Origin of the sequence: Pedobacter miscanthi (assembly GCF_003315595.1) — a bacterium.
Classification (GTDB): domain Bacteria; phylum Bacteroidota; class Bacteroidia; order Sphingobacteriales; family Sphingobacteriaceae; genus Pedobacter; species Pedobacter miscanthi.
Map to the genome: position 1 here is coordinate 115344 of NZ_QNQU01000010.1, position 57331 is coordinate 172674.

60 protein-coding genes and 1 pseudogene (2 of these 61 only partly in view) are annotated in these 57331 nt (G+C 42.7%); 30 read left to right on the plus strand and 31 right to left on the minus strand.

Annotation, left to right across the window (positions count from 1 at the left end; all coding sequences use genetic code 11):
• Positions 1–118: the beginning of a nuclear transport factor 2 family protein gene (locus DRW42_RS13190; RefSeq protein WP_113949293.1), read on the minus strand. Its footprint begins 305 nt before the window's first position; only the first 118 of its 423 coding nucleotides appear in the window; it begins with the start codon at positions 116–118; its stop codon lies beyond the left edge, outside the window.
• 23 nt (positions 119–141) lie between these two features.
• Complete coding sequence (locus DRW42_RS13195) at positions 142–903, minus strand: glucose 1-dehydrogenase (RefSeq protein ID WP_113949402.1); 762 nt, start codon at positions 901–903, stop codon at positions 142–144.
• Between the two features lie 467 nt (positions 904–1370).
• Here DRW42_RS13195 and DRW42_RS13200 point away from each other — a divergent pair, with 467 nt between their 5' ends.
• Positions 1371–3638 carry a tetratricopeptide repeat-containing sensor histidine kinase gene (locus tag DRW42_RS13200; RefSeq protein ID WP_158544340.1) on the plus strand — a complete coding sequence of 756 codons (2268 nt, stop codon included), beginning with the start codon at positions 1371–1373 and terminating at the stop codon, positions 3636–3638.
• A gap of 159 nt (positions 3639–3797) precedes the next feature.
• On the opposite strand, the gene DRW42_RS13205 is transcribed toward DRW42_RS13200, so the two are convergent.
• The 6 genes from DRW42_RS13205 to DRW42_RS13230 all read right to left on the minus strand — a co-directional run bounded on the left by DRW42_RS13205 (position 3798) and on the right by DRW42_RS13230 (position 9401).
• On the minus strand, positions 3798–4856 hold the full coding sequence (locus tag DRW42_RS13205; RefSeq protein ID WP_244215270.1) for an alpha/beta hydrolase: 1059 nt from the start codon (positions 4854–4856) through the stop codon (positions 3798–3800).
• Between the two features lie 69 nt (positions 4857–4925).
• Positions 4926–5489 (minus strand): hypothetical protein, encoded by a 564-nt coding sequence (locus DRW42_RS13210; RefSeq protein WP_113949295.1) that lies wholly within the window; start codon positions 5487–5489, stop codon positions 4926–4928.
• A 732-nt stretch (positions 5490–6221) separates the two neighbouring features.
• Complete coding sequence (locus tag DRW42_RS13215; protein ID WP_113949296.1) at positions 6222–6953, minus strand: copper homeostasis protein CutC; 732 nt, start codon at positions 6951–6953, stop codon at positions 6222–6224.
• 49 nt (positions 6954–7002) lie between these two features.
• A complete protein-coding gene (locus DRW42_RS13220; RefSeq protein ID WP_113949297.1) occupies positions 7003–7848 on the minus strand; it encodes a helix-turn-helix domain-containing protein in 846 nt (281 codons plus the stop codon).
• A gap of 59 nt (positions 7849–7907) precedes the next feature.
• Complete coding sequence (locus tag DRW42_RS13225) at positions 7908–8639, minus strand: SDR family oxidoreductase (RefSeq protein ID WP_113949298.1); 732 nt, start codon at positions 8637–8639, stop codon at positions 7908–7910.
• A 135-nt stretch (positions 8640–8774) separates the two neighbouring features.
• The gene (locus DRW42_RS13230; protein ID WP_113949299.1) at positions 8775–9401 is read right to left on the minus strand and encodes a Crp/Fnr family transcriptional regulator; all 627 of its coding nucleotides are present in this window, start codon (positions 9399–9401) and stop codon (positions 8775–8777) included.
• Positions 9402–9626: 225 nt separating this feature from the next.
• Between DRW42_RS13230 and nrfD the strand changes: the two genes are divergently transcribed.
• Together nrfD and DRW42_RS13240 are read left to right on the plus strand one after the other, a co-directional pair.
• The gene (gene nrfD / locus DRW42_RS13235) at positions 9627–11111 is read left to right on the plus strand and encodes an NrfD/PsrC family molybdoenzyme membrane anchor subunit (RefSeq protein WP_113949300.1); all 1485 of its coding nucleotides are present in this window, start codon (positions 9627–9629) and stop codon (positions 11109–11111) included.
• A 224-nt stretch (positions 11112–11335) separates the two neighbouring features.
• Entirely contained in the window at positions 11336–11986 is a 651-nt protein-coding gene (locus tag DRW42_RS13240) for a succinate dehydrogenase cytochrome b subunit (protein WP_244215271.1), read from the plus strand.
• A gap of 55 nt (positions 11987–12041) precedes the next feature.
• Here DRW42_RS13240 and DRW42_RS13245 read toward each other — a convergent pair whose 3' ends face one another.
• Entirely contained in the window at positions 12042–12242 is a 201-nt protein-coding gene (locus tag DRW42_RS13245; protein WP_113949302.1) for a hypothetical protein, read from the minus strand.
• Between the two features lie 105 nt (positions 12243–12347).
• Here DRW42_RS13245 and DRW42_RS13250 point away from each other — a divergent pair, with 105 nt between their 5' ends.
• Positions 12348–12959 (plus strand): TetR/AcrR family transcriptional regulator, encoded by a 612-nt coding sequence (locus DRW42_RS13250; protein WP_113949303.1) that lies wholly within the window; start codon positions 12348–12350, stop codon positions 12957–12959.
• A 16-nt stretch (positions 12960–12975) separates the two neighbouring features.
• Here DRW42_RS13250 and DRW42_RS13255 read toward each other — a convergent pair whose 3' ends face one another.
• Positions 12976–14616 (minus strand): sigma-54 interaction domain-containing protein, encoded by a 1641-nt coding sequence (locus DRW42_RS13255; protein ID WP_113949304.1) that lies wholly within the window; start codon positions 14614–14616, stop codon positions 12976–12978.
• Between the two features lie 703 nt (positions 14617–15319).
• Here DRW42_RS13255 and DRW42_RS13260 point away from each other — a divergent pair.
• Positions 15320–16375, plus strand: a complete 1056-nt coding sequence (locus tag DRW42_RS13260) for a sigma-54 interaction domain-containing protein (protein WP_208643557.1) — start codon at positions 15320–15322, stop codon at positions 16373–16375.
• A gap of 245 nt (positions 16376–16620) precedes the next feature.
• On the opposite strand, the gene DRW42_RS13265 is transcribed toward DRW42_RS13260, so the two are convergent.
• On the minus strand, positions 16621–16839 hold the full coding sequence (locus DRW42_RS13265; protein ID WP_113949305.1) for a hypothetical protein: 219 nt from the start codon (positions 16837–16839) through the stop codon (positions 16621–16623).
• Between the two features lie 110 nt (positions 16840–16949).
• On the opposite strand from DRW42_RS13265, the gene DRW42_RS13270 reads away from it, so the two are divergent.
• From DRW42_RS13270 to DRW42_RS13280, 3 genes are all read left to right on the plus strand, one after another.
• Positions 16950–17516 (plus strand): RNA polymerase sigma factor, encoded by a 567-nt coding sequence (locus DRW42_RS13270; RefSeq protein ID WP_113949306.1) that lies wholly within the window; start codon positions 16950–16952, stop codon positions 17514–17516.
• 122 nt (positions 17517–17638) lie between these two features.
• On the plus strand, positions 17639–18373 hold the full coding sequence (locus DRW42_RS13275; protein ID WP_113949307.1) for an SDR family NAD(P)-dependent oxidoreductase: 735 nt from the start codon (positions 17639–17641) through the stop codon (positions 18371–18373).
• Between the two features lie 8 nt (positions 18374–18381).
• Complete coding sequence (locus DRW42_RS13280; RefSeq protein ID WP_113949308.1) at positions 18382–18690, plus strand: putative quinol monooxygenase; 309 nt, start codon at positions 18382–18384, stop codon at positions 18688–18690.
• Between the two features lie 226 nt (positions 18691–18916).
• Here DRW42_RS13280 and DRW42_RS29290 read toward each other — a convergent pair.
• Positions 18917–19315, minus strand: a pseudogene (locus DRW42_RS29290) (DNA polymerase ligase N-terminal domain-containing protein).
• A 701-nt stretch (positions 19316–20016) separates the two neighbouring features.
• On the opposite strand from DRW42_RS29290, the gene DRW42_RS13300 reads away from it, so the two are divergent.
• The 5 genes from DRW42_RS13300 (at position 20017) to DRW42_RS13320 (ending at position 23996) form a co-directional block, all read left to right on the plus strand.
• Complete coding sequence (locus DRW42_RS13300; protein ID WP_113949311.1) at positions 20017–20772, plus strand: SDR family oxidoreductase; 756 nt, start codon at positions 20017–20019, stop codon at positions 20770–20772.
• Positions 20773–20817: 45 nt separating this feature from the next.
• Positions 20818–21573: an SDR family oxidoreductase gene (locus tag DRW42_RS13305; protein WP_113949312.1), complete on the plus strand. Its 756-nt coding sequence runs from the start codon at positions 20818–20820 to the stop codon at positions 21571–21573.
• A gap of 238 nt (positions 21574–21811) precedes the next feature.
• Positions 21812–22402, plus strand: a complete 591-nt coding sequence (locus tag DRW42_RS13310; protein ID WP_244215272.1) for a sigma-70 family RNA polymerase sigma factor — start codon at positions 21812–21814, stop codon at positions 22400–22402.
• Positions 22403–22548: 146 nt separating this feature from the next.
• Positions 22549–23400, plus strand: a complete 852-nt coding sequence (locus DRW42_RS13315) for an SDR family oxidoreductase (RefSeq protein ID WP_113949313.1) — start codon at positions 22549–22551, stop codon at positions 23398–23400.
• Between the two features lie 116 nt (positions 23401–23516).
• On the plus strand, positions 23517–23996 hold the full coding sequence (locus tag DRW42_RS13320; RefSeq protein ID WP_113949314.1) for an RrF2 family transcriptional regulator: 480 nt from the start codon (positions 23517–23519) through the stop codon (positions 23994–23996).
• 13 nt (positions 23997–24009) lie between these two features.
• Here the strand turns inward: DRW42_RS13320 and DRW42_RS13325 are convergent, their stop codons facing one another.
• Complete coding sequence (locus DRW42_RS13325; RefSeq protein WP_244215273.1) at positions 24010–25254, minus strand: RNA polymerase sigma factor; 1245 nt, start codon at positions 25252–25254, stop codon at positions 24010–24012.
• A gap of 113 nt (positions 25255–25367) precedes the next feature.
• Between DRW42_RS13325 and DRW42_RS13330 the strand changes: the two genes are divergently transcribed.
• Positions 25368–25829 (plus strand): DoxX family protein, encoded by a 462-nt coding sequence (locus DRW42_RS13330; protein WP_147243742.1) that lies wholly within the window; start codon positions 25368–25370, stop codon positions 25827–25829.
• A 62-nt stretch (positions 25830–25891) separates the two neighbouring features.
• On the opposite strand, the gene DRW42_RS13335 is transcribed toward DRW42_RS13330, so the two are convergent.
• Both DRW42_RS13335 and DRW42_RS13340 read right to left on the minus strand, forming a co-directional pair.
• Positions 25892–26581: a DsbA family oxidoreductase gene (locus DRW42_RS13335; RefSeq protein ID WP_113949316.1), complete on the minus strand. Its 690-nt coding sequence runs from the start codon at positions 26579–26581 to the stop codon at positions 25892–25894.
• A 10-nt stretch (positions 26582–26591) separates the two neighbouring features.
• The gene (locus DRW42_RS13340; RefSeq protein WP_158544342.1) at positions 26592–26969 is read right to left on the minus strand and encodes an ArsC/Spx/MgsR family protein; all 378 of its coding nucleotides are present in this window, start codon (positions 26967–26969) and stop codon (positions 26592–26594) included.
• 172 nt (positions 26970–27141) lie between these two features.
• On the opposite strand from DRW42_RS13340, the gene DRW42_RS13345 reads away from it, so the two are divergent.
• On the plus strand, positions 27142–27621 hold the full coding sequence (locus DRW42_RS13345; RefSeq protein ID WP_113949318.1) for a Dps family protein: 480 nt from the start codon (positions 27142–27144) through the stop codon (positions 27619–27621).
• A 64-nt stretch (positions 27622–27685) separates the two neighbouring features.
• Here the strand turns inward: DRW42_RS13345 and ligD (DRW42_RS13350) are convergent, their stop codons facing one another.
• From ligD (DRW42_RS13350) to DRW42_RS28785, 10 genes are all read right to left on the minus strand, one after another.
• Positions 27686–28627, minus strand: coding sequence for a non-homologous end-joining DNA ligase (gene ligD / locus DRW42_RS13350; RefSeq protein ID WP_113949319.1), 942 nt, complete (start codon positions 28625–28627; stop codon positions 27686–27688).
• Between the two features lie 30 nt (positions 28628–28657).
• Entirely contained in the window at positions 28658–29698 is a 1041-nt protein-coding gene (gene ligD, locus DRW42_RS13355) for a non-homologous end-joining DNA ligase (protein ID WP_158544343.1), read from the minus strand.
• 1 nt (position 29699) lies between these two features.
• Positions 29700–33845: a sigma-54-dependent Fis family transcriptional regulator gene (locus DRW42_RS29080; protein ID WP_208643558.1), complete on the minus strand. Its 4146-nt coding sequence runs from the start codon at positions 33843–33845 to the stop codon at positions 29700–29702.
• Between the two features lie 322 nt (positions 33846–34167).
• Positions 34168–34308, minus strand: coding sequence for a hypothetical protein (locus tag DRW42_RS29495; protein WP_425273472.1), 141 nt, complete (start codon positions 34306–34308; stop codon positions 34168–34170).
• Positions 34309–34336: 28 nt separating this feature from the next.
• Complete coding sequence (locus DRW42_RS13375; protein ID WP_113949323.1) at positions 34337–35152, minus strand: GlxA family transcriptional regulator; 816 nt, start codon at positions 35150–35152, stop codon at positions 34337–34339.
• Between the two features lie 138 nt (positions 35153–35290).
• Positions 35291–36298 carry a bestrophin family protein gene (locus tag DRW42_RS13380; RefSeq protein WP_113949324.1) on the minus strand — a complete coding sequence of 336 codons (1008 nt, stop codon included), beginning with the start codon at positions 36296–36298 and terminating at the stop codon, positions 35291–35293.
• A 79-nt stretch (positions 36299–36377) separates the two neighbouring features.
• Positions 36378–36713, minus strand: a complete 336-nt coding sequence (locus DRW42_RS13385) for a YciI family protein (RefSeq protein WP_113949325.1) — start codon at positions 36711–36713, stop codon at positions 36378–36380.
• Between the two features lie 51 nt (positions 36714–36764).
• Positions 36765–37103 carry a YciI family protein gene (locus DRW42_RS13390; protein WP_113949326.1) on the minus strand — a complete coding sequence of 113 codons (339 nt, stop codon included), beginning with the start codon at positions 37101–37103 and terminating at the stop codon, positions 36765–36767.
• A 187-nt stretch (positions 37104–37290) separates the two neighbouring features.
• Positions 37291–37641 carry a YciI family protein gene (locus DRW42_RS13395; protein ID WP_113949327.1) on the minus strand — a complete coding sequence of 117 codons (351 nt, stop codon included), beginning with the start codon at positions 37639–37641 and terminating at the stop codon, positions 37291–37293.
• 58 nt (positions 37642–37699) lie between these two features.
• A complete protein-coding gene (locus tag DRW42_RS28785) occupies positions 37700–37870 on the minus strand; it encodes a hypothetical protein (protein ID WP_158544344.1) in 171 nt (56 codons plus the stop codon).
• Between the two features lie 517 nt (positions 37871–38387).
• On the opposite strand from DRW42_RS28785, the gene DRW42_RS13400 reads away from it, so the two are divergent.
• The 4 genes from DRW42_RS13400 to DRW42_RS13420 all read left to right on the plus strand — a co-directional run bounded on the left by DRW42_RS13400 (position 38388) and on the right by DRW42_RS13420 (position 42860).
• Complete coding sequence (locus DRW42_RS13400; protein ID WP_113949328.1) at positions 38388–38861, plus strand: GNAT family N-acetyltransferase; 474 nt, start codon at positions 38388–38390, stop codon at positions 38859–38861.
• A gap of 595 nt (positions 38862–39456) precedes the next feature.
• Positions 39457–40536 carry a sensor histidine kinase gene (locus tag DRW42_RS13410; protein ID WP_113949330.1) on the plus strand — a complete coding sequence of 360 codons (1080 nt, stop codon included), beginning with the start codon at positions 39457–39459 and terminating at the stop codon, positions 40534–40536.
• 2 nt (positions 40537–40538) lie between these two features.
• On the plus strand, positions 40539–41534 hold the full coding sequence (locus DRW42_RS13415) for an L-histidine N(alpha)-methyltransferase (RefSeq protein WP_113949331.1): 996 nt from the start codon (positions 40539–40541) through the stop codon (positions 41532–41534).
• Positions 41535–41561: 27 nt separating this feature from the next.
• Positions 41562–42860: a 4Fe-4S dicluster domain-containing protein gene (locus DRW42_RS13420; RefSeq protein WP_113949332.1), complete on the plus strand. Its 1299-nt coding sequence runs from the start codon at positions 41562–41564 to the stop codon at positions 42858–42860.
• Positions 42861–42911: 51 nt separating this feature from the next.
• Here DRW42_RS13420 and DRW42_RS13425 read toward each other — a convergent pair whose 3' ends face one another.
• The 3 genes from DRW42_RS13425 to DRW42_RS13435 form a co-directional block, all read right to left on the minus strand.
• On the minus strand, positions 42912–43250 hold the full coding sequence (locus DRW42_RS13425) for a YciI family protein (protein ID WP_113949408.1): 339 nt from the start codon (positions 43248–43250) through the stop codon (positions 42912–42914).
• A gap of 19 nt (positions 43251–43269) precedes the next feature.
• On the minus strand, positions 43270–43722 hold the full coding sequence (locus DRW42_RS13430) for a carboxymuconolactone decarboxylase family protein (RefSeq protein ID WP_113949333.1): 453 nt from the start codon (positions 43720–43722) through the stop codon (positions 43270–43272).
• A 131-nt stretch (positions 43723–43853) separates the two neighbouring features.
• Positions 43854–44900 carry a catalase family peroxidase gene (locus DRW42_RS13435; RefSeq protein WP_208643559.1) on the minus strand — a complete coding sequence of 349 codons (1047 nt, stop codon included), beginning with the start codon at positions 44898–44900 and terminating at the stop codon, positions 43854–43856.
• Positions 44901–45360: 460 nt separating this feature from the next.
• Between DRW42_RS13435 and DRW42_RS13440 the strand changes: the two genes are divergently transcribed.
• The 8 genes from DRW42_RS13440 (at position 45361) to DRW42_RS13475 (ending at position 54452) form a co-directional block, all read left to right on the plus strand.
• Complete coding sequence (locus DRW42_RS13440) at positions 45361–46026, plus strand: ferredoxin reductase domain-containing protein (protein ID WP_113949334.1); 666 nt, start codon at positions 45361–45363, stop codon at positions 46024–46026.
• A 30-nt stretch (positions 46027–46056) separates the two neighbouring features.
• Positions 46057–46620, plus strand: a complete 564-nt coding sequence (locus DRW42_RS13445; RefSeq protein ID WP_113949335.1) for a Pycsar system effector family protein — start codon at positions 46057–46059, stop codon at positions 46618–46620.
• An 11-nt stretch (positions 46621–46631) separates the two neighbouring features.
• Positions 46632–47090 carry a DoxX family protein gene (locus tag DRW42_RS13450; protein ID WP_113949336.1) on the plus strand — a complete coding sequence of 153 codons (459 nt, stop codon included), beginning with the start codon at positions 46632–46634 and terminating at the stop codon, positions 47088–47090.
• Positions 47091–47101: 11 nt separating this feature from the next.
• Positions 47102–47983, plus strand: coding sequence for a pirin family protein (locus tag DRW42_RS13455; RefSeq protein ID WP_113949337.1), 882 nt, complete (start codon positions 47102–47104; stop codon positions 47981–47983).
• 21 nt (positions 47984–48004) lie between these two features.
• The gene (locus DRW42_RS13460; RefSeq protein ID WP_113949338.1) at positions 48005–49510 is read left to right on the plus strand and encodes an aminotransferase-like domain-containing protein; all 1506 of its coding nucleotides are present in this window, start codon (positions 48005–48007) and stop codon (positions 49508–49510) included.
• Between the two features lie 103 nt (positions 49511–49613).
• Positions 49614–52331 (plus strand): sigma 54-interacting transcriptional regulator, encoded by a 2718-nt coding sequence (locus DRW42_RS29085; RefSeq protein WP_208643560.1) that lies wholly within the window; start codon positions 49614–49616, stop codon positions 52329–52331.
• A 255-nt stretch (positions 52332–52586) separates the two neighbouring features.
• Complete coding sequence (locus DRW42_RS13470; RefSeq protein WP_113949339.1) at positions 52587–53492, plus strand: alpha/beta hydrolase; 906 nt, start codon at positions 52587–52589, stop codon at positions 53490–53492.
• A 45-nt stretch (positions 53493–53537) separates the two neighbouring features.
• On the plus strand, positions 53538–54452 hold the full coding sequence (locus DRW42_RS13475; RefSeq protein ID WP_113949340.1) for a DUF5996 family protein: 915 nt from the start codon (positions 53538–53540) through the stop codon (positions 54450–54452).
• 164 nt (positions 54453–54616) lie between these two features.
• Here the strand turns inward: DRW42_RS13475 and DRW42_RS13480 are convergent, their stop codons facing one another.
• A complete protein-coding gene (locus tag DRW42_RS13480) occupies positions 54617–54889 on the minus strand; it encodes a UBP-type zinc finger domain-containing protein (RefSeq protein WP_113949341.1) in 273 nt (90 codons plus the stop codon).
• A gap of 482 nt (positions 54890–55371) precedes the next feature.
• On the opposite strand from DRW42_RS13480, the gene DRW42_RS13485 reads away from it, so the two are divergent.
• The 3 genes from DRW42_RS13485 (at position 55372) to DRW42_RS13495 (ending at position 56807) form a co-directional block, all read left to right on the plus strand.
• A complete protein-coding gene (locus DRW42_RS13485) occupies positions 55372–55797 on the plus strand; it encodes a cupin domain-containing protein (RefSeq protein WP_113949342.1) in 426 nt (141 codons plus the stop codon).
• Between the two features lie 158 nt (positions 55798–55955).
• Positions 55956–56156: an ArsC/Spx/MgsR family protein gene (locus DRW42_RS29500; protein ID WP_113949343.1), complete on the plus strand. Its 201-nt coding sequence runs from the start codon at positions 55956–55958 to the stop codon at positions 56154–56156.
• A gap of 12 nt (positions 56157–56168) precedes the next feature.
• On the plus strand, positions 56169–56807 hold the full coding sequence (locus tag DRW42_RS13495) for an NAD(P)-dependent oxidoreductase (protein WP_113949344.1): 639 nt from the start codon (positions 56169–56171) through the stop codon (positions 56805–56807).
• 39 nt (positions 56808–56846) lie between these two features.
• Here DRW42_RS13495 and DRW42_RS13500 read toward each other — a convergent pair whose 3' ends face one another.
• On the minus strand, positions 56847–57191 hold the full coding sequence (locus DRW42_RS13500; RefSeq protein WP_113949345.1) for a hypothetical protein: 345 nt from the start codon (positions 57189–57191) through the stop codon (positions 56847–56849).
• 6 nt (positions 57192–57197) lie between these two features.
• Positions 57198–57331, minus strand: partial view of an NO-inducible flavohemoprotein gene (hmpA, locus tag DRW42_RS13505; RefSeq protein ID WP_113949346.1) — the 3' end only. 1072 nt of this gene lie beyond the right edge of the window; 134 of the gene's 1206 nt are visible here — the last part of the coding sequence; the start codon falls outside the window, past its right edge; the stop codon is at positions 57198–57200.

The following is a 57331-nucleotide window of genomic DNA, read 5'->3' on the forward strand; positions in this document are numbered from 1 at the left end:
AAAATGTTGCATCCTTAAATAATTCACCCAAACGGGCAATGTCCGCATCATCATTTGCAAATGCGTAGGCGACCATTAGATTTTCAATGGCACGCTCATCAGAAATTTTATTTTTCATTTCGTTTTATTTTATAGCGAAAATTAACCAGCTTTGGTCACCCCTAATAGACCACCACCGGTAGCATCTATAGTTTGTCCGTTCACCCAGCGTCCATCTTCGGAAGCTAAAAAAGCGATGATATCACCAATATCAGACGGCTGTCCAACTCTTCCAAGAGCACTTTGTCCTGCTGCCCATTCCCTTGCACCTGGATTTGCAAACCAGCTGCTCATATCGGTATCGGTAAACCCCGGGGCAACAGCATTGACAGTAATCTGGCGATCCCCAAGATCCCAGGCTAAGGTTCTGGTTAAGGTACTGATTGCGCCTTTGGTAGCAGAATACATTGTTGCCATTGGGCTAGCCATGTAAGCCGCAGCAGAAGAAAGGTTAATAATCCTTCCTCCATCGTTAATTCTGGATAATCCCTGTTGAATAATAAAAAGCGGCGATTTAACATTTACAGTGAAAAGTCTCGCAAAATCTTCTTCGACAATTTCCCTGATAGTTCCGTATACAACCTCACCGGCATTGTTTACCAAAATATCCACTTTATCTGCATGCTCATCAAAAGCTTTCCATAATGTTTCTGCAGCATGTGGTAAAGACAGATCAGCATGAATGGCAAATGCAGAACCACCATTGGCCTCTATTGCTGCTACCGTTTCCAGTGCCAGTTCTTTATTCTGTCCGTAATGAACGCCAACACGGGCACCATCTTTAGCTAATCGCTCTGCAGTGTATCTACCAATACCCCTGCTTGCACCTGTTACCAGGGCAGTTTTTCCTTTTAAGTTTGACATAATTGCTTTATTTTTTGAATAGTTATACCTCAATCCGCTTGTTATATTCTTTGTTTACCATGGGCTACAAAGGTTTTACCTACCAGATTTCAACGTTCAAGGCTTCAAAGCTTATACCCAAAACATAATATTATGATAGTCAGCAACTTAAGTTAATTTTTAAACCTTTCAAAACTGCTCTATTTCGCCATTGCTATTTTTGTCCGCGAAATAGAACGAAATTTAACCCAGCACGAAAAAGCGTGTTGGGTTGTAGCTAGAAGGATCCAGCAAAAAAATAAAAGGTAGTATTTGATAGACAGAGCATTAGACAAAAATGCTCCCGAGGCATCATCAGGCAATTGTTTTACCTTTCAGGCAATATAGGGGATGAAAACTTTCTGCAGCAAAAAATATTTTTCATTTTTTTTACCGAATTTTATTCACAGTCCGCAAACAGCTCTAATAACATGATCTACCTAAAAAAAATGCGTTTCTCATTTCGCTCTGGTTTGTTCCAGGTATGTATTATGGCGCTTTGCCTGATTTGTTATTCAGCAAATGTAAATGCACAATACTTCCCCACTCCGCAGCCGGTAGGTGTGAATATGGAAAATGGTCTATTAACTGAGTTGAGTAGGACCAAAGATGAGCTGAATAAAATCAATGTGCTGCTGTCCTTATCAAGCCTATACTATTTCCGGCCGGAAAGGAAACCCGTTTATATTGCCAGGAGCATAAAATATGCTGATGATGCGGCCAGAATCAGTAAGAAATTGAAAAACGAGGAAAAATTCAGCGAATCTAAATATCTGATTGGCCTTGGCCTGCTTTGTGACTATAAGTTCAAGGCTGCCGAGGGGCTTTTGAAAGAACTGGATGAGAAACGCAGGTGCGACCTGCTGGTTTCCCTTGGTTTTTATCTCACAAATTCGCGCGTAGGGGTTACCAAGGATCTGCTCAGCAACAGCAGGCGGATACTTAGCCTGGCAATTCCTTTGAGCCAAAAACTTAAGAACAGGCGAAATGAACTCATCGCCCGTCAGTGCCTGGCGCTGACTGCCTTTCAGGAAGGTGAAAATGATAAGTACATTGCTGAAATTGAAAATGTGTTGGCCGATTATAAAAAATTTAATGTTCCGGGAATTTCTTATGCCTATTACCTGACTGCTGAGATGTATAATTTGCAGGGTAAGAATGATAAAGCGATGTTTTATCTACGGGCTGGTATCAAAGAAATGCAAAAAAATAATGACATCATGTCCGGCGGAGACCTTTATAAACTGCTGGCGATCGTTTTCAAGCAGGAATCTGAATTCAACAAAGAACTTGAAGCTTATCAAAAATCTCTAACCTACTATAAGGTTTATCCAGGGATATGGGATATGTATTTTGCAATTCAGGGGGTTGCCTATGGCTTAATACACCTGAAGCAAGAGGAAAAAGCGCTTAAATACCTTGACAGTATTTTGGTGGGGAACCAACCGGGAGCCTATAAGCAAAAGCGAACGATATTTGAAATGTATGCCAACATTTACCTGGCATTGAAAAGATACGATAAGGCAGAAATTTATTATCTTAAAAGATTCAATGTGGTTAAGGAAAATAATGACCTGGGCTTCTCATCATTTGACAGAATGGGCTATTTCTATATCGAAAGTAAACAGTATGCTAAAGCTAAGCCCTACCTGGATTCCGCAATGCATAGAATAGACCATTCAACAACGCCCAATTCAATATCGAGTTTAAAATACCGGTTATTTATGGTGGACTCGGCAGCGGGAAATTACCTTTCGGCAATAAAAAACCTCAGTCTGACACATAACTTTAGTGATTCGGTAGCCAGGGAAAAAAAGCGGACGGAAATAAACAAGCTGCTGGTGGAATATGAGGACGATAAAAAGCAGAGTGAAATTGCGGCTTTAAAGCAGAAATCCCAACTGGATCTGGCAAACATTAAGCAGGCAAGTCTGATCCGAAATTTCTTGATTATCGGGGCAGTTGTATTGTTGATCGTAGCGCTGGTCTTTTACCGTCAGTATAGGACAAAGCTATTCTTGAACGCCGAGATCCTTTCAAAAAACGAAAAACAAGAGGTTCTTCTCGATAGGCTTAACCGGCTACTTTCTGAGAAAGAATGGCTATTAAAGGAAGTACATCATAGGGTAAAAAACAACCTGCACACCGTAATTTCTCTACTCAACACACAGGCCGAATTCCTAAAGGACGACGCGCTTGCAGCGATTGAAAATAGCCAGCACAGGATTTATGTCATGTCCCTGATCCATCAGAAATTGTACGCATCGGACGAGATCCAATCCATCGACATGGTTGAATACGTAAGAGAACTTATTACCTATCTAAAAGACAGCTATGGTGAACTAAACAATATAGAATACATCAGCGAGGTAGATCCTTTGTCTTTAGAGGTTGGCAAGGCCATGCCCATTGGCCTGATCATCAACGAAGCGGTAACCAATTCAATAAAGTATGCATTTCCGAACAAAGAGAAAGGTATGATTTCTATTGTAATGAAAAAAAATGAGGATACCGTTACCATGAGGATATCGGATAACGGAATAGGCATTCCTGATCGGCCCGAAAATGAAAAGCTAAGTTCCCTTGGACTGAAACTTATAGCAGGCTTGAGCGCCGATATCAATGGGAGCTTAAAAGTCGAGAACAAAAATGGAACGGTGCTCACTTTAACTTTCAGCTCAGATTTCCTGAAGTCATCTGAAAATGTTATGCTTTAAATCGCATATACTAAACATTCTTACCTATGGTGTAACTCAAGCCTTTGATCCCTTGTACTGCAATAGCTATTTTTGCGTTAGAAATACCACAAGGCATCTGACAGCAAATAACACATAGATCGAGGTACCCGATAAAAGGTACCTCAATCAATGATTGCATTAAAACAGATAGCGTTTTAATTGCGATGAAGCCTGAGCGAATGCATCTTTGGTCTGCTGGATTTCAGCAAGGCCATTCAATAAACCCCAGTCATGGATTACCCCATTGTAACGTACAGTTGTAGCCTCCACACCCGCTTCCAAAAGGCGACGTCCGAAAGCCTCCCCCTCATCCCTCAAAACATCATTTTCAGCAACCTGAATTAATGTTGGCGGCATACTTTTGAGCTGTTCGAGACTTGCTTTTAAGGGAGAGGCCCGGTAATCGCCGCGTTTGGAAGCATCCGGAATGTACATATCGTACATCCATTTCATAAGCGGAGTGGTAAGAAACCTGTCACGTCCATAGTCCTTGTAAGATTGCGTTTCAAAATTAGCATCAACAATCGGCCACATCATCACAGCAGTTTTTATTTCCGGTCCCTTTCGCTCTTTTGCAAGGATGGAGGTAACTGCTGTCATGTTCCCGCCGACACTATTACCGATCAGGGCCAGTCTTTTTCCGTCCACACCAATTTCTGAACCATGCTCACTCACCCACTTTGTAGCTGAATAGATTTCTTCGATCGCAACTGGAAATTTAGCCTCAGGTGTTCTGGTATAATTGACAAACACCCCAACAGCCCCCGATCCTACAACAAGGTCTCTGACCATGCGTTTATGCGTAGGGTAATCTCCCAATACCCATCCTCCACCATGGATAAAGATAAAAACAGGGAGAACACCATTTTTACCTTGAGGGCGAACAATATTCAATGTGACGGTATGCCCATCAACTTTGATTATTTTCTCAGATTCACTTATTCCCGAATAATCGACCTTAACACTTTTCTGGGCATTTACCAGTACAGCCCTCGCGTTTTTTGGGCTTAGGGTTTCCAGACCTGGACCGCCATTGTTCAGGGCGAGAAGAAAGTTTTTAACTTCAGGGGCTATATGCTCATCGGCATACCATTCTTTACCCTGAGCCCCAGCCGTTGTAACTGCTGCTATAATCAACAGTAAACTCACAATAACCAATCTGGTTCTACTAAGTACATTAGTTCTAACATGCATCATATCTTTTTGAATAATGACTTCCCGGACTAAGCGGGAAATCTGATTTAATTGAATTAAATTTTATGAAAGCTATTTTTCGATTGGAAATGCATAAGCTACACGAAGACCCAAAAAGCCATTGCTCTTCCCAGCCTCATAGAATTTGCTGTTTCCCTCATATCTAAATCCGGCATCGATGTAACTTTTTGCACCAACTGGAATTAAGTATCCTACCTGCGGTGCCCAGGTAAAGGATGCTGACTTATCTGCAATAGGACTATCATTTAAGAGAAATGAAACTCCTGCTTCACCCTGAATATAAAAATTAACGACCGGGAAATACTTTAAACCGGCTTTTACAGGAATTAATTGAATGTCTTCTACCACACCTGAAGTCTTGCTGTCGGTAAACAGATTATAGAATCCGGCGTTAAAGGTTAAATAAAGATCTTGTTTTAAAAGGGGAATATCGGCCTGGATAGAACCGCCCAGAGACCAGGTGTAATTATCTGAAAGATTAGAAATGGGAAGTCCACCCTCCACTCCGGCACTATAACGGATACCAGGCGCTCTTTGCGCCTGAACCGGGGACAAGATGCTCATAAGAGAAATAAATAATAAGCTTGCTGCAATTGTTTTAAATTGATTTTTCATGATTCTTAATTTTTTAATCGTTTAATTCATTTTTTGATTTTTCTGGCTAAGCCGCTTTGCTAACCCGGGAACAGAGGAATTTTCGCTTTAGAAAACCTGAATATCTACTGAGTTCAGCATGGTAACTGAAATTCGATGAACTCATATCTTCGCTTAGCCACAATTCCCTGGTCTATCTGACCCAGGTTAAATACGCTTAACCACTGATGTGTAGTCCAAATCAATGCCATTAAAATAAATATCTGATAATCAGATTATTAAACTAGAAACTAAACTTCAAAAGCCCACGCCTAATCGTATTTCAACAAAAATGAATTGATATATCGGCAGAAAACACTCTGTTTAGCGGGTGGAATTCGTCCCCTGGTTTTAATTTTGATTACCGATTAGACAATTATCGTCAGTAAAGGAAGTAAACGCCAATGGCCATAGGCTTCCTTTACTCAATTTGGGGATCAGCAGTATTCCTAGAACCTTAAAAAATATCGCAAAAAACGCTTTTTTAATGAATAAGCTGTGCAACGCCATTTCGTCAAAAGCCTCAACTTTGATGATTATCGGCGAGGGTCTACTGGCTAAGTCTAATAATTCTATAGAGATTTCCGGGCATTTGACCCCGTGAGCATCCAGTGCTTATACATCAAACTGATAGCAAAGAAATATTACATGAAAAATTCAAGTATAAATTAGCCCCTTCATTTTTTTTGAAAGACTAATTTATACTGCTATAATTTAGTGTACCTGATGAAGAATATTTAGCATCGCGGAGAGCTCTGTTTCAGAAGATACGTAAAGATTGCCGTAATCGGTAATGGAAGAATTGATGTAATGGAGCGGGTTGGGAACAATGGCCCTGGCCGAGGCATGATACTGTGTTGCGTGGCAATGGTCAATAAGTTTTTTAAGGTTGTTAGATTTTATTCCGGCTCCCGGCATAATGATTATGCGATTATTTGCCTGAATGGTGAGCTCGCGGAGCACCTGTGCACCTTCAGGGGCACCAGCTGCTCCTCCCGAGGTGAGCACCCTTTCGCAGCCGCATTCAATCAGATCTTCCAATGCCTGAAAAAGATCAGGGGTTCCGTCAAAAGCCCGGTTGCAGGTTACCCCCATCGGGCCTGCCCATTCAACAATGCGTTTGAGCCATTCCTTGTCTATCTTACCCGATCTTTGCTGTGTACCGACCGAAATGCCATTGCACCCAAGATCCCTGCACATTTGAATATCATCTTTAATGATCCGGTATTCTTCCTGCGAATAAAAGTAATTTCCAGACCTTGGCCTGAGAATCGGATACAGGTCTATTGAGATCTGCTCTCTGACCTGCTTTATCGTTCCGTATGATGGGGTTGTACCACCTTCTAAAGGATTGTCACAAAGCTCCACCCGGTTTGCACCTACCCTTTGGGCAATGATGGAAGACTGAATATTGAAAGCACAGACCTCTAACTGTTTAACTGGCATTTGAATTTTGATTAAGGCATTGAAGGTTAAAAATAGGCAAAGCCAAGCACTAATTCCCCAAGGGCCTGGGATTTATTTGTTTCCTTACCTGTGAGGGAGGATAGCCAAAATCCTTTTTAAAGGCCCTGGAAAAATGTGATATATCTGCAAACCCGACATCCAGGTAAACATCGATTGGTCTATTGCCTTCCCTCAAAAGCTGTAATGCCTGGCTAAGCCTTTTTTGCACAAGCCAAACAGAGGCCTTCATACCAAAGTTCTGCTGAAAGTCCCTTCTAAAAGTGGATACACTCCTTCCTGTAAGGGATGCAAACCTGCTAATTGGGATATTGAACATATAGTTTCTGAGCATAAAAGCCTTGAGGTCAATCTTGCCAGGTTGCGGGAAATCAAAAAGCGATTCAAAAATGTGATGCCCCTGTTCAGCCAGGGCTAAGATTGCCTCTTCGAGCTTATGCCTGCGCATGGGCTCGCTAAGCTGTTTACCAGATTTCCTGTAAGCATCCAAAGAATCAAACAGACTGCTAAGGGCAAGCGATGAACTTAATAGGACTATGCCCCTATTGGAAGTCAGCCCTCCTCTGGACCTGGGAATCTCATATTTCAGGGCATAGTCTTCAAGCAGCTTTTCATCTAACACGAATACAATGCTCTCATAGCGCTGCCTCTTTTCTATTCCCACTCCGATACATTTGATCAAGTAGTTTTTACAAACCAGCACGGTATCCCCTGTACGATAAAGTTGATCAGAATCCTGTCCGATAAGCCTCATCTCTCCACTGAGGATATGAACGATCAGATGCTGATCGATCAGTTCCTCAAGGAGCATGTGGTTATGCCAGCCAACCGAATAAACAATACCTGGCGTACCGATATTGAGACGCTGAATTTCCATTTGAATCAATTAAGATATATTTAACATAATCAGCCGCTACCTGACAGGATACCTACCGGCTACATCGCCTGCTGTAAGGGTCTGATGGTAATTTCATTTACCGCTACTTCATTAGGCTGATTGATGGCATAGACTACCGCATCGGCAATCGCTTCGGCATCTATGGTTGCGATTTGTCCCATTGCCTCCATCATTTCGAATACCTTCCTGCTGGTAATATCACTACCCAGTTCAGTTGATACAGCTCCGGGATAAAGCGTGGTCACTTTGATTTTACCAGCCATCTCTTCCCTTAAACCTTCCATAATAGACTTTACTGCGCCTTTCGTAGCGGAATAAACCCCGGTGCTGGGGAAAATCTTCAAGCCTGCGGTAGAGGATGTGGAAATGATATGTCCATTCCCGTTTTTAATCATGTGGGGCAAAACTGCATGAATCCCATAGAGCACTCCTTTAATATTAACATCTATCATCCTCTCCCATTCCTCAAGATTGCCTTCATCGAAAAAAGATATCGGCATAACTCCCGCGTTATTCCACAATACGTCTATTTTCCCAAAAGTGTCGATAGCAAATTTCAGCAGTCTGTCGACATCTTCCTTTTTGGTCACGTCACTCTGCATATAGCGCGCATTATCTCCGATACTTGCCACCAAGGAATCGAGCTTTTCCTGTCTCCTGGCCCCAAGAACCACCTTTGCACCAAGTGCACCCAATTTCTTTGCAGTTTCTGCGCCCATTCCGCTACTTGCGCCAGTGATGACCACTACTTTTCCATTTATATTTTTCATAGCTAGTTTTTTGCTACAAATGTATCGATGGGGAAAAGGCAAAGTTTGACCAAAACGTTCATATTTGAGGTACTAAAATGTTCATGCCACTATGGACATGGAAAGCCAAGAGTGCTGGATGAATCCTTATTGAGTTCATTTCTTTAACCGGGAACGGAGCATACTCAAAAACTGGGGCGTAAATCCCAGGACCGAGGCCAATATGTACTGGGGAACCTGATTTACAAACTGAGGGAAAGCGGCAGTGAATTTCTGAAACCTGTCTTCAGCGTTCTCGCACATCAAGAGCTCGATTTTTTTTATTGCCCTGTTATATTTGTTTAAAATCACCTGATGCATATAAATCTGGAAAGAGGATATTGCCCCGGTTAACTGGAGGTAGTCTTTGCGGGATAAAGCAAGAAGCTCGCAGTGTTCAGCACACTCAATTTTATACTCGGCAGCTGAGCCATTCATAAATGCATTTAGGTCGGTAAGCCACCAGCCCGGGATGCCGAACTGAAGCGCATGCGAAGAACCTTTATCATCCAGCCCGTACATACAGATAATTCCAGATGCGATAAAATAAATTTCCTGTACAATGGCGCCCTGTTCCAGGACCACATCTTTTTTACGATATTTTATGCGAACAAACTTTTCGCGAATCAGGCGCTCCTGCTGAACGGATAGCGGTGAAATCATTGCTATCTCCTCAATTAACCCATCTATAGATGTGTGCGAAGATGCAGGAGGGATATCCGGTAAAAATTCTGAATTTTCCATATTAAAATTTCGCCTAATATTCGGCAAAAACCGGGAGCCCGAAATGGACCAAACAACCAATTTGAAGGTGGTCCAGCGTTTTTTTTAGCACAAAATCATTTCTTCAACTATGTTAACTTTTTCCCGCTTAAGGTTGGCTAGCTTTGCCTTAAAATTAGCAGTTAGAGATAAATGATCTTATCTATAACTGATAAAAGTCTATAGAAACAAATAAGAATTTTAATTATGTCTGAAAACAAGGAATCTATCCTGAGAGAGCCCTTAATAACCGGTGAAGATCTTACCTATTCCAGAATTACCGACGAAATCCTTTCTCCTGTTGAAAACAGGGCAACAAAAGCCTGGTGGATGGGATTTGGCCTTGCATCTGCCGGAACTCTTTTATGGCTGGTATCGATAAGTTATGTATTTTGGACCGGGCTTGGGGCATGGGGGCTGAATAAAACTGTTGGCTGGGCCTGGGATATCACAGGCTTTGTTTGGTGGGTGGGTATCGGACATGCAGGCACCCTGATTTCTGCGGTGTTGCTTCTGTTCAGACAAAACTGGCGAAATTCGATCAACAGATCTGCAGAGGCGATGACAATCTTTGCGGTAATCTGTGCAGCAACATACATTATCTCTCACATGGGAAGGCCATGGCTAGCTTACTGGGTATTTCCGCTTCCTAACCAGTTTGGCTCGCTATGGGTAAATTTTAACTCGCCCCTGGTCTGGGATACATTCGCAATCTCAACTTACTTCAGCGTATCCTTGCTGTTTTGGTATACAGGGCTACTTCCGGATCTTGCCACCATTCGTGACCGGAGCACCGGTTTGCGCAGAAAAATATACTCTATTTGCTCTTTTGGATGGACCGGGAGCGTAAAAACCTGGCAACGTTTTGAGGTAACTTCCCTGATCCTTGCAGGGATCTCTACGCCACTGGTACTCTCGGTACATACCATCGTATCGATGGACTTCGCAACCTCAGTAATTCCGGGATGGCATACCACGATTTTTCCACCATATTTTGTTGCAGGTGCTATTTTCTCCGGCTTTGCAATGGTGCTTACCTTACTCCTTGTAGCAAGGAAAGTTCTGGGTCTGGAAAATTATATTACCATGTTCCATATCGAATCGATGAACAAGATCATTATCCTCACAGGATCTATTGTTGGCGTGGCTTATCTGACTGAATTTTTCATCGCCTGGTATTCCGGATCCGAATATGAACAGTATGCCTTTATCAACAGATCAACGGGTCCTTACTGGTGGGCTTACTGGATAATGATGACGTGTAATGTGATAACCCCGCAATTATTATGGTTTAAAAAGATCAGGACGAACATCAGGATCACCTGGATATTATCCATAGTTGTAAATATAGGCATGTGGTTCGAGCGCTTTGTAATTATTGTAACTTCCCTGCACCGGGATTATCTTCCTTCGAGCTGGGCCATGTTTTACCCTACCTGGGCTGATGTAAGCGTTTTTATTGGATCGATAGGCGTATTTTTCTTCATGTTCCTTTTGTTCCTCAGGTTTCTTCCTTCAGTGGCAATTGCAGAAGTTAAACTGCTTTTGAAATCTTCCAGCGAACAGGTGAAACTCAAACTTATCAAAACCGGAGAGCTGAACGGGGAACAGGTAAAGGAATACCTTGAAGACCTGCAGAAGTTCGATAGCGTCAAGCTTGATAAATACAAGGAGATTAAGCAGAAGCTTTGATCACCCACGGGCCTGTGACTTCAAGATTAGTAGAGTCAATTTAACGAACAATCCCAATTCAAATAAGGGCTGCTCCCCGAACCTGCTCCTGGACCATAGGAATCCTGAAACCCTGGTCCATCCGCAGGTAAAGGGAGCAGCCTATTTTTGTATGGTCATTTTTCGGAACCACTGGAAATTGGAAATTCAAAGCACAAAGCATTATGAACTGGTTTATTAAATCTATGAGCAGCTCCATTGGAAAAAAAATTACCATGGCACTTACCGGATTTTTTCTGATTACTTTTCTTATCGTCCATGCAAGCATCAATGCACTTATTTTTTACAACGACGGAGGGGAGATTTTTACAATAGGAGCTCATTTTATGGCTACCAATCCCATTATCAGAACACTTGAGATCGTTCTGATTCTCGGTTTTGTGATCCATATCATCCAGGGGGTTTACCTTTGGAGGCAAAATCGAAGGGCACGCCCGGTCCAATATGCTTATAAAGATAATTCCAAATCCAGTACCTGGTACAGCCGCAGCATGGCACTGCTGGGTACGCTGATATTACTTTTCCTGGTTATCCACACCTCAAATTTCTGGATACCTAACCGCATTGCACAATTTAAAACCGGTGAGGAATTGCCACTTTATGCGATGATGCTAGAAAAATTCAGCCATCCTATAGAAGTTGTGATTTATCTGTTGGGTTGTTTTTCACTTTTCTGGCACCTTCTTCATGGCTTTAAAAGTGCATTTACGACTATGGGTATATCCCATTTAAAATACAATTGGCTAATCAGTTTCTCGGGGCTATGTTTTTCGATCATCGTGCCTTTAATTCTGGCAATGATGCCGGTGGCAATTTACCTAGGCTGGATTAGATAGTTTAAGCACCTATGTTCATTGTATCCCCAGCGATGTATAAATGCTTTGATACAGGTCAGTCGCCCGAATCAATCTGATCTGGCTTTTTACTTTTGTCTTCGATAGAAACAAGGATAATAAGTGAGATGAAGGGAATAACAAAGGATACCCAAAACCAAAACCAAAATTTTCTACCTGTCTGTTTGGCTAAAATCCCAGCCGCAATCTGAGGCATCAGGATTACCGGAAGCATAAATAAAAGAAGAATCTCAACCATGTTCTTTTTAAATTAAATACAAAGATAAATAAATTTAAACAGATGTTTAAAACATTTGTTTAATTAAGTGTTTAATTTTATTTTACGGTATATTTGGCGACAATCATGGCTGTAGAAAAAAATGAAGTCAGTCTCACTACCATCCAGAGACTAAAGCAAGTTGCGCAAAGTGAATTTATGAAGCATGGTTATGCGGCTACCAAAACCAGGGATATCGCAGAGAAAGCCGGGGTAAATCTTGCGTTAATGAACTACCATTTCAGGAGCAAAGAGAACCTGTTTGAAATTATCATGCGGGAGAATATTGATAAACTTTTTTCTTTCATCCTCCCAACAATTAGCGATAAGGACACCTCTCTTTCGCAAAAGCTTGATTTATTGAGCGAACAATATATAGCTACGATAATCGATGAACCCAGCTTACCAATATTTGTACTAACCGAAATCCAGCATAACCCCGAGCGGTTTGGAAACCAAATCCGCTTTAAATCTGAAATCATGGAATCTGCTTACCTTGCCCAATTGAAACAGGCCGATCCCGATACCGATCCGGTACAGCACCTGATTACCTACCTGGGCATATTGCTCTTTCCTTTTTTCATGAAGCCGGTTTTAAGTGCCAGCGGTAAAGTAAGCGAGCAGGGTTTCAAAGCATCGATGGCTGAACGGCAAAAGCAGGCCCCGGCATGGATGAAACGAATTCTTGGGATCTTCTAAGCCTAAACCCAACTTTTCAGCTATACTCATCCTTCTGAATGCCAAACCGGATGATCTTTGAGCTTAGCGTTGAAGGAGGAATCCCCAGGGTATTCGCTGCACTGTTTATTCCTGATATTTTTCCGTTGTGCTGCCTGAGTACCTCTAAAAGATAGCTCCGTTCGTGATCGCCGAGCTTTTTACTGTGTACGTTATTTTTTGCAACCTGACTCAGAGGAGTGGAATCGGGCAGATAAACACTGGTGATCACTGCCCCATCATTTATAAGTACACTCCTCTCCAGCAGATGCTCAAGTTCCCGGACATTTCCTGGCCAGCTATAGGCGTTTAGCTGGCTAAGCGCATTTTTCGAAAGTGATTTAACTTTAGTCAGAGTCCGGGCCGCTATTTTTTCAAGGAAAAAAGTGGCCAGCTCATTAATGTCACCGGAACGCTCCCTTAATGGATTGGCATGGATAGGAAACACGTTTAACCTGTAATAAAGGTCATTACGGAAGCGGCCCAGATTTACCTCTTCGAGAAGACCACGGTTTGTCGCTGCGATAACACGTACATCGACCTTAATGATACTACTTCCTCCAAGGCGCTGAATTTCTTTTTCCTGTATTGCACGAAGCAACTTAACCTGTAAATCAAGGGGCATCTCGCCAATCTCATCAAGGAAAAGCGTTCCCTTATGTGCAAGTTCAAATTTACCTATCCGTTTTTCGACCGCCCCTGTGAAGGCACCTTTTTCGTGGCCAAAAAGTTCTGACTCTATCAGGCTGGCCGGAAGTGTGGCACAGTTCACCTTGACCATTAAGTTCTCCTTGCGAAGGGAGCACTCATGAATTCGCCTGGCGATCAACTCTTTTCCGGTCCCTGTTTCCCCACTGATTAAAACTGTGGCAGAAGAAGGGGCAACGGTCTGGATAAGCTGCTCCATTTCCAGCATACAGCTACTTTTACCGATTATCATGGTATTACCGGAGTAGGTTTTCTCGAAATCAGATTTTAGCACTCCCTTATGCGCATCTTCCCGAATACGCCCCTGCTGACCAGTAGAACTTACCAGGTTTAATCCGCAAAAGATATTACTGAGGATCATGGAGAGCAAAGCCGCCACCGATCTGAAAAAAACATTATGGTTTATCACAGGTTCAAACCAGAATGTACCCAGATAACCTTTGGAGTCATTCAGCGACAAGCCTATAATTTTTTGTATTCCAATCCTTTTTAGGAAAAATATCCATGGTGAGACCCCGCCCCTGTGAAAAGCTTCTGCAACGTCAACTTCCAGGACCAGATCCGACTGGGCTAGCCTAAGGTTAAAAATGCCCCCAAATCCATCCTTGCACAAAAGAAGCTCTTTAAAATCCGGGTCGGGTGCGTACCGGCTCTCGCTATCAAAGAAATGGGAATAACCTCCTTCAGGATTTCTGTAGGAAATAAAGTAATGGCGGAGGATACCCGCTGTTTTCAGATTCTTCGCTATCCAGCCATTCATTCGACGCTCGCAGGTAATTGATTTGGATGAGATGAGCATCTCGGCGAGCATTTGGAATAAGTTAACAGTATCAATTTCAGATACACTAAGGGGTTCCCTAAAGTTTTTTTTTGCTGCCCCATCGATTACTTCCTCAGCGAAAGCATTAGGAGTTTGATTAATATCAGCCATTTTGGAGAAATAAAAAAATATGTATATGGATAACTGTCATAATACTGCTAGATTGTACTTGAACAAATCAAAAGTTATACCACACACTTAAAATATTAAAGATCAACACATTAAAGCACATCCAAAATTAAAATTATTGATATTTCACCAATACGACCCTAAGATTAATGATATATGATTATTTCCAGCCAGGTATTGGGGTCAAACTGGTAGAAGTCTTATCCAGGTTTTCCAGTCATAGGAAAAAAGTGCTTTTTTTTTCCGAGTTTTATCCTGGAAAAATTCACTCAAATGCCAGAAATTAAGTCAGGATTTTCCAGCGGATTTGCTGGTATAGATTATAAAGGAATCATATTATTCCCTTTTCCCACTTCCAGGGTAGATTCCTATTCTGATCATTTCAAGGAGGGCTTGTAGCGTGAAATTGAAAATTCTAATTGTAGAGGACCAGTTCATAGAAGCTTACAGTCTGGAGCGAATCTTGTTAAAGGCTGGTTATACAACCTGTAGTATTGCACGTTCTGTTCCACTGGCTCTTGATATTATTAAAAAGGAACATCCTGATATGGTGCTTCTTGATATTTAACTTCAGGGTAGCCTTACCGGGATCGATCTTGCCAGGACACTAGGAAAATTCGGCATCCCGTTCGTTTTTCTATCTGCGAACTCAAATAAGAAAATACTTGAAGAAGCGAAGGCTACCATGCCACAGGGATTTCTGGTCAAGCCTTTTCGTGAAAAAGATGTATTGGTAATGCTTGATGTGGCCTGGTACCTTTTTGAACAAAAAGGCGTTAGTGACTTGAATGTTAAAAAGCCTGTTAAAGAAATCTTGGTTAAGAATTTCCTGGGAAAGAGCCCAAAAATTAACGAGGTGCTCAAACAGGTCGGGCTTGTTGCCAATTCTGATATATCGGTACTTATTCTTGGTGAAAGTGGAACAGGCAAAGAGCTCATCGCCAAAGAAATCCATTCAAATTCCTCCAGAAAAAAGAATCCATTTATTGTTGTGAACTGTTCTGCGCTTCCCGAGCACCTGGTAGAGTCAGAACTTTTCGGGCATGAAAAAGGGGCTTTTACAGGAGCGACAACCAAGCGAACAGGGAAATTTGAACAAGCAGACACAGGAACAATATTTCTTGATGAGATTGGCGAACTCTCACTGGAGATGCAGGTGAAGTTTTTACGGGTGTTACAGGAAAGGGAAATAGAACCTATTGGCGGACGGACAAGAAAGATCGATGTCAGAATTATTGCTGCCACCAACAGAGATCTTGCCGAGGAGGCAGCGGCCGGCAACTTCCGTATAGACCTTTTTTACAGGCTCAATGTTTTTCCCATTGAACTTCCACCTCTAAGCGCGCGCCGAGAAGACATTCCATTGCTTTCAGAACATTTTGTCCGCCACTTTGCCAAAGAAGCCAATAAATCTTTCAATGGGATATCCCCTGAAGCGCTTGCAGTGCTAACAGGATATCACTGGCCTGGAAATGTCCGGGAGCTTGAAAATATCATATTTCGAAGTATACTGCTCAATGATGGCCCTGAACTAAAAAAAATATATCTTCCCGCAGAAACCCGTGGACATACAGAAACCCGGATGAAGACCATACAGGAAAACGAAAGGGATCATATTATCGCAGTTCTGGAACAATGTAACTGGAAAATTTACGGTAGCGGCGGAGCCGCAGAGGTACTTGATATCAATATCTCGACGCTTAATTCGAGGATAAAGAAACTGGGGATCAAAAAGCCCTGAACGTTGTAAGCCTTTCCCACCATCTTCCGGCCGATTCATATTTTCTAATTGTTGATATTTAATTAATCTAGCCAGAAATCCCCGATGGACCGAGACTAAAAAACAACCCTACAAAACACAAACAACTGAAAGTCAATTCAATACGAATTGGCCTTTTTTATGCAAATACTCTTTTGGATCCAAGCCTGCGGGCTCCCAAAAAGATTTGCGCATATGAACAAGAGTAACCCATTCATTGATCAGTACTACTTCTGTAGCTTAAAGCACTTTTGCAGAAGATATTCTTCTATCCTTTTTTTGCTGGAATCAAACTGCCCGGGGACGGCGCAGCTTCCCCAACCCTCTTCAAGTTTTTTCATGATCCGTTTGCTAATTTTTTTTTTATCCGGCAGAACGAGATCTATGCCATTTAAAAGCAATCCCGTCACATCGGCTGTCTGTGTTGGTGTCTTTAATCTTCCCATTACAGACTAATACGCTGTATAGAGAATTTCCAATGAACAGAAAGCAAAAAATAGAATATCCCACACCGTGCACTCAAATGATTTATGTGCGCACCTAAAAAACTGAAACCATGGCAGCTTTCACAGATTCAATATCCCCAGAAACCATAAAGGATTTGGTGGCAGGTAAACAGGCCGCCTTCGGACTGATTTACAACTGTTATTTTGATCCACTTTACAAAAGTGTTTATCATGTTGTGAAAGATGAAGACCTCACCCAGGAAATACTGCAGGAAGTGTTTTTAAAACTATGGATCAAACACCGGAGCATAAATCCGGAAAAATCCCTCAAGGCCTATCTGCTGAAGATTGCCATGAACAAAATCTACGACCATTACAGAAAAGAAGCCAGAGCGCAGCGTCTTACCCAGGAGGAAATCACATTTTACAGCGAAAAGCCAGGATTGGAAGAAATGTTGGAAAAAAAGGAAGAGTATAAACTGCTTAATCAGGCAGTCGATCGCCTAAGCCCCCAACGTAAACTTGTGTTTATCTACTGTAAGATTGATGGTAATACTTATGAGCAGGCCAGTAATGCCCTGGGTATTTCAGTTGCCACGGTAAATACGCATATGAGCCACTCCATCAGGTTGATTAAGGAATTTATGTTGGACAGTTACCATAGCTGCCCGAGCTGAAAGTGTACCAATCCGAACTGGTGGACCAGTTCTAAGTTTTGATTTGGACCATATCGGGCATTCAGCTGAAGCTCAATTTTGTGGTCTGGCAAAGGGCCTGAAAATACTAAAAAAGAAAAACAGTGAAAGCAAAAACAATTTTGGTAACCGGAGCATCCTCAGGGATTGGCAAAGGAATAGCAGGCTATTTTTTAGCCAATGGATATAATGTAGTGATTAACTCTACAACAGCACATAAACTTCAACAGGTCTTCCTGGAGCTTGGAGGAGGAGAAAACCTCGCGATGGTGGTTGGGGGTATCGGATTAAAAGCGACCGGGGAGGAAATGGTCAAAATTGCCCTGGAAAAATTTGGTTCTGTAGATATTTTAGTCAACAATGCGGGATTATTTGAAACCAGACCTTTTCTAGAGGTTGATGAGGCTTATCTGGATCGTTTTATGAATACCAACTTCAAAGGCACCTATTTCACAAGCCAGGCGGCCATCAGGGAAATGGTTAAACAAAACGATGGCGTGGTGATCAACATAGGCTCCCCACTGATTAACCACGGAATGAGCGGAATGCCACATACTGCCCAACTTGCGAGTAAAGCAGCAATCGACGGGCTCACCATTCACCTTGCGGCAGAGTTTGGGAAAAACAACGTAAGGGTCAACACAGTCTCTCCAGGAATTATACGTACACCAATGCACGGCGGAATGGAGGATCAAAATGCAGGGCTGCTACTGCTGCGCAGGGTCGGTGAAGTACAGGATATCGTGGACATGGTATATACAGTGGCAAAGAGCACATTTATTACCGGGGCAATAATAAATGTTGACGGCGGCCTTGGAGCCGGACACAATCTCGACTAATAACGTATATGCAGTTAAATTTAAATAAGTTCATCATTCTGGCCAAGATTGTTCCACTGGAAGGATTTCAGGATTCAATTATGAAGGAGGCTGAGATAATTTGCACAGAAAGCAGAAAAGAATCGGGCTGCGAAATGTTTTTGTTCAACACCATCAAAAATGGAAACAGGGCCTTTGTTTTTTATGAGGTATTCACCAATGAGCTGGAGTATCAACACCATCGTGCCCTAGCCCATACCAAAGCATTTCTGGCTTTTTTGAAAGGTAAAATTGAGAATGATTTTCCGGCTCAGACCTTTTTATCGGCTTATGATTAAAACCTAAGGTATTGATTAATTGGCAAATAGCAAATCAATGTTAAGGGCGGATCACCAGTGATCCGTCCTTCTAAGTATATGCCAGATGTCTGGAAAAGACAAAATAATTATTGAGTATTATTTGTACCCTTTATCCTAATGTTCCCCTTGCCCCATTTCCGATCTGGCGATCCCAGAACGTACCGACTGGTCGAGCTTAAGTAAAGCAAGGGAACTTGCAAATTCATCAATGTGTTATGAGCAACCAGGCATTTGGCCCTATTCCCTTTGTTTTGACCAGCGCAAATTCCCCATTGACCTTTCTACCGTTAATTTTTATTTTGACTGATCCCTTGCCAAGCTCTTCGGGTAGAAATTTTTCCTGATCGGCGCGTGCGTCATTGGGTGCGATGGTGTCATACCAGCCCTGATCCCAGACAACAACTATCCCTCCACTATATTGGCCTTTTGGAATAATGCCCTAGAAATCCCTGTAATCAAGTGGATGATCTTCGACCATCATCGCCAGGCGCTTTACCTTTGGAGCCAGACTCGGATTTTTTGGAATTGCCCAGCTTTTCAATACGCCATTCGTTTCCGGGCGAAAATCATAATGAAGTTTTGTGGCATCAGGTTTTTGTATCACAAAGCGCAGCTTATCTTCCTGCTTTTCCGAACTTCCCTGCGGTTCCCCGTTTGGAAAAAGTTCCTATTCTGCACGTATTTCTCTAATCTCATATCGTGTTTTTCTTGTGCATAACAAGCTCGTAACACCTTAAGTTGCCGTTCCAATGTAAAGGAATTCTTTTTGAATAGGTCCCGATTTACGAAGGTGCTTGCCCAGTCATAAAGAGTCTTGATATTTCGCGAGTCCGTCTGTCAAGTAGCTATATACCGCGAGCAGAAACAATGCTCATAAAAACACAACAAATTGATTTAAAGATAATTAAAACTTAAGGCACATAGTTTGCAAACCGGATTAGCAGATCCATCAAAGGCTTTAGAGAAAAATAATTCTGATGACAATTTATTAATCTTAGGCTTCAGATTCGAGCAATGAAAACTCAAGAAAAGATAATTTGGATAAGCAGTATATATGGGAAAGAACAGCCCGGAAAATCTGCCGATCGCCCATCGCAACGAAGATGACGGGTGTCAGTTTGTCCAGGAGGCTGTAATGGTATGTGCACTTTCCACCCGTTCGTGCACGGGACTAACCAACGTCGGCGCGGTGTCCCCGCGGAAAACCGATCAGCAACAGGACATGAGCGATGGGCGATGAGATCCAGCGGAAATGAATTTTATTTAAAACCTGTCCATTGGGCAATAAATTAGGAGAAAAGAAAAATGAAAATTGTAATTGTAGGCGGTACTGGTCTTATTGGAAGCCAGCTGGTTAAACTATTGAAAGGTCTTGGACATGATGTCCTTGCTGCCTCACCAAATACTGGAGTAAACACCATCACCAAGGAAGGTCTGGCTGATGCGCTCCGTGGCGCAAAGATTGTTGTGGATGTGGCAAATTCGCCTTCTTTTGAGGATAAAGCGGTGATGGAATTTTTTACTGTGTCAGGAAAAAACCTTTTGGAAGCCGAGAAAATTGCCGGAGTTGAACACCATGTTGCCCTGTCAATAGTTGGCATTGACCGCGAGGGTGCCAACCCGTATTTCCTGGCAAAACTTGCCCAGGAAAAACTTATCAAAGCATCTGGCATCCCTTATTCAATCTTACGGGCAACCCAGTTCTTTGAGTTTGTAGGCGGAATCGCCTCATCAGGGATGGTTGGTAATGATGTGCATGTTTCATCAGCAAAGTTCCAGCCTGTAGCATCCATTGATGTCGTAGAAGCACTTGCAGGGCTTGTTAGCCAGCCCGCGAAGAATGAAACTGTTGAGATCGCGGGACCAGAAAAAATTGGTCTTGATGAGATCGTGATAAAATACCTTACCCTTAAAGCAGATCAACGTAAAGTAGTTACCGATGACGATGCGCATTATTTTGGCGCACCTGTAACCAGTGATACCCTGACTCCTGGAAACAGCCCGATTGTAGGAAAGTATTCCTATGACAGCTGGATAGCGGTTGACGGAAATCTTAAATAAGTAATTATAAACCAGCCACTGCTAGTGGCGCAAAATCATCAATATATGAAGATTGTAGTAATTGGAGGCTCGGGCCTTATAGGAAGTAAATTAGTAGCCAGCCTTGAAAAACTGGGACATGGTGTAATAGTGGGTGCACCCCAGACCGGTGTGAACACCATAACCGGAGAAGGTTTGAAAGAAGCGCTAAAAGGTGCTGATGTTGTGGTTGATGTTGCCAATTCACCCTCATTTGAGGACAATGCGGTTATGGATTTTTTCCAAACGAGTGGCAAGAACCTTTTGGCTGCAGAGGCAGAAGCGGGTGTAAAACACCACGTTGCGCTTTCGGTGGTGGGTACAGAAAGGCTTCAGGGCAGCGGTTATTTCCGGGCAAAACTAGCGCAGGAAAAATTAATTAAGGAATCTGGAATTCCATACTCTATTTTACACTCTACACAATTCTTTGAGTTCGTTGGGGGGATTATACAATCGGGCACTGTTGGAGACACCATTCATGTATCTCCCGCAATGATACAGCCTATATCCTCAGACGATGTAGTGGCTGCAATGACTGCAATTACCATAGGCTCCCCAATTAACACAACAGTAGAAGTTGCCGGTCCTGAGAAAATTGGCCTGAGCGAACTGGTTAAGAAATATATGGGCTTAAAAGGCGATACCAGAACACTTATTGCCGACAGCCACACACCATATTTCGGGGTTGAAATCAATGATTCTTCGCTAACCCCTGCTGAGAATGCAAGGATTGGCTCAGTGCGTTACGATGACTGGATTGCCCTGCCGGGTAACTTAAGATAATCCGCTAAATTACATTAGCAGTTTTGTTTGTTTGTTTAAGCCCTGGCCGTAATAGCCGGGGCTTTCGCTTTGAAGATTCAGCTTGTCTGGTCTCAGCATGCTAAACGGTTCGACAGAGATTTAGCACCCAGCTTTCAGCTCTCGATATTTAGAGAGCATGCCACCTTATCCGCGAAATAAAATAGCATCAAAAAATCACAAAAAACAAATAAAACACTTAAGGTCAACAACTTAAACAATGGGCATGATCTATGAATGTGCTTTGATAAATGTGGATCCTATTATTTATCAAACAAAAAAAACGAATATGGTGCAGAACCCAAAAATAGACAACCTGACCCAGCAAATTCCTGCCCTACAGGAATTTGCCCTAAAGTTTACCAATGATCTGGACAGTGCGAAAGATCTTGTACAGGACACGATGCTCAAGGCCATTAGATTTTACGCCAGGTACGAGGATGGCACAAACATAAGAGCATGGTTGTTTACCATCATGCGCAATACTTTTATCAACGGATTCAAGCGTAATGTTGCCATAAATGCGATAATTACACAAAGCGAGTCCCTTAACTACAGCCAGCTTATGATGAGCAGCACTGTGAACGGTTGCGATAATCGGTTAGTCATGAAAGATATCAGGCATGCGCTCTCCAAACTTCCTGAATACCTCTGCAAACCGTTTATACGCTATATTGAAGGATACAAGTATTATGAAATTGCTTTGGAATCCAATGCACCTATCGGGACAATAAAAACGCGGATATTTGAGGCCCGCCGGCTACTTAAAAAACAGCTGGCCGACTACAGTGCTGTTAGTGAACGCTGCTAGAATCAAAAAACTGTTGCCGCATATTTCATTCTGCTGCAAGATTAAAATAAAAAGTTGATCATCTAATGGGCCTGGACATTCGTGTCATATTCTAATTATTTTATAACCGCTGGTCCAACCGGTCCGGCAATTAACGAAAAAAAATTATGGAAAAAGTAATTCTCATAACAGGAACCAGTTCTGGTTTTGGATACCAGATGGCAGAAAAAATCGCCAGGTCTGGGCACCAGGTTGTCGCAACCATGCGGGACGTAACCGGAAAAAATATAGAGCCTGCACAAGATCTTTCCAAACTGGAAAATGTGACGGTTTTGGACATGGACGTTTCAGATAGTGAATCTGTTAAGACTGCGGTAGCAGAAGTCCTTGAAAGATTTAAAAAAGTGGATGTTGTGATCAATAATGCCGGCATACAAGGCTCTGGACTGCTAGAAGGCTATAGTATCGAGCAATTCCACAAATTTATGGACGTGAATCTCTATGGTGTTTTAAGGGTTTATAACGAATTGCTACCTTCAATGAGAAAAGCCAAAGATGGCCTGATCATTAATATTTCAAGTTATGCAGGCCGCATCTCCCCTCCCTTTCAGATTCCATACAATGCATCTAAATTCGCTATTGAGGCGGCAACAGAGGGTGGGTATACTGAACTGATTGTTCACGGTATTGAAACGGTAATGATCGAGCCAGGGCCATTCCTGACTGAGATGTACAGTAAGCAGGGAGTTGATGCAGACAAGGCGGAAATTGAAGGAAAATATGGCGAGGATACAGCAATAATTATGAGCGGCTATGGTGTAAAGCTTGGCGGGGCGCTGCAGAAATATCAACCTCAACCTTCAGATATTGCAGACGCTGCCCTTGCCTTAATTGAGATGAAGAAAGGAACCCGCCCAATAAGAACAACCGTGGACCCGATAGCCCAGGGGCTGGATGCTGAATACAATAAGCTTACCGAACCATTGAAAAGGAAACTCAACGCACAATATTTCTCTTAAATCCTAAAATAAGCTCCGTTGATTTTACGGAGCTTATCCAGAATGATGTCCCTGGCTAATAAATTTCGCGAAGAAGACAATTATATCTTTTATTGTTGTCTATATTTGTTTCTAATATGGCTATCTTTTCCAAAACCTGCGAATATGCTATCCGTGCTGTATTTTTTATCGCGCAGAAAACTTCTGTGGGCACACGTGTAGGTATCCGTGATATCGCTGCTGGAATTGATTCCCCTGAGCTCTATTTAGGAAAGATTTTGCAGGATCTAAGTAGAAGGGGACTGATCAGTTCTGCCAAGGGGCCAAACGGAGGTTTCTTCATTACCGGAGAAATGCTCAACCAGCCCATAATTGAGATTGTGAAAGCAATCGATGGAGACAGTTTATTTGTGGGTTGCGGACTCGGACTGAAGCAATGTTCCGAACTCAATCCATGTCCGCTGCATAATGAGTTTAAAGAAATCAGATCAACATTAACTTCAATGCTTAGCCGGATCACAGTTGGTGAATTTAACGACGAGCTCATTGGAGGTATCCTCGCTTTAAGAAAAGCAGAAGATGACTTACCATTCAACAATAAAAAAAAATCCAAATAAACACAGGTGCTCTCTAGTTCATACCCCTCAATAAGGTGAGTTTTTTGGATATCATTTTTTGTTCACTATCGCTCAGGGTCATACGGAAGGCTATTTCTAAATTTTCAACAGCCTTAACATTGTTGACACCTGTATATAAGTCGCCCAGGAGCAGGAAGTAAAAATGATTTTCATGAAGCGTTAGCTTCTCCGCCTCGAGAATTGCAGCCGCTTTTCCTGAAGTCTTAAAGAGCGCATACGTTCTGTTCAATGCAGCCATTGGTGAATAATTTTCAATGAGCAAGCTATTATAGAGCTGAAGAATGTTTTCCCATTTCTCGGTACTATCCTCTTTTTTGGTATGCCAATAGGCAATTGCGGCCTCCAGGTGAAAATGAGATAAATCGTTGCCCGTCGCAGCCTGCTCCAGAAAATAACTCCCCTGATGGATGAGTTTCTGATTCCAGCGTGTTTCGTCCTGATCTGCGTATAGTATAAATTCACCATCACTGCCTGTTCTGGCTTCAAACCTGGATGAATGAAAGCACATCAGTGAAAGCAGTGCATTCGCTTGTGGCAGATTGGTCAGCGGGCTGTCTATCAGGAGATGGTTCAGTCGCATGGCTTCCCTGCAAAGTTCCATTCGAAGGACATTATTCTGGGAATTAGAATAGTACCCTTCGGAAAAGAGCAAATAAATCGTTGTTAACACCCCATCAATCCGTTGTTTGATTTCCGGCTTTGAGGGATAGCGAACCTCCAGATTTATTTCCTTAAGTTTTTCCTTTCCACGTTTTAATCTTTTGTAGATAACCTCCTTATTGGTCAAAAAAGCATCCGCAATCTCCTGAATCCCAAAACCGCACAAGATGTTCAGTGCAAGGGAAACCTGGGATTGCTCAGAGATTTCGGGGTTGCAAACGGCAAAGATCATGGCAAGTTGGCTATCATTGATATTCTCTTCAGACAAATCAATTTCTGCTTCCAGGTGCCCGGACAAGCCAAGCTGATAAGCTGGGGTAACCTTATTTTCAAAAACGGAATTTCGGCTGAGGTAATTACGGGCTTTATTTTTGGCTACGGAATATAACCAGGCTACCGGGTTTTCTGGCGTTCCCTGAATGCTCCAGCTCTCACTGGCCGAGAGGAAAGTGTCGCTCACGATATCTTCTGCTGCCTGAATATGAACGATCCCAAAACGGAAAGTCAGTACAGATACGATCTTCCTAAACTCATTTCGGAATAACTGGGGAAGTAGCTTATTTTGATTGTCCATCATCTATCAACAGTAAAGATACAAAAACAATTATCTCAAGTAATCTGGTCCCTATTCATTTTACACCCTGGTCCATCATTCTTCCGGCGTGATGGGTAAATTCGAAAAAAAAAGATATGAACAATAATATTTATGATAGGGCACAGCTCTTTCTAAGAATGTCCATGGGTATAGGCTATCTCTTACCAGTTATGGACCGGCTAGGGATATTTGGGGGACCAGGTGTAAACGGCAATATATGGGGTAACTGGGAAAATTTTGTCGGCTATGCCAATACCCTGATGCCTTATTTTGGTAAAGGAGCGGCAGGTATTTTCGCCGGACTTGCAACACTTGCCGAGGCCGTCTTCGCACTGGCTTTTATTGCTGGATTTCAGATTCGTCTAGCTGCATATGGTAGCATGATACTCACGCTGATCTTCTCACTGAGCATGATTTTATTTGTTGGCTTCAGGGCGCCATTCAATTATTCGGTACTGGTATTTAGTTCAGCATCCTACATTCTTGCATTGATCCCATTTTACAGGTGGAGCCTGGATGCACTAAGAAAAACAAAAAGACCTAACACTTATATATAACTAGAATGACCGTACTCATGCAAGATTTAAAAATATCGCATGAGTATGGTTTTGCGTAAGCTTTATACCGAACAGGAACCATCCCCGCATCCAGGTTCCTGTGGTTTTTCAATGATCTCACACCGTATTGCCTCCTGATAAAATTCTTCCAGCAAGTCCAGAAATTCGTCCTCCATACGCGCACCCCTTACTGCGAATTTTCGCTCAACAAGCATAAAGGGTACAGATGTAATCCCGAGTCGGATCGCCTCCTGCTCATCACTCCGGATAGCCTCAGAAAATATATTATCTTCTATTACTGCCCGGCAATCCAGGCCAAGTTCTGTGCCCAGGGCAATAAGTGACTCTGGTTCTGAGATGTTGATACCATCGGTGAAATAGGCCTCAAAAAGCCGCTTTTTCATCTCTTGTGTTTTACCAAACCTGCCAGCAAAATGAATGAGGCGATGGGCATCGAATGAATTGGTAGTAACCACCTGATCCCAGTTGATCACTATCCCGCTTTCCCTTGCAGCAGAAGCTGCCATGTCCAAAGTCTGCTGGGCTCCGGATGCAGTTTGCCGGTACTTTCTCATCACCGCCTGATGCTGGGTTTCTCCTGAATCCTTTGATATACCTGGTTCGAGCTCAAAACTTCTTATTAATATCTCAATTGATTCTTTATGTTTAAAGCGCTCGAGTGCCCTGGCGAGTCTCACGCTCGCCACATAACAGTAAGGACATGCAACGTCGGACCAAATTTCTATTTTCATAAATTTCTTTTTAGATTGATGGATTAAGATTATGTGATTCTTCTTTCAAAAATTGCGCTGTATAACGCTGCTCATCAAAACCAAACATAAGCACCTCATTGGATTCAATTACCGGTCTTTTGATCAATGCCAGCTTCTGGTGCATGAGCGAAAGCGCAAATTCTTTGTGTTCAGTCATTGCTCTTTCCTTTGGATAGAGATTTTTCCAGGTCTGTATATGGGTATTCAAAAATTGTCTGTACCCAACCTTGCAGTCCCAATCGCGTATCTGGTGCTCGCTAAGCCCCCATTTCCTGATATCATGGAAAACAAATGCCACCTCATGGTGCCTGAACCACTCAAGGGCTTTCTGCGTCCGAACACAGGTAGTCATTCCGAATACTTTCATATTTTTCTTTATTTCAATGATCGAATTTAGCGTTTGAAACATCAATCCCTGTGGTCCATTTAAAGCAAAGCAACTGGACCAGTATAACCGGTCAAAATCAGGCTAATTTGCATCGAACAGCAATCGGATTAAATTACCACGCTTGTTTACATATTGATTTAACTTATAGTTTATGAATACTAACACTGGCATTAGCCCACAGCACCTCACAGAGGTCGCACATTCACTGAGCAGAATTCTTGCAGATGAATATCTGCTCTATACCAAAACCCGAAAGGCGCACTGGAACATCGAAGGCCCGGATTTTTACAACATGCATAAATTCTTCGAAGTGCAGTATACAGCGCTGGAAGAAATCATTGACCAGGTTGCCGAGCGAATCCGAAAACTTGGCCATTTTGCACCTGCAACACTTAAGCAATTTCTCCAGCTCACCCATTTGAGCGAGGAGGACAGAGAAAAAAATAATAGCGAGGGTTTTATCAAAATTTTGCTTGCTGATCATGAGAGTATTTCAGTTCACCTCAGGGAAAACGTTAACAAGTTTAATGGTCTATTGAAGGATGCCGGTACTGGTGATTACATCACAGGGCTATTGGAAAAACATGAAACAATGGCGTGGATGCTCAGGGCCCACTTGCAACATGCATAGTCTTCACTTTAATGGGCCGAATCCTTTAGGGATCCAGCCCGACTAAAGCCCCCATGCAGAAAAATCAGAATATACGATTCCCCAAAACCATAGCTTTTTCCAGATCAATACCAGGTCCCAACACCCCAGAAAAAAGGTCGCCTACACGGTTGAGCCTTTCAAAAATCGTTTTTATATTAAAGTCATACATCGAAAGCCCCGGCCTTAACTCCTTCCAGTCCAAAGGGGTGGAAACCGGTGCGCCGGGCTTGGGCCTGAGCGAGTATGGACTGGCAACAGTAGCAGAAGCATGATTCTGAAGATAGTCGAGATACAATTTTCCTTCACGCTTTTTCAGGTTCCTTTCCATTGAGGTGAATTCTGGAAGCCGCACGTGAACCTGATCTAAAACCATCTTGATAAAAGCTTTGCTTTGCTCATAGGTATATTTTGCGCCAAGTGGAATATAGATATGGATCCCGGTAGAACCCGAGGTTTTGCAATATCCCTGGATGGAGAGTTCATCAAGAATTTCCTTTGCAATCAAAGCAACATGGATTACCTGAGCGAATGAATTATTAGCATCCGGATCGAGGTCAATTACGCAGTAATCCGGAAAGTCCGGGCTGGTGGCTGAACTAAACCAGGGATTTATCTCTATACAGCCCAGAGATGCCATGTAAAGCAGTGTTTCAATACCATCTCCCAAAATATAGCTACGAATGAGTCCTTCATGGGTAGTGTAGGCAAAATTGCTGATCCAGTCTGGCGCTTTGCCAGCCACATCTTTCTGATAAAAACTCATTCCCTGGATGCCGTCCGGAAAACGGTTCAGGGATTGGGGACGTCCCTTGAGATATGGAAGTATAAAATCAGCAATCTGGTAGTAATACTCAAGCATGTCCCCCTTGGTAATATTTTCCCCTGGCCAATAAACTTTGCTCAAATGCATAAAATCAAGCTGATGATTATTGATATCAATGAGCTGGTGATCCAGATTTTTTTGTATAAAAAGAGCCTTTACCATAATTTTATTGCAAATTTTGACTTTATTATTTCATGCTTTCAACAGTCCCGCAAGAGGAATTTCGAGTTCCCTGGTAACAGTGGAAGCAATTTTATCAACCCGCAGCCCTTTAAATGAAGGGTGCCTAAAGAAACCATCACGGGTAATTTCTGCAAATTCGATCTCGCAGACCAGTTCAGGCTGCAGGAAAATCACCTTCTGGTCATGGCTTTGTAATTGGTCCACCCTTTCTGAGCCCGTGTTTTCAGGTACTTTAAACATCGCATGCTCAGTTTTAAGTGGCTCGAAAAGCGCCAAAAGCGTTGATTCGAGTTTTTCATCAAACCCGGTACCTACCTTACCGATATACATCAATGAGGAATCAAAGTAAATACCCAACAGCAAGGCACTAAAGGGACGCGGACTGTCATTTTTGATGGTATATCCACAGATGACAACCTCCTGCCTTTTTTTCACCTTTATTTTCAACCATTCTCTGGATCTTTTTCCTGAATAATACCGGCTGTCTTTCTTTTTGGCTATAATCCCTTCCAGGCCGTTTGTTCTAGCAAACTGGAAAGCCTCAATTCCCGAAACACCCAAGACCTGGCTAATCCTCACGTTGGGATCTTCAGGTAAAATGGAAGAAAGTACCTCAAGCCTTTTGGAGAGGGGAAGCATGGTCAGGTCTTGACCATTGTGATCAAGAATATCAAAAACATGATAAACAAGTTTTCCATCCTGCGGACTGTGCCAGCTTTGCAAGGAGGCAAAATCAGATGAACCGTCAGGCTTTTCAATTACAATTTCGCCATCAATCACAGCCCTTATTGACCAATGCTTCATAGTTTCCAAAAGTGGAAAAAAACGGGCATTGTAGGATTTTTCATTGCGGGAAATAATATCAACCTGCCCATTATCAATCGCGGTCAATGCCCTAAAGCCATCCCACTTTATCTCATACTGCCATTGCAGGCTATCAAAAGGTTTATCAGTCAGGGTAGCCAGCATGGGACTGAAATGCTGGGCCAGGGCAGCCTGGCTGTTTCCTGATTTCAGCCCCCCTATCTTGGTATTTTGTTCTTCTGACATATTACATGGTATGCTCGCGTTTGATTCCGAGCCTTTTAATTTTAGAGTTAAGCGTTGTCGGCGGTACGCCAAGAATATGTGCCGCCCCGCCATTTCCGGCAATTCTTCCCTTACAATGCTTAAGTACTTTCAAGATATAATCCTTCTCGTTTTCATCGATGGTTTTGAGGGTAAAATCTTCAATTTTGGCCTTCAAAACCAACTGCTCTTCTGCAGGAGGCAAAAGTACCTGTTTTAGCACCGGGCCGTTGGTGAGTAAAACACTACGTTCTATAAGGTGTTCAAGTTCGCGTATATTACCCGGCCATTCATAATCCATAAGCTCCTGCACTGCCCTGCTACTGATAGAGTTAATATTCTTCCCACAATTCTTATTAAATTGCTTAATAAAGTGAAGCGCCAGCTGCTCTATATCCTGCTTGCGCTCTCTCAAAGGTGGAAGCGATATCGGGAATATATTGAGCCTGTAGTAGAGATCGTTCCTGAAGCGTCCCTCAGCAATTTCCTTCTCTAAATCACGGTTGGTGGCGGCAATGATACGCACATCAATCTTAATGGTTTCCTTACCTCCCACTCGTTCAATCTCACGTTCCTGCAAAGCTCTGAGGAGTTTACCCTGCAAATCTATCGGCATCTCCCCGATTTCGTCCAGAAACAGTGTTCCGTTATTGGCCAGCTCAAATTTGCCCAGCCTACGCTCTGTCGCACCCGTGAAGCTGCCTTTCTCATGTCCGAACAGCTCACTTTCAATTAAATTTGCGGGTAGGGCCGCGCAGTTCACCTTAACCATGATCTTATTTTTTCGGGGTGAGTTGTTATGGATTGCCCTTGCGATAAGTTCTTTTCCAGTGCCTGTTTCCCCTAAAATAAGTACCGTACTGTCAGAGCCTGATACCTGTGAGACAAGTTTAAAAGTATCTTTCAAAGCAGTGCTTCCCCCTATTATTTCAGTATAATTATGAATGGTCTCTATTTCTTCTGTCAAATAAATTTTCTCCTCCTCCAATTGTTGTTTGTATGCCTGGATTTCCTGCAATTGCTTTTCGATCTTTTGATGAGACAGGATATTTGAAACAATGATCGCAATCTGCGCGGTTACGCTTTCAAAAAGTTTTCGTTGCCTATGGATTTCTGTAGGTCCTGCGTAGGGGAAAACGATGAACCCGATTGGTTGCTGTCCAAGTTTTATAATTGAACCGATAATACCAGAAAGGCCCTGTTCCTTAGAAAAATCCAGGAATTCCAAAAACTGTTTTTTGTTTCCCAGCTCCACTGGATCAAAAAAGACAATATCATCACTATTGAGAATTACCTCGAACTGACTACCTTCTATAGCACGGGCATCGGCCATAACCTTTGATGGAGCCCATTGCGTAAGATCTTTATCCTGGTGAAAATGAAGCAGCTCATCATAGCTCAGGCAATCCTCACTAATTGCTGATATGCTGAAATCCTGGATACCAAATAGCTCTGAAAGTTGTCCTTTGAGCACTTTGGTAAGTGAAGCAAAATCCCTAACCGGGCGGAGCTCCGCCTGAAACAGATGTAATCTTTCATCGTCATCCACCCTTTTCTGAAGCTCCTGGTTGGCAAATATGTTAGCAACTGCAATTGAAATTTGATTAGCTATTCCACTAATCAGACTGATCTTTCCACTAGTTAACTGCATTTCATTCTCAAAGAATAGCACCATACACCCATGGGGATTGAGGTCTTTGAAAAACCTCATACCGATGACCTGCTTCACCCCGCTTTCCCTACTAATTCTTAAATATGGTGTAAGTTCATGCTTTGAAGCTATTTCTGCCAGATCAAAACTTAATGGAGCAGGAGACATCAATATTTTATTGATTACACCATCATTTACCGGAAATACCATTTTCATCAGATCCTTGTATTCCGGATGTTTTCTACATATAGATTCCGGATCGAACCGCATAACATCAAAAAGTTCACCAGTTTCGCTTATCGTTCCTATAGCGAGATAACTAAAACCAAGAAAGGTCTTTAACTTCTCGGTAACGATCCTGATGAGCTGATTTGGATTCCTGATGGAGGCAATTTCAGTGCTTAGTGAAAATAGCAATTCACGCTCGATTTCCCTTTTTATAACCTCCTCATTCTGTAGTACATTAGATATTGCAGTGGAGAGATGGTAAGAGAGATTGGTGTAGAGTTCGGTTTCTTCTACTACATGATAACTATTGAAGTTGAAGAATACAGCACCGATGTCTTGTTTGTCCCTAACCAGTTTCACACCTACTTTAGTACGTACTCCGGCATTGTATTCCTTTGTAATATAATCAGGTATTTGCAAATCCTGGGTGAGCTGCTGCATATCGTAAACGATCACTCCACCATCTTTCATCAGCCGGCAGAAAACCTGATCATTCAAAGAAAAGCGTTCTCCGGAATAATCGACGTTATGACCTGGATCCGAGCCAAACATTTCAGGGGTGTAAATGAATTTGTTATAGGTTTCATTATCCCCTTTGATCATCACAACAGCTTCCTGAAACAGGAGTTTGGCTTTTAGGGTCCGGTTGAAAAGTTTATCCAGATCCTTACGCTCCCTTATAGCTGTGATATCGGCCGTTATTCTGGATAAGAACTCACGCTCCTGGTTTTTCTTGATTACAATATCTGCAGCCTTAATGTTTTCAGCCGCAACTGATAGCTGGTGGGATATTCCTTTAAGCAGTTCAAGCTGGTAGGCATTCAGTTCCTGGTTTTCCAGCAGGCAGATTACCCAGATTCCAATGATTTGAGAGCCAACACGAAGACTGAGCATCGCCATTTTTTTGATACCCACTTCATGATTTATACGCATATATTCTGGGAGGGCCTGGCGCGCTGCGAGTTCTTCAAGATCAAAAATCAATGGATCGTTGGACAATAAAACCTTGAATACCTGATCGCTGATCAGGAATTTATCACTGACCATCTTGGCATATCCAGGATGAAATCTTGCCCTTGAGTCCAAATCGCCCAAAAGTCCGGTAACCGTTAACTGACCCTCATCAATCGCTTTTACGAAATGGTGAGAGTAGTCCATCAGCAGCCTTAACTTTGGATTTATGGACTTTAGCAGGGTGAATTTATCCTTATTGAAGGCTATTTCGGTATTGATAGCCTGAAGGATGTCACGCTCGCGGTTAGTGGTTTCAATTTTCTTTATAGCGGTGATGTTAATCACTGCATTGGTCAGCAGGTTGACGATTATTGGCATAACCGGAGAAAAGTCATCGATGATGTCCCGGTGCTCGTCAAAAAGAAAAATACAGTTCCCGATGACTTCCTGTCTGCTAAAAAGGTTGAATATATGCCCTGTCCGACCGGAGATTTCTGCATGCTCTTTGATAAAGGGACCTATCTCCGTATTTTCGGTTATCTTCCTATAAGTAAAAGATGACTGCTTTTGATTTGCAGCATGGTTGTTGTTTTCTATTATACCATAAAAAGGAACTGCGGTGACATTGATGGATTGCCTGAAAGGAAAGCCAGGAAGTCTTGAATCTGTTTCAGGACAGATACTGTTCATTTGGCCATTCTCACCATCAAGGAGGAATATTGTGCAGTCTGTGTACCCGATAAAAGGTTTCAGTGAGGAATCAAGTAAATAAAAAAGCTGTTTACAGTCCCTTATCTCTCCTAAACCTTTGGCAAAACTAAGCAAAAAGTTGTTTCGGGTTTCTTCGCGCTGAATGGCGGAGTGAAAAAGAATACCATTTATTCTGTAGACCAATTCGGCAGAATAAATACCGAATGTTTCCGGTATACGGTCGATTGGCTCCCTGAAAGCGGTCAAAACGAAACAGCGCGGTCCATCGGGCAGTTCAACTGGAATTACAATTAGCGACCGATAATCCCCGCCCGAGGATTTCAGCTGCTCTGCATCCACCAATAAAGGGTCCCGAAGTTCAATAATTTTAGCCTGTAGCGTTGCCATTAGCTGTGGATCGGGAAAGACCGATTCATTTGAGGAAAAGGAAATCCTGCTACCAGTGTTCTGGGAACCAGGTTCATCCATGAGAGAAAACATCAAAAAATCCGCCCCGAACCTTGTCGAGAAATCCTCTAACAGAGATTGCAAACCTGGCTTAAGGTGTGTTTGCATCTTCAGGAATTTGTCTGAAAGATTTATCATTACTATAAGTTTTTACATTTGTTTGTTTGCTACCATGCATAATACTGTCTCTCCAAGGATGAATAGCATCACATCCAAAGCATTGGGTTTATCCGCAGGCATCGAGACTAATACGTATGGAAGCGGATTTCCAATGAACGGAAATAAAAATTATTTCCAGGATGGGCTTACCTGCATCTATTTGAAAAGACGGGATGACAGTAGAATGCTTAATAGATTATTCAAAAGTAAGGGTTGAACCGACATCATATCAGTCAAATTTCAGTTAATTTCTGCCAATGTGGTGGCAGAAATCAACCGAATAGAATCCCGCATTAATAAGCTAAATCCTACCAAACAAATTACGGTACTCAAAAGGGGTTGTTTTAAAGTTTCTAAGAAAGATTTTCCTCATATTGTCCACACCACTAAATCCGCACTGCCTGGAGATGAGCTCAAGGGATTCCCCAGAATCCTCCAACAAACGCTTAGCACATTCCAGCCTGAGCTTTTCAATATATTTGGCAGGGGGTCATACCGATTTCAGCATAAAATACCCGGGCAAAATTACGTTCGCTCATGAAGACACGTTCTGCAAGTGTTTTCACCCTCAGATCTTCCCGAAGATTATCCTTAATCCATTGCTGGAGATCATATATTGGCTTTTTAGTTGCCTCCTGGTGCAACAGAATATCGCTGAACTGGGACTGGTTGCCTGGCCGCTTTAAATAGAGCACCAGCACTTTAGCCACTCTCAAAGCCATTTCCCGACCGTTATCTTCTTCCACCAGGGCCAAAGAGAGATCTATTCCTGCGGTTGCTCCGCCAGAGGTGTAGATATTCTGATCCTTTACGAAAATTGGGTCGGTATTCACCAGGATTCCTTTATATTTATTTTTTAGATCTTCTGCATTCAGCCAATGTGTTGTCGCCCTTTTGCTTTCCAGAAGCCCCGCTTCGGCCAATACAAATGCGCCAATGCATACTGCCGAAAGGCGGCGTATACCCATATAGTTCTCCTTTAGCCAGGCCACAAGATCTGGCTGACTACTCCAATTATAGTCCATTGAAAAACCACCGATGATAAGCGTATCTATCCGACTTTCAATTTCATAAATTGTCTTTTCGCACCTGATGACAAGTCCGCTGCTGGTCACCACATTCAGGTCCTTTGTCGGCGAGACAATTGTAACCTGATAGGAAACTGCATTCGCAGTTTTGTCCATCGCCATCATACGGTTCGCATTGTGGAACACATCCGAGGGACATATGATATCCAAAGCCATAGCATTTGGCATGGCAATAACCACAACAGATCTTGTTCTCATACGAATTTCATCTTATACAATTTATCGATTTTCCGAATTTAACAAAATTCATCAAGCTATCATTCCCTCCTCAGTAAAACTGAATACATCCGGTAATGGCTTATCAATTATAGTGCTTGCCTATTCCCCATCTAGAGCTTACAAGATAATATCATGTTTAGCTGGGGTAAGTACCGGAATATCTTTCTCATCCAGCATCTCCCGAAGATCAATTTCAATGATTTCACAGAACTGCGAAATGGGCACATCATTGGCACTTCCCTCAAAAGGATTTTCCGTACTCTCCCCCACCTGTCCCAGAGCGGTATACATCCAGGATATCAATACACTGAAGGGAACAGCCAGCCAGACCATGTTACCCTTCATCAGCCCCTCAACCGACTCATTCAACTTATCAAGCTCTTTGAGCATACCAAAAGGAAGCATAAAGCAGAACAATTTGACCAGAAAGGTATTGATAATTGCATATTGTCTGGGATAAGGTGAGTCTTTAATCTCTTCACATCTCCCCTGGCAATTCACAAATTCACGGACAGCTTTCTGGATTTCTGTAAACTGGAGGAGTACGATCTCTTCACTTTGAAAGAGTTCCCTAACGGCTTTGCTCTGTAGACCAAGCAACTGTACCGCAGGATTTTTTTTTGACAGGATATATTCCAGTTCTGATGGGGGGAGGTATTTTTTTAACTCAGCCTCTATTTCCGATTCACGCTCGGGAATGGTATAGTATTTCTGGTATTCTTCGTTATGGCTTTTATTTGTCGACTCCCACTCCCGCGATTCCCTCAGCTGGAAACGCAGGATCGTTAACCAAGCAAAATGGCGGTAGATAAGTGATTTTGTTTTTTCGGGATTATTCAGAAAATCACGTACAATCAATGCCCATGAGCGGCTTGAATTGATAATATGGGTCCATACATGCTGGGCATCCGCTGTGCGTCCATAGGTTTGGGTATTTTTAAAACCAACAATGAATGCTGTCGCAGTTCCTAAGAGCGCCACAACCGTCCAGGGGATGGCTATCCATTTAATATCAAACAGCACGTAGAGAATCACCGGAATGGTCCCCAATAATAAAAGGCGGTAAATGCTCTTTCTGGTCCAGATCAAAAATTCCGATAATCGGTATGATTTTCCTATATACATTATTTCTTTTTAATTTTTACGGATAAAAAAATGCCTTTGGGTTTTAAGTCAAAGGCATTTTAGATTTTCAGATGGTTAGTTAAACACCCATTCTGATTTCAACATTGCCTCCCAATTCAAGAACCGGGCAACTCTCTGCGATTTCTACCGCTTCGTCATAATCATTAGCCTTTATGATGACAAGTCCCCCAATGGATTCCTTGACCTCAATATACGGCCCATTGGCCACAGCATCTTTTGTTACAATTCTTCCCTCTGCATCAAGACGCTGAACAGGTCTTGCCAACAAATCATTACTTGCCAGGTTTCCGAACCATTCGGCCCAGTGTTTAAGGTGTTCCTGCATCTGCTCTGGCGTAGGTTGGATCTCCTTGGTTTTGTAATCTCTTCTGAATATCAGTACGAACTCGGTCATGATTTTAATGTTAATGTTAAGTAAATAATTAATAGTTATTTTTTTACGGAATTATAGTCCCATTCTGATTTCAACGCTACCGTTAAGTTCCAGGATCGGACAAGTTTTTGCAAGTGCTACTGCCTCATCGTAATCCTGGGCCTGGATAAAAACCAGTCCACCGATTGAGTCTGTAGCCTCGGTATACGGACCAGTTTGCACACTGTTATACTGTCCGGAAATTCTTCCCTGCTGATCGATTCTCTGAACCGGACGGGTTAGCCTGTCTTCATCTTTGAGTTTGCCGAACCAGTTCTGCCAATGCCCAAGGTGCTCCTGCATCTGCTCTGGTGAGGGTTGTGCGGATGGAGTTTTGTAATCTCTTCTGAATATTAATACGAATTCACTCATTGTTTTAAGTTTTAAATTAATAGGTTATCAAATTTGTTATATGTGGATGTTTTAGGTTTAAACGTCACAGATCATTTATACGGCCTGCCCTAATCTGCAAGGCCGCTTCCAGACAAAGCCGAAAGTCGTAGTTTAGTAGAGCCGCTGCTGATGCCATTGACTGGAAAATCAGGCTCGGATGAGGTACTTAAATCCTGTTCAGTCCTCCCATCCTGATTTCAACGTTTCCACCAAGCTCAAAGATTGGGCAAGCACGGGCAATCTCTACTGCCTCAGCATAGTCATCTGCTTTGATAATCAATAGGCCACCAACCGACTCTTTTAATTCTACATAGGGGCCCGGACTGACTATCCTATCTTTTGTAATTATTCTACCCTGCCCATCCCACCGCTGAAGCTGTCTGGCCAGTTTATCAGATGAGGCGAGCTCAGAAAACCAGCTCTGCCACCTGGCAAGATGATCCTCAAGTTGCTCAAGTGGAGGTTGACGGCTTGAAGTCTGGTAATCACGTCGGAAGATTAATAAGAATTCATTCATAATTGACTTGTTTTTTTGTTCCTACTCTAATACATGATTATAAATAGTTTCTGGTCTTTCAGTCGTTGATCTCCCCAATGGACAGGGGCTGTTCATGCATTCTCATTCCATCGTTCAGAAATTCACCGCCACCGCTTAAATCATGCTCATGGATACCCATATGTGATGGACTGGCAAAATCATCATTTGTGTTTTCCTCATTGTCGTTGATTGAATTTGGATTTTTCATTTTTTGTAAATTTTAAGTTTAACATTAGACTTATGCAGCTATTGGTCAGTAGGTTGAAATACAGCTAACTTCCCAGCATATTTCAGGATAGGCAAGCCGTGTGCCATCACCATAAACAACTGCTAATCAGAAAATTAAAATTAAGCCAGGTTCATTCAGGTGGCTATATTTCGCTACTGCGCGTTTTCGCTCTTGAAATACGGCGTAAAAAATACCAGATTTCGCTACCAGCGTACCAGCGGCAAAGCAAATGAGTGTTTAAAGTTTGGCCCATATTTTTCTCCCGCCACAACTTTTCATGTTAGCGATAAACACGGATATTGAACCCCTTTTTTTCTGCTGATTTCATCATGCCGGGGTTTATAAACTGGTAGCCCCCTGAAAAAAGTCCGTTGAATTTCGCGTTAAGCAACTTACTTACGCGAGATATCGTTTCTGTAAAAATAAACAAAACACTGTATATCAGACATTTAAAAACAAGGCATGATTTAGGAAGAGATAAGTAAACGAAAATAAAATGAGTTACATCCTAAAAAATGCGACCTTAAATGATGTTGAAGATATATACAACATCATGGAGCATACCTGGAATGCAGGTACTTTAAAAACTGATGCAGGACTCGAAGAGCAACACCGGCTTTTTCGCCTGTTACATTCTCAGACTAAAATTCGTCTGGAAATCATGAACAACCATTTAAAATACCTGCTGATCAAGCAGGAAAACATTACCATCGCTTTTGCTTCCTATGCTTCAACCGGGATCCACACCAGGGGGCTCAAAGTACACAGGATGTTTACTGAACCCGGGGAACGGGTTAGCTATTACCAGAAACTATTGCTGGATCACATCGAAAAGATAGCTTTAGCGCATGGAATTACACATCTGTTACTGGGAAAGGGAATGCTGGGAGATTTCAGCATGTTAGGTTTTGAAAAACAGGTGTCCACAGCACCCGGTATAACGAATGATGAGCTTATTAAGTTGCTTTAAGAATTATGGGGCTGAAAATAAGGTTTCCATTTCTTATCTATTCGCTAAATAAAACGAGTATCATACAAGAATGCGAAATGTCGCGAATTCAAACGCCATAAAAAAACACATAAAACAATATAAATCAGCAAATTATACACATGGCATAAATTTTACATAAAGAATATCAATAGATAGTAGTAAATGATTGAAGAAATCCCGCCGGTAGATTGAGTTAGCTTAAAAATGACTGCTGGCAATCCAAGAATTAAATATCACAAGCGATGATAAATAAGTTTTTTAAACCAACATCAAAATTCAACGGTAGCATTGCCAACCGGGTTATGGAGTTACATAGTAAAGGTTATGATGCAGATTTTTTTGAAAGGGGTGACCATGAACTCATATCGGGTCAGAGCAATCTGCCAGTGGTGCACGGGGAGGCAGAGGTGAAGTTAGTCGATCAGTGCCTCCACCACCCTAGTAAAGCCTACATGTACCTGCATACCGTTGAAACTTCCACAGGAGAAAGGGGTCTTCTACTCTCATCTAAAATCCATACAGCTTTCTAACAATAAAAGCGGACATGTTATCATGTTCATAAACCAACAAAAATATGCATCATCTTTTTTACAATACCGATTGGGAAGACAAACCGCTAGCCCTTGTCGCCCATAGTGAGAGTCTACCACATCCACGAGGCTATTGGAGCATGGCCTCTTCATACGATGGACTTTTAATATGCCCTAATTTAAAAAAAATCCTTCTGCTTCCTTTCAAATCAACCTTGCGTCTTCGGAGTATTTTTAAATATCTTGACAATACTAACCTGGCTGCTTTTAAAAAGTGGCTTAGGAAACTGTGGAATCAACCCCAGGTTAATGAACCCCTGAAAATCAGGATCATGCTAGGAATGGGTGTTTGGAAATGGTTGAAGTTAACCATTGGCGTACAGGGTGGAGTGGGCAAAACCTTCCATGGCAGTTCAGGTATTGTAGAAGATATTACCAATGAGGTCAACAACGAAAAGTCGATAATAGAGGTGCTGAACCACGAGATCAGAAACCCCTTAGCTGTCATTAAGCTTAATGCCCAGCTATTTGCAAAAGCGGCTATTTCAAACAAAAGTTACACGCCCGCTACATTGGCAAGTGTGATAGTAAAAAATGTTGAAGCCATTACCATGCTGCTTGAGCGATATCTTGATAATGGAAAAGCGAAGAAAACTTATGGCTTCTCCTATTTCGACATAGGAGAACTCATCGCCTCCACCCTTGAAGATTTCCGGATGCTCCATAATGGATTCGAATTCCTATGGCCATCCTCCCAAAGGCACATCGTTTATGGAGATAAATCCCAAATTGGACAGGTATTAATCAATTACTTGAACAATGCCATAAAATTCTCACCCAAAGATTCCAGGATTACGGTATTGACCAATTTTACAATCTCGGGAATCGAAGTAGGAATATCAGATGAGGGCATAGGTATAAACAGTGGGGAAGAGAAGAAAATATTTGAGCGGTTCTACCAGTCAGACCCAGGATCCGGGGATCGCTCGAGCATGGGCCTGGGCTTATACCTTGTCAGGGAGGTTATCCATGCCCATCGTGGCCGGGTATGGGTCCAGCGCTCAAGAAGTGGTGGCTCGATATTTTTCTTTAGTTTACCTGAAGCGACACAAGAACATATTTAAAAATGAATAACATCAGTGTACATAACAGCGCCAGTACAACAGTATCTACAGCAAAAATTCAGTCAGATTTTCTTGATGAGGTGATCAGGGGCTTATCAGCCTCACCAAAATTTCTATCCTCGAAATATTTTTACGATGAGCTTGGCGATAACCTCTTCCAATATATCATGAACTGTGAGGAATACTACCCTTATCGGTGTGAACTGGAAATATTTCAACAACATGCCCCTGAGATTGTAGCACAAATTACCAAAAGTAGTGCTGCTATTGACCTGATCGAGCTTGGGCCCGGTGACTGCTCAAAGTCCATCTACCTGCTCAAACAACTTACCCAGGATCAGGTAAAATTCACCTATCTGCCAATAGATATATCGACAAACGTCATCACTTTTATCGAGAAAAACCTCCCACAGGCTATCCCTGGAATAAATGTTCAAGGTCTAAACGGAGATTATTTTGACATGCTTGAAAAGTTATCAGCGCATTCCGGCAATAAAAAGGTTATCCTTTTTATGGGCTCAAATTTAGGGAATATGTCCCCGGTAGATGCCATTGATTTCTGCCGTAGGCTTAGGAGGATCTTGGCACCCGGAGATCAGCTTATCCTTGGAATGGATCTAAAAAAAGAACCTAAAGAAATTCTTGCTGCCTATAATGATAAGGGAGGATTGACAAAAGCTTTCAACCTGAATTTATTAAAACGGATCAACAGGGAACTTGGCGCAGATTTTCAGATCGGTTCTTTCACACATTTTCCAAGTTACGATCCCATAACTGGAGCCTGCAGAAGTTATTTGATCAGCATGGATGACCAAATTGTAAATATAGAAGGCCTGGAAATTGGTTTTAAAAAGCATGAAGCAATTTATATGGAAATCTCCCAGAAATATAATGCCGGTGAAATTGATGAACTGGCTGAAATATCGGGCTTTATCCCAGAAAGGAAATTCCATGACAGCAGAAGTTGGTTTACCGATGCCATCTGGGTGGCGGTATAAATTTTAACAGTACTATACGCTATCGATATGATATCCAGAACCATTTTCGCCCTATTGTTACTTTCAGCCTTTTGGATTTTTGGCCTGAAATTACGTCAGTTGATCAGAAATATCCAGCTGGGAAAAAAACTAAACAGATTCGATCAGCCGTGGAAAAGGCTGGCCTTGATGAGCAGAGTTGCCCTGGGCCAATCCAAAATGGCCATCCATCCAATCCCGGCGGCATTACACCTTATCGTTTACCTGGGCTTTATAATCGTCAACATTGAGGTTTTAGAAATTATAGTGGATGGACTGATGGGCACGCACAGGATATTTGGCTTTCTGGGCCTCCCCTACAATATACTCATTGCGGGTTTCGAAGTTTTCGCCATAGCGGTTCTGTTATGCTGCCTGATTTTTCTGGTGCGTAGGAGTATGCTCAAAATCAGGCGTTTTTCGGGTGTTGAAATGAAACTCTGGCCAAAAACGGATGCCAAAATGATCCTCATTGCCGAGATTTCATTAATGAACGCTTTTTTGATCATGAATGCCGCGGACTACAAGCTACAACTATTGGGCTCGGCCGGCTACAGACCTGAAGGATTTTTCCTGATTAGCCAGTTCATCTCTGACATGCTTCCTTGTGCAGAGCATGTACTGATATTAATTGAGCGGGGATGTTGGTGGTTTCATATTATCGGCATCCTTATATTTTTAAACTACCTGCCCTACTCCAAACACATGCATATTTTTTTCGCTTTCCCCAATACCTACTTCTCCAAATTGGAACCAATGGGTGATATGGGAAATATGGCCTCAGTTACCAATGAGGTTAAATCAATGCTTATACCCACTTATATGCCCGTAGAAATGCCCGAATCTAAATTTGGGGCAAAAGATGTAACGGATTTGAGCTGGGTACAGCTCCTCAACGCTTATACCTGTACTGAATGCGGACGCTGTACCAGCGTATGTCCGGCGAATATAACAGGCAAACTGCTTTCACCCAGAAAAGTAATGATGGATACCAGAGACCGTCTGGATGAACTCGGATCATCGCTGCAAAGGGGGGAAAAGAATGCAGAATCGTCAAGGCCTTTATTAGATGGTTACATCTCCAGAGAAGAAATCTGGGCCTGTACGAGCTGTAATGCCTGTGTTCAGGAATGTCCTGTAAATATTGACCCATTATCTATTATCGTTGAATTGCGCAGGTACGCTGTGATGGAAGAATCCAGTGCTCCCCCGGCATTGAATACGATTATGACCAACATCGAGAACAATCAGGCGCCATGGAAATATGCACAGTCTGACCGGTTGAACTGGATGGATGAAGAAAATTAATAATCCAGGGCTGGAGACATTTAACTGGTCCCGCTCTGGATCACCATGCCATCAGACTGCCTGACGGACTTCAACGGTGCCGCCAAGATCAAGGATCGGACAGCCCTCAGCGATTTTTAGCGCCTGCTGATAGTCCTCAGCTCTGATCAGGATTAGTCCCCCAATAGACTCCTTAATTTCAGCGAAGGGCCCATTGGTTACTTTTCTGTCCTTGTCAATTACCCTACCCTCAAGATCCCATCGCTGCAGAGGCCTAACGAGCCTATCCTGGGCAGCAATGCTACCGAACCAGTCCTGCCATTTTTTGATTGAGGCCTGAAGCTCATCTGGCGAGGGTTGATCCGCGGGGCTCATGAAAGCCCGGCGGAAGATTAATAAAAATTCGTCCATGTTATTTTTTTGTATTTTACTATCCAAACATTCCCACCTTGTAGGTTCCAGGAGTATTTGGAAAAGCAATGTTCAATCTATTCCAGGTATTGATAGTGGTCACCGCCATTGTCAAGGCTATAAGTTCTTCTTCTGAAAACTCGCCCAATGCCTGCTGATAAACTTCGTCAGGAACATGGCAGGCAGTCACTGCCTCTGCCCATGCTAAGGCGGCAGTTTCCTTTGTGGTATAATATGGTGCCTCCTTCCAGGCACTCAAACCATACAGGCGTTGCTCGTCTTCACCTGCCGCCCTAAGTTCCTTTGAGTGCATATCCAGGCAATAAGCACAGCCATTGATTTGTGAAACCCTGAAAAACACCAGTTCAAGTAGGTTATGCCCTAATGATGATTTGTTTAGAAACCCACCGATTTCAAATAAAGGTTTGATAGCATTTGATCCTTTTGCGAAAACATTTAATCTTTTTTCCATTGTAATTTAATTAATTTTTGTGATATATAAACTGATGACAATCGTGCATTCCGTTTCTGGACATTTTTTTATTTTTTTTTACTTTTTTTTATCCGCCCATGCGAAAAAGAATGCACGCTGTTCTCGTTTTCCTACTGATTGCGCTGGGCTGCCGATACAGGATAGGCCTTTTGTCGGTCCAGAAGCATCTGGTCGGCGATCTCAATCCCCGATGGAAGATTCCCTGGATTGAAGATCAGCCTGCGGTCCTGCTCATCGGTATTCTCTGTAATCCTCGAAATCGTTAAGATGCCGAGCAAAACGAGCTTTCTACTCTCCGGCCAGGCGATGGCCGGATTTTCTATCTGGTCTCCATCCTGAGATATCTGGGCGAACATCTTGTATTTGACCGGGCCTTTCACGAGTCTATTACGGATTTCTTTGCCCAAATAATCCGGTTCTGCTGACTGCCGTTGATTGTCGGTAAGAAATTCTTCTCCATCGACAGGTAAAAACTGGTATCGGATAAAAACAGATTTGTTCTGCCGGTTTGTAAACTTGAATGCATTGACCCCAAAATAGTCCAGAGTGGCATAGCTCACGCTTAAGGGCTTCTGACTCTGTAAAAATGTTTTTGCTATAGGATGGCTAGAGAGAAACTGATCCAGGGGCTTTGGCTGCGGTGATTGGGGACCACTTTTAGATATGGCAAGTAGAAATTCCCTAAATTCATCGGTAGTAGCAACCGGAAAGCCATTAAAGCTATGTGATACGATGTCTGTGCTGCCTCCCCCTGGTAATTTAAATTTCAAAGCAAGTCCCCTGGGGCTACTCGCGCCAACGGTATCAGGTATATCGGGGATCCCTGTGAAATCCGAAAAGCGGAAGATTACGGGGATAACCTTGCCACTGAAATGTGGTGCGGAAGAGAGTTCCGCTGCCTGGGGAACTGCCTTAAAAGTACCTTCCATAATTATCCCCTTTGCATGTACTGCCCGGGCATGGGGATGTTTCCCGAAAGCAGCATTCAGCGCGCCCACCATTTCTCCAGGTGTGGATTTTGTCATCGGGGTTTGGGCGAATGCATGGCTAGCGATAAATATAAGCGCTAGCAGTAAAATAGCTAAGGTTAACAGAACCTTCCTTTTTTCGCCTTTTAGTGCATGCACCTTTTGCGAATGATTTTTTTGAGTTTTCATTTATATCGGATTTAAATATTTAGTTCAGAAGAACAAAAAAGCACCCAAAAACACAAAGACCTAACGAACAAGCATTTACAAGTTAAATTATCGGTTTCTAAGTAGTGATATATAGTATTTAACTTTTCAATCATTGACATTTCGAGACTTGTTATCATCAGAAAAGAGCTCAGCTGTTCCAAAGCGTAAAAATTCTCTATGTATTGGTGTCCAAAAACATCCTCATCAAGCAAAAAAATCGGCAAAGAGCGCAACAAACCGATCAAATAAACTCGTTGTATTTCGCGAGCAGATTGGCATCAGGCGTTATTTCGTCACCCTCAAATAAACACAAAACACTGTTTATTAATAAGTTAACATATCGGCACAATTAAAGATAATAGATTGCACTGATTGGAATCAGCCTTGGCTACGCAGCCCGGAACGTACACCAGTCCCAACTCAAAAAAGATAATTCAGAATGAAAAGAATCGTAAAAATTTTGTCCGCTCAATATGTAACCCATAATGTCAGGCAATTTAGGCTCGAGCGGCCAGAAGGCTTTATTTTTAAACCCGGCCAGGCCACCGAACTCTCCGTTAACAAACCCGGATGGTCTGGCAGACATAATCCTTTTACTTTCACCTGCCTGAGTGATTCACCTTATCTGGAATTCACCATTAAGATTTATCCAGAAAGACATGGTATTACCGAGCAGCTTAGTATGCTGGATGCCGGAGATGAGGTGATTTTACGCGATCCCTGGGGATGTATCGAGTACAAAGGACCAGGTTATTTTATCGCGGGTGGTGCAGGTATCACTCCATTTCTTGCCATTCTCAGACAGTTACAGCGAGAGGGGCTGGCCAATCAGAACAAGCTGTTCTACACCAATAAAACGGACGATGATATTATTCTGGCTGGTGAGTTAAAGCAAATATTGGGTGATAATGCCCATTTCACCATTACCCGTCAAAAAGAGAGCATCCATGATCAGCGGAGAATCGATGCAAACTTCTTAAAAACCGAAATTAAGGATTTCAGTAAACATTTTTACGTGTGTGGTCCTGACCCAATGATTGCATCGGTAAATGAAATTCTTGCATCATTAGGTGCAAAGGCGGAGCTCCTTGTATTCGAAAAATAGTTTTAAGCTAAACCTAACAGATCTCAATACATGTCACATAAACAAATTAAAAATAAAAAGGAATTAAAGGTAAAGAAAAAGGAAATCGCAAATTTCTTTGAATCCAACCTGAAGAACCATTGGCACTTGAGCGATCATGCTGACAGGCAGGCAACTGTTATGGCAATGGTGAGTACCACGCTGTTTACCCTATCCCTGTTTATCGCTTTTTCCAGACCCGAATCGATCCGGATGCTCCCTCTGGCCGTATTCACCTGCTGTAATATTGCCGTGCTTATCATCTCTTTCATCTCCCTGAGGGCAGAAATCGGTAAGCCGAAAATGATTATACAGGGCTCCCAGGAAGAAGAAAAAATCAATCTTTTGTACGCTGGTCATTTCCATAGGCTTTCTTTTGCCGACTATGAACAATCCTTGCTTGAACGCTTTGTAACCCAAGCGATCCTTAGCGGCGATGCGCTACAAATGGATTATCTCAGGGGGGTGGAGTTGGGCAGAAAATATTTTGCGTTGAAATGTGCCTCCATAGTTCTTCTGATTGCCCTTTCAACATATATACCCTACATATTATACATGCTCTTATTAAACAACTAAAAATAGAAAGAATGAAAAAAGTCATCACACAGATTGCCCAAACCGATGAAAAGATCGCTCCGTTAATTCTGAGAATTACGCTGGCCGTTGTTTTGTGGCCCCATGGCGCTCAGCTATTGCTGGGCTGGTTTGGCGGTGCCGGATATGCTTCCACTATCGATTATTTTAAAGGTGGCGGACTCCCTTACATTATTGCCTTCTTAGTCATTATGATTCAATTTTTTGGTTCATTGATGGTTTTTGTCGGGTTATATACCCGCATCGTTGCGATAGCGATACTGATCATGTTCATCGGAATGATCATCACCGCCCATTGGCCTATCGGTTTTTTCATGAACTGGACGGGAACGCTCAAAGGTGAAGGTTTTGAATATCACTTACTGGTCATTGGCATCTGCTTATCAATCATTCTTTCCGGATCGGGCAGATTAAGCCTAGACGGATTATTCTATAAAATTTCAAACCACTAAATATTCATAAAATGAAAAACTTAAATATTTCAGATACCGTAGAAGCATCCTCATCGGGAAACATTTCATTTTCTGCAGAGAAGGTCAGAGCCCAGCTTTTTGGAGGCCTGATGGACCCAGTGATAGGCTTTGACCATTTCAAACTCACAAAAGATGTTTTTGGAGCGCATCCCCACGCGGGGATGTCGGCGCTGAGCTACCTATTTGAAGATTCGGTTCCTTATCACAACCTGGATTCGATAGGAACAGATGTAATGATTACCCCTGGTAGTCTGATGTGGACATGGGCAGGCCGCGGCGTTGTACATACCGAATTTCCTGTCCCTGAAGGAAGCGAAGTCCACGGGCTGCAGCTCTTCATTAATATGCCCGCCAAACAAAAGCAAACAGCGCCGAAGGGAACTTTCATCAATTCACCGGACATTCCCGAAATCATTTCTGCAGGCTTTCGTGTGAGAGTTGTCACAGGCCGTAGCGGAGCGGTAATCAATCAGGCGGTTATCCCTCAGGACATTACTTTTCTCCATATTTTTTTAACTGGCGAAGAAAGCTTTTCCCATGAGTTGCCATCTGGCTGGAATGGAACAGTTTACGTGGTAAACGGAAAAACCGAGCTTGCTGTGGGTGAAGAGAAAAGACTCCTGGAGCAGTCTTCAGTAATATGTTTCTCTTCCCTTGAAAACCAAAAAGTTACTTTTTCCCCAAATGGCGGATGCCAATTGATCTTCATTTCAGGAGCGCCCCTCAAAGAAGAGATTTTTGCTCACGGAAGTCTCACAATGGGTTCAAACGATGAACTGGCAAAGGCTATGAGTGACTTCAATGAAGGCCGGATGGGATTCATCAGAATGGAAGACGGGAATAGAAAAGTGGTTCTTCCGGTATTGAAATAAATTATTTTACAGGAGGTCATTATGCTACCGTTTCAGACACTGATTGCTACTAGTAAGGAAAGTCCCTTACCCATATTCAGGCAGATTACCGATAGACTGGTCGAACTTGTCCGTGCCGGTATGTTGAAGCCTGGCGTGTTCCTACCCGGAACACGCCAGATGGGTGAACTGCTACTGGTCAACCGCAAGACGGTGATTAAGGTTTATGAGGAATTGCTTGCACAGAACTGGTTGGAATCTGAGCCAAGAAAAGGCTATCGGGTGACCGCTAATCTACCTGAAACACGGCCCCGGAGCTTTCAGCCTGGTCCATCCTATTTCCAAAAAAACTATAAATATCAACAAAACGTAATGCCCCATCTCGATGGTGAACAGCGGCTTAAGTTTTCCGACATACTCATTGATGACGGTTATCCTGATCCAAGACTTTCACCCTACCGGGAAATGAACCGCGTATATAGCGAGCAGACAACTGTCACCGCACAGAAACAGCTGCTGCCCTACCGGCCACAAGGAGGCTTGCGAACACTTAAATCAGCGGCAAGTGAGCTGCTGAATGATTCAAGGGGGCTCAACATATCTTCAGATGAAATCGTGATTACAAGAGGTGGCCAAATGCCTTTGTACATCACCGCAAGCGTGCTAATAAAGCCCGGCGATAAAATTGCGGTAGCAAAGATCAACGATCCAATGGCCAGCCAGATCCTGGAACATGCCGGAGGAGAGTTGATTAGAATCCGGCATTGTGAAGACGGCATAGATTTGGATGATCTCGAAAAAACACTCCAGATCCATCGCATTACGCTCCTGCACATCCAGCCCCACAACCAGTACCCTACCGGAGCGGTGATGAGCGCTGAAAAGAGAAGAAAACTGTTGGCGCTGATTCGGACCTATAATTTTTGGGTAATAGAAGAAGATCTGGGTTACGATTTTGATTTTGAAAGTAAGCCCATTTTACCCCTGGCAAGCGCAGACCATGGAGGAAAGCTTATCTATATCGGTAACTTTGACCGCACGATTTCCCGTTCAATAAAACTGGGATTTTTAATTGCCTGTCCTGAAATACTGGCCAGGGCATCATACCTTCAAGGGCTTATGGATCACCACGGGGAGGTTGAAATGGAAACCATGCTTTGCAAAATGATCATCAGTGGTGATTTCGACAGGCACCTGATCAAGAGTAAGAAATTATACAACCAGAGATGCAATATACTCTGTGAACAACTCATGGCTAAACTCGGGAATGTGCTGAGCTTCAGCAGGCCTAAAGCAGGTTTGGGATTATGGCTTAAATTCAGAGAAAACTTTCCGTTGGACAAATTCCTAAAAGCGACCTCAAGACAGGGACTTTTTTGGGAATACGGGCATCATGTAGATAACAGTCTAAGGTTCGGTTTTGCATCCTTGAGTGAAAAAGATATCAAACGAGCGGTAGAGATTATGCACAACTGCACCCTCAACCTCTCTGAATCCAAGATATGCCGGCACAGTGATTTTCCACAAATCAAGGCAATGACAGCTTAATTCAATAATCATAGCTGACCGGGCGCTATACGGATTAACTCATTTTTCTTGTAACTTAGTATCGGGCTTTCCGAACATTCTCCAATCTGATAAAATAAAAAACATGGAAAAACCTCCCAAGGAGTCTGCAACTCACCAACCGGTTTCAAAAAATCCTGGCCTGTCCCAAAAGGGGGAAGCTATAACTCCGCAAATAAGCGAGAGCTCAAATGAAATTGAAAGTTTGAAAAGAGAGCGCGATATCATTCTGACCCTTAGTAATGATATCACCAAGGTACGTAACAAGACTGATCTGATCAATGTATTTTCCTCCAGGATAAAAAAGCTGTTCTACTTCAGTCATATCACCATAACCCTTATTGATGAGAAAAGGGAACATTATTATCCTTTTCTTCTGGACCCTTCAGGGATTATCCAGGATCATCCATCCTACAAAAAACTTTCGGTCGCCAATTTCAACCTGCACGAACCGTATATTCAAAGTGTACTCAACAGTGATGAACCTGTTAGTTTTCTACTCGATGAAATTATAGATGACCCGAAGATTCCTCCATACATGAATATAAATTATGATGGTGGTATCCGCGAAATTCTGGTCACACCATTGACCACCAAAGAGGAAACGATAGGATTTATTAATATTTATGCCATCCAGGCCGGAAAATTCACCAACCAGCTCCGGCAGGTTATGATTGGCATTTCTCCTTTGCTTGCCAATATTGTCGCCCACATTATAACCAATGAGCAGATAGAACAACGGGAATTCACCAATAAAGTCCTGTTATCTCTGAGTAATGATCTGGCTACCTCGCGCAACCGAAAGGAAGTCGTCAAAGTACTAAACAATGGCCTTCGCAAACTATTTGAGTTTTCGCATAGCCTGATCACTGTCTCGGATGATGAGCGCAAAACATATTCTGCTTTTGCACTCGACACGGAATCCCGTTCTGAAGAAAAATCAAAATACATTAAAGCTATTGCTGAGCCAAATTCCATCGAAGATGGGATATACAACGTGGCCTCACACTCTTACCATGCTGTGGTATTTGATATGAAGGCCCAGGATTTGCGAAAAACCCCGCTCTGGTTCAGATTGAACTATGCAGTCGGTTCCAGGGAGATGTTAATAAAGATGCTTCCAAACGCAGATTTGAAAAAATTCGCACTTGTACTTTTCGCGGATGAAACGGGCACTTTTGATGATCGGGTTGTAGAAATTATTGAACGCATATCAAGTCCGCTTTCCGGTATAGTGAGAAATATATCTTCAAATGAAAATATCCAGAAAAAAGAGAAAGAAAAGGCATTTCTTTTGGATTTCGCTGAAGATATTGCTGCGGTGAGAAAAAAGGATGATTTAGAAGCGTCAATATCGAGTGTACTGGACCGCATGCTTGGCATCCGGCTTTCGATGATCCGCGTAATCGATGATGCGGGAGAACTGCTCGAGCCGTATATGTATGATGAGCGAATGTTTGGCAATGGCAATGAGGAATTCAAAAAACAGGCCTCGCAGAAAATCCCGGTCAGTGAAGTACTGAGCGCGAGGGTATTGCAACAAAAAGAGCCCGTAATTTTCAATATCGTAGAAGAAGAAGCAAAAGGCAATAATTCCCCTTACATTAAATTCTGGAAGAATGCCGGATTCAGTAATGCTTTCGGTGCGGCCTTGAGAGTAGGTAATAAAAATTTCGGTACGCTGTGGCTTATGATCGACGATATCAACATGACCTTGCTAAAAGGGCTGTGTGCCCAGATTTCAATCGCAATATCCAACATCCTGGCAAATGAAAAAATCTGGAACTATAAACAGAAACTGGAAATCGAGAATACACATCTTCATGAACAGATTCGCGGCCTATATAACTTTTCTGAAATTATTGGAGAAGGTGCAGCCATGCAAAATGTTTACCACATGATGTCAGCGGTCAGCGACTCGGCCACAACGGTACTTATACATGGGGAAACCGGCACAGGTAAAGAACTTATTGCCAGGGCCGTACACAATGCCTCTCCACGAAACAAAAAAATCATGATCAAGATAAATTGTGCGGCATTGCCGCCCCACTTAATTGAGAGTGAATTATTTGGACATGAAAAGGGCGCCTTTACCGGTGCATATGAAAAGAGGATCGGAAAATTTGAACTGGCACATGGCGGCACGTTATTTCTGGATGAAATCGGCGAACTTCCGTTGGAACTCCAGGTGAAAATGTTGAGGGTACTGCAGGAAAGAGAGTTTGAGCGGATTGGAGGAAAGGAAACATTGAAAGTTGACGTCAGGATTATTGCTGCCACCAACAGAAACCTTGCTGTAGAGGTAGGCGCTGGTAAATTTCGATCGGATCTGTTTTACAGATTAAACGTTTTTCCGATTACTTTACCCCCATTACGCGACCGCCGGGAAGATGTTGAACCCCTCACCCGATTCTTTATCACCAGATATAGTAAGAAAACAGGGATTGGAGTTAATTCGATATCTCCGAAAGCATTATCCGATCTGGAGAATTATTCCTGGCCAGGTAATATCAGAGAGCTGGAACACCTGATTGAGCGGAGTATTTTATTGTCAAGCAGCAGTACCATACAGTCAGTACATCTTCCCAAGGTAATTCCAGAAGATGCTATCGGGCATGAAGTTTATATGGGGCAGACCCTGGAGGAGATTGAGCGGTTCCACATCATTGAAATGCTCAAATCCTGCAAAGGCAAAATATCCGGTCCAACCGGAGCCGCTGAAGTCCTGGGGATCCCCCCTTCAACACTTCATTCCAAGATGAAAAAACTTGGAATTACCCGGGCGGATTATTTTCCGGTATAACATCCTAAATGTGAAGCGTATGTTAAACGCGATCAGAACATTTTATGACAAAAGTGATTACCAAAAGGATCACTTTGTTGTTTGGAAAGACTTGGCATTTCGTCAATTGAGAAATATCCGCGGTATTTCGTTTCAATAGAAAGCACGCAACAAAAACACAAACAACTGAAAAACAACACATTACAACAATAGGCATAGTTATTAGGGCAATGCTGTATCCTGCCAAATAGATGAGCAGGAGCAAACGCTAATAATATGATGTCAAACCAAAATGAACGGTTCAGGCCGGCATTGTCTGGGACAAGCCTATACGGCCCATTCAGCAGCCAGGAATCCCTCGATGAGGAATATAATGTCGAGAAGGCCGTAGCTGATTTCCCGGGATATATTAAATATTACCAGCAGGCCAGTGTTAGGGCCCGGAATGTTTTAACAAACAGGCAGATCCTGAAATTCGGACCAACCTCTGCAGAGCGCCTCACAATTTATCCGGGAGTCTCAGCTGAAGCTCCTGTTTTTTTATTCGTTCACGGCGGATACTGGAGGATGGGTGCAGCAGAAGATTTCGATTTCATTGCAACCGGTCCCCTTGAAGCGGGATTTACCGTGGTCGTAATCAATTATGAATTGGCTCCTAAAGTCACCATTCCAGAGATTATCCGTCAGGTAAGGGCCTCGATAGCCTGGACAGCCAATAATATCAAAAATTTTAATGGCAACGCAAAACAGCTATTTATTGGCGGACATTCAGCAGGAGCTCATCTTGCAGCAATGAGTTCGCTTACCAACTGGTCAGATTACGATCTAGCAGCCGATACGGTAAAGGGTGTTCTGGCGGTCAGCGGCTTATACGACCTGGAACCAGTCTCGCATAGTTTTATTCAACCAGCGATCAGAATAAGCGCAGATCAGATCCTTTACTCCAGCCCAATCCGGCTGATCAAACCAAGCGTGGTACCCATTACGGTAAGCTGGGGATCCCTGGAAACCAGGGCTTTCAGGTTACAATCGGATAACTACCTGAACACCTGGCGCAGCGCAGGAAACCTTGGCCTTTCTTTGATTGTGGAAGGCGCCGACCACTTCAGTATCCTTAAGGAGTTTGAAACCAAAAACGGCCTGCTGACCAGTGCGCTCACTGGACTACTTCAAAACCTATAAACCGGCACAACAACAAAGTTATTAATATTTTAAAATTAGACTAAAATGAAAAAACAATGGCCAGTGCTATCTTATGAAAAAGGCAGGAAAACTTACGATACCCTTCAGCTTTTCACCCAGATGGCAGGCAAAATTAAACTTGCAACCATGCCCTGGGCAAACCACTCCTGGAACGTTACCCTGCATATTACCACAAGTGGATTTACAACCCAGACAATGCCCTATGGGGATATGAATTTTCAGATTGATTTCGATCTGATCGAGCACATGCTCAAGATTTCTACCAGTAAAGGTGATCTGAGTCAACTCAGTCTGGAAAATACCTCAGTTGCAGGATTTTATAATACCTTATTTACCGCGTTAAAAGAGCTTGGTATAGAGATCGATATTATGACATTACCTTCCGAAATTGTGGATCCGATACCTTTTGAGCTTGACGAACTGCATAACACTTATGAGCGCGAGCATGCAAGCGCCTTTCATCTTGCGCTTCTTCAGATTCAGGAAGTTTTTATGATTCACCGCAGCAGCTTCAGCGGCAAAAGTAGCCCCATCCATTTTTTCTGGGGGGGATTTGATCTCTCGCTGGCATATTTCTCCGGAAAGCGTGCTCCGCATCATCCTGGAAAAATGGTGGGCATGCCTGACTGGGTACTACAGGATGCTTATTCCCATGAAGTCAGGGACGCAGGTTTCTGGTCTGGAAATGATGGCCTGCCTGAAGCGGCCTTCTATTGTTATCTCTATCCTGAACCAGATGGATATAAAACCGGAAAAGTGGAACCTTACGAAGCCTACTACCACCAAACACTGGGAGAGTACATACTTCCATACTCCGCTGTCCAGGAGTCTGAAGATCCTCAGGAGAAACTATTGGCCTTTCTGAATAGTACCTATCAGATAGGTGCAACCCTAGCAGGATGGGATCCTGACTTTACAGTCCCGGTTCCAAAAGCCTAAGCCAAAAAAACAGCAATTCAATAACGCTGATCCACAGGCAGAATCTAAGCGTTACCTTTATAAAACTGAAGGCAAAAAGAATGGCAATTTCCATAAACAGAAATTGCCATTTTTTTTTGTGCAGCACATCCAATACGATCAGGCAGCTTCTAGAAAAATTATACCTAATATTCTGAAAATATCTCATGCTCGTAACACCATAACCAACGCTCACCACTTTCGGCAGAGCTGACTGTAGGATGGCCGGAATGATGAAAGTGAGCGGTCATGTGCTGGTTTGGAGAAGAGTCACAGCATAGCGTTACCCCACAAGTCTGACAGGTCCTTAAGTGAAGCCATCTTCCTCCGATCTTCGCACACGCTTCACATACGTGCGAGCTTGCCTGTTTTAAAATTTTGATCTTTTCTATATCCGTACAGATAGTTTGGTTTTCCATGGCATTGCTTTGTTAATAGTTTATAAATAATAGGTATATATGATTTTCATGACAATATTTAATATTCCATGAGCTTTAAATGTAAGCTTACTTACCAAAAGATATAAGGGTGCTGGCTGATTGTTTTTCATAATAATTCATCTTAACATGCCGCTGATAATTCAAAGCGCAGACCAAAGACACAACAAACTGATTAAAAGATACTTACACACACCCAACAACCCTTATGAGTACTATATATCGTCAAAGCTCCTTTTTGGCAGTCGATATATAGCGAAGGGGTACCTTACCTCTTTTACAAACAGAATAACCTCCAATGCAACTGACCTATCTCAAAGGTTATCAAACAATCCCAGATTGTCAGTTGTCAAGTGAATTAACCAGCTGGACCATTTCAAAATCGGAACCTTGGACCAATTTACCCTAATCCAGGTCAGGTAATTTTGCAGGAGCATCGCTGATGGTGCCTTAAAAATTTTATTATGAAAAAAATCGCCTTAGGAATAAGCCTGCTGTTAGCAGGATTTTCATTAACATCTAAAGCCCAGCACTCGGACCCTACCAAGACCATAACCCAATCACCACTCGCGGTAGTATTCAGTAAAACATTAAAGACCGACAAAATTGATAATCAGGAAATCAGGCTAGTGCTGGTAAAATTTGCACCAGGTGAAATCTCAGGTGCGCACAGACATCCGATACCTGCAATCGCTTACGTATTGGAGGGGGAGATTGAATCGACCTTTGACGGAAAAGTAAAACGCTTTAAAAAAGGAGAATCTTTCTATGAAGACCCTAATCTTTTACACGCAGCCACCAAAAACATGAGCAAAACCAAACCTGCGGCACTTTTGGTATATTTCATCGGGGACCCGAAGAAACCATTCATCACTACTGATCATAAATAGCCATGTTGGTCATCTATGGCATAACAACCTGCCGTCAAACCCAGAAAGCTTTGGCCTGGCTGAGGAAAAACAATATAGATTTCATTTTCCATGACTACAAAAAAATAGGCATCACCGAAGATAAGCTCTCGGAATGAGACAATAAAGTAGGCTATGATATATTTTTTAACAAAAAGGGATCAGCATACAAACAACTGGATAGTAAGGCAAAAGAGGGGCTTAAAAAGAAAGCCGATATACTTGCCATGCTTCACAGCAATCCCCTGCTCATCAAAAGACCGGCAATAGAGGACGGAGATTTCCTATATTTTGGATTTGACGAGACCAGTTGCGAAAATCACTTTTTCCATCAACCCTAATAAAGATAAAATATGAAAATTCTTATCATAGGTTCGACCGGTTTTGTCGGATCAAAAATTGTGATTGAAGCACTATCCAGAGGCCATCAAATCACCGCCATCGCCAGAAACCCTGAAAAACTACCTGTTTCTCCCTTATTGAACACAATTAATGTAGATATTTTCCAGACCGAAGCACTAGCCCAGGCAATCGCAGGTCATGATGCGGTGATCAGTGCCTATAACCCAGGGTGGGGAAATCCTGATATCTATAACCTTTTTCTGAAAGGTTCATCTTCGATCCAGGAGGCCGTTAAAAAATCCGGGGTCAGGCGCCTACTCATCATAGGAGGAGCCGGAAGTTTGTTTATTGGCGGAAAACAGATTGTGGATCTGGAAGGATTCCCAGCTGAAATTAGACCAGGGGCAACTGCTGCCAGGGAATACCTGAACATCATAAAAACAGAGCAAGATCTGGATTGGACAGTTCTAAGCCCACCAGGAATTCTTGAACCCGGGGAAAGGACAGGAAAATTCAGAATCGGTCTGGATGAGCCGGTACGTGATGAGCAAGGCAAAAGTGCCATTTCCATTGAGGATTTAGTGGTGGCATTACTGGATGAGCTCGAAAAGGGAAACCATATCAGACAACGCTTTACCGTAGCCTATTAAAATCCTGCGATGGGCCGGTTGGCCCATCGCAGGATTTCCTTAAAGAATGTAGAAAACTATCAGCGCCAGGTTGATTATAAGGCCCAGGTAAAATAAGCTTACTGTTGTCCTTATCCCAGCCCCTCCCATATTGGCGATCAGGTTTGCGAAAAAATTAATGATAGTTATGGCAAGTACTAAAACCGGAGCCCCAAAATAGCCTATCAATATGGCGGGCGAAGCCAGGAAAAGAACGCCGTGGATCATTAATGCCAGAAAAAACCACAGAAGGCGGTTTTCATTCTGTTTGTCCAAATGCGAAATATAACTTATGTACAGATCACCGGCCAGGTTACTGTTTACCCTTGAGACAGACTTGCTGCCTGAAATTGATTTTGCTTCCATATCAGTTTAGTTTAATTGTAACGATTGAGGTCCAAATTCCTCGTAGTGGATATTGGAGGCATTGACCCCCAATTGTAAAAGATCATTGTACTGTTTTTCGATGAACGGTTTTGGACCACAGAGATAAAAGTCAGCATCAG

Excerpts from the sequence above, each read along its gene's own strand:
- DRW42_RS13335 (WP_113949316.1), bottom strand. The coding sequence starts at position 26,581 with ATGAAAATAGAAATTTGGTCCGACGTTGCATGTCCTTACTGTTATGTG.
- DRW42_RS13230 (WP_113949299.1), bottom strand. The coding sequence starts at position 9,401 with ATGGAAAATTCAGAATTTTTACCGGATATCCCTCCTGCATCTTCGCAC.
- DRW42_RS13475 (WP_113949340.1), top strand. The coding sequence starts at position 53,538 with ATGAAAAAACAATGGCCAGTGCTATCTTATGAAAAAGGCAGGAAAACT.
- DRW42_RS13320 (WP_113949314.1), top strand. The coding sequence starts at position 23,517 with ATGGCTATCTTTTCCAAAACCTGCGAATATGCTATCCGTGCTGTATTT.
- nrfD (WP_113949300.1), top strand. The coding sequence starts at position 9,627 with ATGTCTGAAAACAAGGAATCTATCCTGAGAGAGCCCTTAATAACCGGT.
- DRW42_RS13385 (WP_113949325.1), bottom strand. The coding sequence starts at position 36,713 with ATGACCGAGTTCGTACTGATATTCAGAAGAGATTACAAAACCAAGGAG.
- DRW42_RS13220 (WP_113949297.1), bottom strand. The coding sequence starts at position 7,848 with ATGGAAATTCAGCGTCTCAATATCGGTACGCCAGGTATTGTTTATTCG.
- DRW42_RS13310 (WP_244215272.1), top strand. The coding sequence starts at position 21,812 with ATGGGCATGATCTATGAATGTGCTTTGATAAATGTGGATCCTATTATT.
- ligD (WP_113949319.1), bottom strand. The coding sequence starts at position 28,627 with ATGGTAAAGGCTCTTTTTATACAAAAAAATCTGGATCACCAGCTCATT.
- DRW42_RS13240 (WP_244215271.1), top strand. The coding sequence starts at position 11,336 with ATGAGCAGCTCCATTGGAAAAAAAATTACCATGGCACTTACCGGATTT.
- DRW42_RS13380 (WP_113949324.1), bottom strand. The coding sequence starts at position 36,298 with ATGTATATAGGAAAATCATACCGATTATCGGAATTTTTGATCTGGACC.
- DRW42_RS13205 (WP_244215270.1), bottom strand. The coding sequence starts at position 4,856 with ATGATGCATGTTAGAACTAATGTACTTAGTAGAACCAGATTGGTTATT.
- DRW42_RS13470 (WP_113949339.1), top strand. The coding sequence starts at position 52,587 with ATGATGTCAAACCAAAATGAACGGTTCAGGCCGGCATTGTCTGGGACA.
- DRW42_RS13485 (WP_113949342.1), top strand. The coding sequence starts at position 55,372 with ATGAAAAAAATCGCCTTAGGAATAAGCCTGCTGTTAGCAGGATTTTCA.
- DRW42_RS13345 (WP_113949318.1), top strand. The coding sequence starts at position 27,142 with ATGAATACTAACACTGGCATTAGCCCACAGCACCTCACAGAGGTCGCA.
- DRW42_RS13195 (WP_113949402.1), bottom strand. The coding sequence starts at position 903 with ATGTCAAACTTAAAAGGAAAAACTGCCCTGGTAACAGGTGCAAGCAGG.
- DRW42_RS13270 (WP_113949306.1), top strand. The coding sequence starts at position 16,950 with ATGGCAGCTTTCACAGATTCAATATCCCCAGAAACCATAAAGGATTTG.
- DRW42_RS13495 (WP_113949344.1), top strand. The coding sequence starts at position 56,169 with ATGAAAATTCTTATCATAGGTTCGACCGGTTTTGTCGGATCAAAAATT.
- DRW42_RS13455 (WP_113949337.1), top strand. The coding sequence starts at position 47,102 with ATGAAAAACTTAAATATTTCAGATACCGTAGAAGCATCCTCATCGGGA.
- DRW42_RS13260 (WP_208643557.1), top strand. The coding sequence starts at position 15,320 with ATGCCACAGGGATTTCTGGTCAAGCCTTTTCGTGAAAAAGATGTATTG.
- DRW42_RS13480 (WP_113949341.1), bottom strand. The coding sequence starts at position 54,889 with ATGGAAAACCAAACTATCTGTACGGATATAGAAAAGATCAAAATTTTA.
- DRW42_RS13210 (WP_113949295.1), bottom strand. The coding sequence starts at position 5,489 with ATGAAAAATCAATTTAAAACAATTGCAGCAAGCTTATTATTTATTTCT.
- DRW42_RS13450 (WP_113949336.1), top strand. The coding sequence starts at position 46,632 with ATGAAAAAAGTCATCACACAGATTGCCCAAACCGATGAAAAGATCGCT.
- DRW42_RS13430 (WP_113949333.1), bottom strand. The coding sequence starts at position 43,722 with ATGGAAAAAAGATTAAATGTTTTCGCAAAAGGATCAAATGCTATCAAA.
- DRW42_RS13440 (WP_113949334.1), top strand. The coding sequence starts at position 45,361 with ATGAAAAGAATCGTAAAAATTTTGTCCGCTCAATATGTAACCCATAAT.
- DRW42_RS13445 (WP_113949335.1), top strand. The coding sequence starts at position 46,057 with ATGTCACATAAACAAATTAAAAATAAAAAGGAATTAAAGGTAAAGAAA.
- DRW42_RS13395 (WP_113949327.1), bottom strand. The coding sequence starts at position 37,641 with ATGAATGAATTCTTATTAATCTTCCGACGTGATTACCAGACTTCAAGC.
- DRW42_RS29085 (WP_208643560.1), top strand. The coding sequence starts at position 49,614 with ATGGAAAAACCTCCCAAGGAGTCTGCAACTCACCAACCGGTTTCAAAA.
- DRW42_RS13460 (WP_113949338.1), top strand. The coding sequence starts at position 48,005 with ATGCTACCGTTTCAGACACTGATTGCTACTAGTAAGGAAAGTCCCTTA.
- DRW42_RS13325 (WP_244215273.1), bottom strand. The coding sequence starts at position 25,254 with ATGATGGACAATCAAAATAAGCTACTTCCCCAGTTATTCCGAAATGAG.
- DRW42_RS13245 (WP_113949302.1), bottom strand. The coding sequence starts at position 12,242 with ATGGTTGAGATTCTTCTTTTATTTATGCTTCCGGTAATCCTGATGCCT.
- DRW42_RS29080 (WP_208643558.1), bottom strand. The coding sequence starts at position 33,845 with ATGATAAATCTTTCAGACAAATTCCTGAAGATGCAAACACACCTTAAG.
- DRW42_RS13200 (WP_158544340.1), top strand. The coding sequence starts at position 1,371 with ATGCGTTTCTCATTTCGCTCTGGTTTGTTCCAGGTATGTATTATGGCG.
- DRW42_RS13500 (WP_113949345.1), bottom strand. The coding sequence starts at position 57,191 with ATGGAAGCAAAATCAATTTCAGGCAGCAAGTCTGTCTCAAGGGTAAAC.
- DRW42_RS13280 (WP_113949308.1), top strand. The coding sequence starts at position 18,382 with ATGCAGTTAAATTTAAATAAGTTCATCATTCTGGCCAAGATTGTTCCA.
- DRW42_RS13420 (WP_113949332.1), top strand. The coding sequence starts at position 41,562 with ATGATATCCAGAACCATTTTCGCCCTATTGTTACTTTCAGCCTTTTGG.
- DRW42_RS13215 (WP_113949296.1), bottom strand. The coding sequence starts at position 6,953 with ATGCCAGTTAAACAGTTAGAGGTCTGTGCTTTCAATATTCAGTCTTCC.
- DRW42_RS13425 (WP_113949408.1), bottom strand. The coding sequence starts at position 43,250 with ATGGACGAATTTTTATTAATCTTCCGCCGGGCTTTCATGAGCCCCGCG.
- DRW42_RS13250 (WP_113949303.1), top strand. The coding sequence starts at position 12,348 with ATGGCTGTAGAAAAAAATGAAGTCAGTCTCACTACCATCCAGAGACTA.
- DRW42_RS13435 (WP_208643559.1), bottom strand. The coding sequence starts at position 44,900 with ATGAAAACTCAAAAAAATCATTCGCAAAAGGTGCATGCACTAAAAGGC.
- DRW42_RS13340 (WP_158544342.1), bottom strand. The coding sequence starts at position 26,969 with ATGAAAGTATTCGGAATGACTACCTGTGTTCGGACGCAGAAAGCCCTT.
- DRW42_RS13390 (WP_113949326.1), bottom strand. The coding sequence starts at position 37,103 with ATGAGTGAATTCGTATTAATATTCAGAAGAGATTACAAAACTCCATCC.
- DRW42_RS13375 (WP_113949323.1), bottom strand. The coding sequence starts at position 35,152 with ATGAGAACAAGATCTGTTGTGGTTATTGCCATGCCAAATGCTATGGCT.
- DRW42_RS13330 (WP_147243742.1), top strand. The coding sequence starts at position 25,368 with ATGAACAATAATATTTATGATAGGGCACAGCTCTTTCTAAGAATGTCC.
- DRW42_RS13400 (WP_113949328.1), top strand. The coding sequence starts at position 38,388 with ATGAGTTACATCCTAAAAAATGCGACCTTAAATGATGTTGAAGATATA.
- DRW42_RS13410 (WP_113949330.1), top strand. The coding sequence starts at position 39,457 with ATGCATCATCTTTTTTACAATACCGATTGGGAAGACAAACCGCTAGCC.
- DRW42_RS13265 (WP_113949305.1), bottom strand. The coding sequence starts at position 16,839 with ATGGGAAGATTAAAGACACCAACACAGACAGCCGATGTGACGGGATTG.
- DRW42_RS13315 (WP_113949313.1), top strand. The coding sequence starts at position 22,549 with ATGGAAAAAGTAATTCTCATAACAGGAACCAGTTCTGGTTTTGGATAC.
- DRW42_RS13255 (WP_113949304.1), bottom strand. The coding sequence starts at position 14,616 with ATGGCTGATATTAATCAAACTCCTAATGCTTTCGCTGAGGAAGTAATC.
- ligD (WP_158544343.1), bottom strand. The coding sequence starts at position 29,698 with ATGTCAGAAGAACAAAATACCAAGATAGGGGGGCTGAAATCAGGAAAC.
- DRW42_RS13415 (WP_113949331.1), top strand. The coding sequence starts at position 40,539 with ATGAATAACATCAGTGTACATAACAGCGCCAGTACAACAGTATCTACA.
- DRW42_RS13300 (WP_113949311.1), top strand. The coding sequence starts at position 20,017 with ATGAAAATTGTAATTGTAGGCGGTACTGGTCTTATTGGAAGCCAGCTG.
- DRW42_RS13225 (WP_113949298.1), bottom strand. The coding sequence starts at position 8,639 with ATGAAAAATATAAATGGAAAAGTAGTGGTCATCACTGGCGCAAGTAGC.
- DRW42_RS28785 (WP_158544344.1), bottom strand. The coding sequence starts at position 37,870 with ATGAAAAATCCAAATTCAATCAACGACAATGAGGAAAACACAAATGAT.
- DRW42_RS13305 (WP_113949312.1), top strand. The coding sequence starts at position 20,818 with ATGAAGATTGTAGTAATTGGAGGCTCGGGCCTTATAGGAAGTAAATTA.